The sequence below is a fragment of the Microbispora sp. H10836 genome (assembly GCF_012999525.1).
Lineage (GTDB): Bacteria > Actinomycetota > Actinomycetes > Streptosporangiales > Streptosporangiaceae > Microbispora.
The window spans coordinates 1-57,671 of the sequence record NZ_JABBWU010000016.1 but is presented as its reverse complement, the minus strand read 5'-3'; the positions used below and the strand labels follow the sequence as shown (position 1 = coordinate 57,671).

The following is a 57,671-nucleotide window of genomic DNA, read 5'->3' as shown; positions in this document are numbered from 1 at the left end:
CTGTGGTCCCAGGATCTCCGCTCGCTCGCGCCGGGATTGACGCCCTGGGTGATGCGGAGCTGTTCGGCGATCACCTCGCTGAGCACTCTCTCCGGCACTGACGCAAGCTGAAGCAGACCTTCCGCGGAATGCCGGACAACGGCCACGGACCAACCCCCAGGCAGCACGAAAGACTCGTGCGGTATGGGGGCATGTCCGCTCTCACGCGAGTAACGGAAGCCCGTCGGGCCGCATCACCAATACGTCCGGAAGATTACAACGATCCAGCGGAACGCACTCCCCGCGAAGGCGGGCGTCGTGCCGTGCGACGGCGGCGCGAGCCGGCCGCGGACGCGGCGCCGGGTACGGGTCAGCAGCCGGGGTACTTGCCGCGGGGGAGGCGGCCGCCGGTGAACTCGGCGGTGAAGTCGTCGGCGAGCTCGACGACGGTGTCCCTGCCCTCCAGCCGGGACAGCCAGCGCTGGGGGAGGGCCGACTCTCCGTGCACCGTGCCGAGCAGGTTGCCGCAGAGGGAGCCGGTCGAGTCGCTGTCGCCGGAGTGGTTGACCGCGAGCAGCAGCGCCCGCTCGATGTCGTCGCCGCTCATCAGCGCGCAGTAGACAGCGATCGCGAGCGCCTCCTCCGCCACCCATCCGCCGCCGAGCGTCTCCACCGTCTCGGGCGACGGCTCCGCCGTACCGGTCAGGGCGACCGCCGCCTCGATCGCGGCGGTGGTCTCCTCGTGCGCGGGCCGCTCGCCGAGCAGTGCGAGGGCGTCGTGGACGGCCTCCGCGAGCGGCGCGCCCTGGGCCAGGAGGCAGATCAGCGCGGCGAAGGCCCCGGCCGCCAGATACCCGGTGGGGTGCCCGTGCGTGATCTGCGCGCAGTCGGCCGCGAGCGTGAAGGCCTCCCGCGGGTCGCGGGTGGCCAGTCCGAAGGGGGCGGAACGCATGACGGTGCCGCAGCCCTTGGAGCCGGGATTGACCGGGCCGGGCATGCCGGGGGCGGCGAGCGGGCCGGGGCCCGCGCGTAGCCCGGACATGCAGGCGTTGCCGGGCGCACGGCGGGAGTACAGCCAGGCCTGCTCGCGCAGCCGCCCGGTGCGCACGAGGCCGTCCGCGGGCGGCGGCACGCGATGCTCCTGGGTGTCCAGCCAGCGCAGGTAGGCGTGGCGCATCACCTGCACCTCGCCGCCGCCGACGCCCCTCTCCCCGACGCGTACGTGGGCGCGGATCAGCCCTTCGACGGTGAACAACGTCATCTGGGTGTCGTCGGTGACCCGGCCGGTCGTGCCATCCCAGTCGGGCGCGAGGTCGGTCAGCCCCGCTTGACCGTGATCGCGGCGGATTGTGGTGATCGAGTCGAACTCGACGGGGGCGCCGAGGGCGTCACCGATCGCCCCACCCAGCAGACATCCGCGCACCCGTGCACCGAACGGAACATCTCTCACGATGTGCACCGTAGCGGGCCAGGGCACTCGAAAACCCCTCTTGTCGAAAGATCGCCGATCGGATAGGAACGGTGCTCACCTCGTACTCGGGCCGGAACGCGAGGTGAGCGTGAGCGGGAACCGGCACCGGCCTCACGGGGTCCGGAGAAGGGAAGTGGGACATCACGTGAACCTCGCGCAACGGCTCGGCGCCGGGCCGGAAGACCGGCTGCTGATCGTGAACGCCGACGACTACGGCATGTGCCGGGCGGCGAACACCGGCATCGCCTCCCTGCTCGCCGCCCGCGCCATCAGCTCGGCGACCCTCATGACGCCGTGCCCGTGGGCTCCCGACGCGGTCCGTACGGCTGTCGCGGGCGGCTACGACGTGGGCGTCCACCTGACGTTCACCAGCGAGTGGGAGGGATACCGGTGGGGGCCGGTGACCCGCGACCGCGCGGTGTCCTCGCTCGTGGACGACGCCGGCTACTTCCCGGCCGACTGCCGCACGGTGGAGGAGCGGGCCGACCCCGAGGAGGTACGCGCGGAAATCGACGCGCAGATCCGCAGGGCCGTCGCCCTCGGCCTCAACCCGTCGCACGCCGACAACCACATGGGCAGCCTGTACGGCCTGGCCACGGGCAGGGACTTCCTCGACGTGGTCTTCGCGGCGTGCGCCGAGCACGGCCTGCCGTTCAGGCTGCCCCGGACTCTCGACGGCATGGGCCTGCCGGAGGAGCTGGAGCCGTTCGCGCGGGGCAGGGCCGAGGCCGCCGACGCGGCGGGCGTGGTCATCCTCGACCGGCTGTGGACGCTGCCCTTCGAACTGGCCGAGGGGGAGACGTACGAAACGGTCCGGGACGACATGGCCGGTCTGATCCGGGCGTTGCGTCCGGGGGTCACCGAGATCTACATACACCCGTTCGAGGACACCGGAGAGCTCCGGCGAATCATGCCGCACCACGCGAAACGCGGCATGGAGTTGCGCCTGTTCACCGATCCGGAGGTCCGCCGCGCCATCGCGGAGGAGGGCGTCCGGCTCATCGGCTGGTCCGACTTGCGCACGCTGCAGAGAACCCGATGAAGGGCTCCATGAGGCGCGGTCAGGTGCTGGCCTACGGTGCGGGCAACCTGTCGGTCAACCTGCTCAGCCAGGCGTTCGCGACCTTCGCCACCTTCTACTACGTGGACCACCTGGGGGTCGACCCGTCGCTCATCGGCGTCGCCATGGTGATCCACGGTATCGTCAACGCGCTGCTCAACCCGCTCGTGGGGCACGTCTCCGACCGGACGCGCACGCGCTGGGGCAGGCGGGTGCCGTACATCGCGATCGGCATGGCGCCGCTGGCCGCGTCGTTCACCATGATCTGGATCCCGCTGGTGGACGGCGCGACCCCGAGGTTCTGGTATTTCCTGGTCGCGGTCCTCGTCTACGACGTGCTGTTCGTCGTCGTGGTCCTGAACTACGTGGCGCTGTTCCCCGAGATGTTCACCACCATCGCCGAGCGGGCCGCCGCCGCGTCGTGGCGGCAGATGTTCGCCATCGTCGGCATGATCGTCGGCGTCGCCGCCGCGCCCCTGCTGTACGGCGCGATCGGATGGGCCGCGATGGGCGTGTCCTTCGGCGTCGTCGCGCTGGCGTTCTTCGCGCTGTCGCTGCGCGGCTCGGCCGAGCGAACCCACGTGGAGGGCGAGAGGTTCGGGTTCCTCACCGCGCTCCGCCACACCCTGGCCAACCGTGCCTTCGTCACCTACGTCACGGGCAGCTTCCTGCTGCAGCTCACGTTCGCCCTGCTGCAGGCGGGCATCCCGTTCTTCACCAAGTACGCCCTGGGCGAGGCCGACTCCGCCAACACCGTCATCCTGGGCGCGGTGTTCGTCACCGCGATCCCGATGGTCTACGTGTGGAGCCGGGTCACCACCCGCCTCGGCCCGCGGCGGGCGATCCTCGCCGCGATCGTCGTGTACGGCGTGGCGCTCGTGCCGTTCCTGCTCGTCGGGACCCTCGCCCTCGCGGCGGTCACCGGGGCCGCGGTCGGGGTCGGGATCGCGGGCATGCTGGTCCTCCTGGAGATCCTGCTCGCCGAGGTGATCGACGACGACGAGCACAGGACGGGCGCCCGGCGCGAGGGGATGTACTTCGGCATGAACGGGTTCATCGTCCGCTGGGCGGTGTCCCTGCAGGCGGTGATCATCACCGTCGTGCTGTCCCGCTCGGGCTATCAGAATGGGGCCGCGGTCCAGCCCGGCTCCGTCGTGACGGGCGTCCGGCTGATGATGGGCCTGGTGCCCCTGGCGGTGCTGGCGGTGGCCTTCGGCTGCTTCCTGCTCTACCCGCTGCGCGACGGCGTGTCGCACCGTTCTCCGGCTTCAGCTCGGGATTCCGCCGCGAGGCGCCCGTCGTCGTGACCGGCCGCTGCCTGCGACCGCCGGGTAGTCAGCGGTCGCCGTCAGGCCGCTGCCGAGCCGAAAGCCGCCGCACGGTGGGCGACCCATTGGGCGTAGGTGAACGCCGGCCGTCCGGTGACCTGCTCGACCGCGGGCGAGATCTCCGCGGTCCTGCCGTCTCTCGCGGCCAGGATGTCGAGGAGCTCGTCGACCACCGGCGCGGGCGTGTCGTGACGCAGCAGCTGCTCCTTGACCTGTTCTCGCGGCACCTCCTCGAACCGCAACGGCCGCCCGATCGTCGCGGCGATGATGCGCACGCGCTCGATCTGCGTCAGCGACTGCGGTCCGGTGAGCACGTACGCCTCACCGGCACGCCGGTCGAGAAGGGCGCGGACGGCGACCGCGGCGATGTCGCGTGGATCGACCGGAGCCGTCGCGGCACCGCCGTACACCCCGCGCACGACCCCGCCGCCCGCGATCTGCGGTGCCCAGGCCAGGTCGTTGGTCATGAACGCGTCGGGCCGTACGAAGGTCCACGGCAGCCCCGACGCGGCGACGGCATGTTCGACCCGCAGGTGCTGTTCGCCGATCAACCCGGGCGTGGGGAACGTGACGGCCGACGACGACAGCAGCACGACATGCCGCAGGCCGGTCCGCCGCGCCGTGTCGAGGAATCCGCCGACACCGGTGAAGACGGGGAACAGGAACGCCCGCTCGACGCCGGACAGCGCCGCCGGCAGGGTTTCCGGCCGGGTCAAGTCGCCGGCCATGACTTCGACGCCGTCCGGAAAGGAACGACCGCCGGGGTCACGGGTCATGACGCGTACCTTCTGGCCCGCGTCGAGCAGTTGACGGACGACGTTGGCGCCGACGTTTCCGGCGCCACCGGTGACCAGGATCATGGTGGACTTCCTTCTCTTCTCTCAGCCCGCCCAGGACCGGAGTTTGTCAGGATTGCGCACGGCCCAGAGGTGCTTGACGCGGTCGCCTGCGACGTCGAACGCCATCACCACCACGATGGCGCCGTCCTGCTCGACCATCAGGCCGGGCTGCCCGTTGACCGTGCGCTCCAGGAACACGAGGCCGGGCGCCAGCTCGGCAATCGTGACCAGGTAGCGCGCGATGTGCTCGCCGCCTTCCATCGGGCGGAGCACGGCGCTGACCAGGCCGCCGCCGTCGGCGATCCCTCTGGCGTCGGGCGCGAGCAGGCCGACGAGGGCGTCGATGTCCCTGGCTTCCCATGCCTCCTTGAACTTCCTGACGGTGTCCGCCTGACGAGCGGCCGGAGTCGCGGCGGCCCGCGACGCGCGCATCCGCCGGCGGGCCGAGGAGGCCAGCTGGCGGCAGGCCGCGGGCGTGCGGCCGACGATCTCGGCCACTTCGGCGAAGGAGTAGCGGAAGACGTCGTGCAGGATGAACGCGACCCGCTCGGCCGGGGTCATCGACTCCAGCACCACCATGAAGGCCATGGAGATCGACTCGTCCAACGTGACACGGTCGGCCGGGTCGGTCGTGAACCCGTCCGGCCATCCACTGATCCACTCCCCGCGATCGGGCACCGGCTCGGGAATCCATTCCCCCACATAGTGCTCCCGCCGAACCCGCGCCGAGCCGAGCAGGTCCAGGCAGATGCGACCGGCGACCCTTGTCAGCCAGGCGGCGGGAGACTCGATGGCCTCCTGCTGCTGCCGCGACAACGTGTACCAGCGGGTGTATGTCTCCTGGACGACGTCCTCGGCCTCGGTCAGCGAGCCGAGGAGCCGGTAGGCGAGATTGATCAGCTGACGCCGCTCGCTCACGATCACGCGCAGGTCCGGGTCGAGCCGGCAGTCTCCCTGCGTGGCTGGGGTGGTCATGGTGCCCCCGATTCCTTTCTTGGCGCGCCTGCTCTCACCAGACCGACGAGACAGCCCGGCGAAATGTGAGGTCGGCTCTCGCCTCACATTTCCCGGTGCCGCGTCGTCGTACTGCTGACGACAAGAGCATCCAACTGGCCGGAGCCGGCGTCCCCGCCTGCGGCACAGCGCCGGCGTCCCGCGCCGGTCGCGACCGGCGCGGGACAGCGAAGGACCCACCGCAATCTTTCCCCTCAGGAGTGACCGAGCATGTCGACAACGACCGAATTCAGCGAGCTGACCGGTGATTACGTCCTCGATACCGCCCGTACGCGGATCGGGTTCGTCGCCCGGCACACGATGGCCAGCCGTGTGAGGGGGCGGTTCGGTGAGTTCGAGGGCGGCGCGCACCTGGACGGCGAGGATCCGTCGAAGTCCGCCGTACGGCTCGTCATCCACGCCGACAGCGTTCAGACCGGCAACCCGCGGCGTGACGCGCACCTGCGCGGGAGGTTCCTGCACGTGGACGACCACCCGGACATCACCTTCACCTCAACCGCGGTGGAGCAGACCGGTGGCGCCGGATTCGAGGTCACCGGCGACCTCACCATCCGCGGGGTGATCAGGCCGGTGACCGTGCACTTCGAGCTGACCGGCGTCGAGAACGACCCGCGGGGAGCCTTCCGAATCGGCTTCACGGGCCGCCTCACGCTCGACCGCACCCACTGGGGCGTCGACTGGAACGCCGCGACCACGATCCTGGTCAGCCCGAAGGTGCTGCTGGAGCTCGACGCCACCGTGATCCGGCGTATCGCCTCACCATTGTCTGGCAGTTGACCCGTCCGCCTCCAGCCCGAACCGCAGCAGGTCTGTCCACCGGCCCCCCTGTCCCTCCTGCATCCGCCGCGTGGCCAGCTCGTACAGTGCGGTCGTGCCGCCGGCGTCGGCGGCGGCGCGGGCCAGGCGTTCTGCGCCTTCGTGGTCGCCGGCCTGCTCCCGCATCTGCACCAGGTTGCGCATCGCGGTGGTGTCGCCGGCGTCGGCGGCGGCGCGGGCGAGGCGTTCTGCGCCTTGGTGGTCGCCGGCCTGGTACCGCCTCCGCACCAGCGCTTGCAGCGAAAAGGTGTGGCCGGCGTTGGCGGCGGTCCGGGCGACGCGTTCGGCACCCTCGTGGTCGCCGGCCTGCTGCCGCAGCTCCGCCACCTTGGACATCGCGTCGGTGTCGCCCGCGTCGGCGGCGGCCTGGTACAGGCGTTCGGCGCTCTCGTGGTCGCCGGCCTCGTGCCGCATCCACGCCAGGGCGGACAGCGCGCCGATGTGGCCGGCGTCGGCGGCGGCCCAGGTGAGGCGCTCGGCGCCTTCCCGGTCGCCGGCCTTCTCCCGTATCCGTGGCAGGCCGTAAAACGCGTCGATTTGGCCGGCGTCGGCGGCGGCCCGGAACATGCGTTCTGCGCCTTCGTAGTCGCCGGCCTGCTCCCGCATCACGGCCAGGTTCTGCAGCGCGGTGGTGTGGCCGGCGTCGGCGGCGGCGCGGGCGAGGCGTTCTGCGCCTTCGTGGTCGCCGGTTCGCTGCCGTATCTCGGCCAGGTCCTGCAGCAGAGCGGCGGCGTCGTCGGCGCCCACGTCGGCGGCGGCCCGGGCGAGGCGTTCGGCGCCTTCGTGGTCGCCGGCACTCCGCCGTATACGCGCCAGAATCGTGAGCGCGGTGGTGTCGCCGGCCTCGGCGGCGGCCCGGGCATGGCGTTCCGCGCCTTCGTGATCGCCGGCCAGCTCGCGCAGCCGCGCCAGCTTCCGCACCGCGAGGGTGTCGCCGGCGCCGGCGAGCGCTTGAACTATGCGTTCGGCGCCCTTGTGGTCGCCGGCCTGCTCGCGCAGCCGCGCCCACTCGTGCAGCCTGCTGGTGTCGCCGGCGTCGGCGGCGGCCTGGTACATGCGTTCTGCGCCTTCGTGGTCGCCGGCCTGCCGCCGGAGATGCGCAAGAACCAGAAGCGCGGAGGTGTCGCCGGTGTCGGCGGCGCCCCGGGCGAGGCGTTCCGCCCCTTCGTGGTCGCCGGCCAGCTCGCGCAGCCTGGTCAGATACCCCAGTGGAAAGGGGTGGCCGGCGTCGGCGGCCACCTGGGCGAGGCGTTCGGCGCCTTCGTGGTCGCCAGCATGCTGCCGCTGCTCCGCCAGGTGCTGCAGCGCGGTGGTGTGGTCGGCGTCGACGGCGGCGCGGGCGAGGCGTTCGGCGCTTTCCTGGTCGCCGGCCAGCTCGCGCACACGGGACGCATCGGTCAGTGCGATTCTAAAGCCGGCGTCGGCGGCGGCCTGGTAAAGGCGCCCGGCGCGTTCGTGGTCGCCGGCCTGATCGCGCGTCTGTGCCAGGTTGTAGAGCGCGAGGGTGTCGCCGGCTTCGGCGGCGGCGCGGGCGAGGCGTTCGGCGCCTTCGTGGTCGTCGGTCTGCTTCCGCATCTCGGTCAGGCCGTACAGCGCGGAAGTACGGCCGGCGCCGTCCAAGGCCCGGGCGAGGCGTTCTGCGCCGTCGTGGTCGCCGGCCTCCTCCCACGTCCGCGCCAGGTCCCACAGCGCGAGGGTGTCGCCGGCGTTGGCGGCGGCCCGGGCGAGGCGTTCGGCGCCTTCGTGGTCACCGGCCTGCTCCCGGATCCGCGTCAGCTCCCGCAGCGCAAAGGTGTCACCCGCGTCGGCGACTGCTCGGTACAACGCGAAGGCGTGACGATTGCGCCCGCGAGCGCGGGCCGCCTTGGCGAAAGCGCGGTGGTCGCTCACCGAGGCGGCGTGGCGGGTGGCGGCGTTCCAGAAGGTGGCGGGGGGACAGCGGAAGCGGCGGGTGCGGCTGACGTGCTGTTCGAGATAGTCGGCGAGGCGATAGGCCGGCTCGCCTTGATCTTGTGCGGCGGGGGCGTGACCGGTGCCGGGACGAGGTCTGATCAGGGCCAGCGGCGGGCGGGCTCCCCGGCAGGAGTGGTGATCGGTCAGGTAGGCGAAGGCGCGTTCGAGCCAGTCGTCGTCGAGCAGGTGCCATTGCTCGTCGCCGAGATAGCCGGGGGCGGCCTCTGCGAGCAGGAGGCGGGGCAGGGCCGGGCCGTGACCGAGCCGCCGGGCGTCGATCGCGGCGTCCAGGACGGCGCGGGCGGCGGGTTCGGCGTTGTCGTAGAGCTCCAGCAGAGCCGGACCACCGGCCAGGTACTGGGTCAACCGGCCCTCCGGGGCCCGGCGCAGGGCCTCGGCCAGACGGGGATCGCCGGTGTTCGCCGCCTGCCGGCCCGCGGTATCGAGGTCGGTGCCGGCAAAGGACTCGGGAAGGCGGATGCCGGCGTTTTTGACCAGCTCGCGGGCCTGTGCGTACGGATCGGGCTGACCGGCGTGCGGGACCGCGGTGAGAGCCTTCCAGTAGGCGGGCCACAGGGTGCCCAGCACCAGCACCGGCCCTCGCTCCTGAGCACGCAGCAACTCCCGGAGCCCGCCGGCGACCCGCTCCCCGACGGCTGGATCGGCGGTGAGCAGGTAGTGCTGGGTCTCGTTCAGCCACACCACGGTGTACGGGCCGATCGACCTCAGCTCGGCCAGGACCGCCGCCGGACGGCTCGGCTCGATCGGGTGCCAAAGCCGCCACGGTTCGGGCAGGGTCCGGACCGCTTCCCACAGGGCGCGGGTCTTGCCCGTCGACGAGTCGCCGACCAGCACGACCAGCCGGGACGCTCCCGCTCGCACGTCGCGGATCACCTGGGCGAGGGTTTCGTCATGCGATCGAGGGATGTAGGCGGGTAACTCCTCCAGCTCCCGAGCGGTGGCGTCGACGCGAATCGCCGGATGGACCTCCAGGTCCAGCGGCCGGAACTGTCCGATCGGCCTACCCGGTGCCGCTGCGGCCGGGGGTGGCGCGGGAGCGGCGGCCATCGGGAGAGGGCAGGCCGGCGGCCGGCCGTTCTGCGCCTCGTCATAGGCCCGACTCCACGCCGTCATGTCGCCCAGCACCGCGTCGGGATCCCCGCGCCTGTCCTCCGTCACCTTCTTGCGGTAGGCCTCCAGCAGGCGCTCGACCTGTTCGCTCCAGCTCGGTAGCCGCTTACGCGTGCCGTGGACGAGCGACTCGACCGTGGTCTTCGGGATGCCGGAGTGGCGGGACAGCCACTGCACCGAGGGGTTCCAGGCCGCCGCCCGCGCCCGCACCAGGTAGCCGAGGAAGAGCCGCACACCGTCGCCGTGGTCGTCGGGCGGTTTCGCCATGTCGTGGCTCCTTCGCTGTCCTCCACCGACAGGTCCCCGGTACCGCCGGCTACGGCGGCGATTTCAGGCTAAAACCGCATCCGCCGCACTGCACGTCGGGCGAGGCCACCGGATAACCCCGGATAATCCGGGGTCGATTGACTCATCTCTGTACGTCCGGTTAGCTCTGGTGGCGGCTCGCGACAGCGCACGGAACGGACGGGGACGCGACGACCTCTCGGCCGGGGAGTGACGGATGACAGACGCGCGCATGCGTGCCCTCATCGACCGCCTCGGCGGCCTGGCGTACGGCGGCGACTACAACCCCGAGCAGTGGGATCCGGCCGTGTGGCGGGAGGACGTCCGGCTCATGCGCGAGGCGGGGGTGAACCTCGTGTCGCTCGGCGTCTTCGCGTGGGCGTCGCTCGAACCGGAGCCGGGAAAGTACGAGTTCGGCTGGCTCGACGAGGTCATGGACCTGCTCCACGGGAACGGGATCGCCGTCAACCTCGCCACCCCCACCGCCGCGCCGCCGGCCTGGCTGTCCCAGCGGTATCCCGAGGTCCTGCCGGTCATGGCCGACGGCGAGCGGTTCGGCTTCGGCAACCGCCTGCACTACGACCCCTCGTCGCCGGTCTACCGCGAGCACGCGGCGGCCATCACCACCCGGCTGGCCGAGCGCTACTCCTTCCACCCGGCGCTGGCGATGTGGCATATCAGCAACGAGTACGGCCCCACGGCGTACAACGAGGCCGCCTCGGCCGGCTTCCGGCGCTGGCTCCGGCGCAGGTACGGCGACCTGGCGACCCTCAACGAGGCGTGGACCACCCGCTTCTGGGGGCAGGTCTACACCGACTGGGACCAGGTCGAGGCGCCGGGCGTGCCGCGCACCTGGATGAACCCCAGCCGAATCCTGGACTTCAAGCGCTTCACCTCCGACACCCTGCTGGAGTGCTTCGTCGCCGAGCGGGACATCGTCCGGTCCTTCCGCGACGACATCCCGGTCGTCACCAACTTCATGCGCTTCTACCGCCACGCCGACTACTGGCGCTGGGCCCCGGAGGAGGACGCGGCGGCCCTGGACATCTACCCCGACCCCGCCGACCCGGACGCGCACGTCTCGGCGGCCTTCCAGTTCGACCTGTTCCGGTCGCTCAAGGGCGGGCAGCCGTGGCTGCTGATGGAGCAGGCCGCGAGCGCGGTCAGCCAGTGGCGGCTCAACGTGGTCAAGGAGCCCGGCCGGATGCGGCTCGGCTCGCTCCAGGCGGTCTCCCGTGGGGCGGACTCCGTCATGTTCTTCCAGTGGCGGGCCGGCCGGGGCGGGCACGAACGCTTCCACTCGGCGATGCTGCCGCACTCCGGCCCGGACTCGCGCACCTTCCGCGAGGTCGCCGAGCTCGGCCGTGAGGTCGGACGGCTGTCACCCGTGGCGGGAACCACCACGCGCGCCGAGGTCGCCGTCCTGTTCGACTGGGACGGCTGGTGGGGGCTGGAGGAGCTGTGGGGCCTGCCCCGCAACGACTTCAGCTACGTGGACACGGTCATGCGGCACTACCGGCCGCTGTGGGAGCACCACTACGCGGTCGACGTGGTGTCGCCGCACAGCGATCTGTCGCGCTACAAGGTGCTGGTCGTGCCCAACGCGTACCTGATGGACGACCGGGGCGTCGGCGCCGTCACCGAGTTCGCCCGGCGCGGCGGGACGGTCGTCATGTCCTTCTTCTCGGGCGTCGTGGACGCGTGCAACCGCGTCCGGCCGGACGGCTACCCGGGCGCGTTCCGCCGCCTCATCGGCGCGAAGATCGACGAGTACTGGCCGGCGCGTCCCGGCGAGCGGTTCGCCGTCGAGTTCTCCGACGGGAGCACGGCGACGGCGGACTGGTGGCGCGAGGACCTCCATCTCGAGACCGGGACCGCGCTGGCGACCTACGCCGACGGACTGCTCAGGGGACGCGCCGCGGTCGTCGCGAACGCCTACGGGGCGGGCCGGGTCGTCTACTTCGCCACCCTCCTGGAGGCCGGCGCCTTCGAGCGGGTGCTGATCGGCGAGCTGAGGGCGGCGGGCGTGGCCGACCGCTTCCACGGGCTGCCCGCCCACCTGGAGTGCACGGTCCGCGAGGACGAGCGGCACGAGTACCTCTTCCTCCTCAACCACGACCCCGGGACTCCCGTCACCGTCCCCCTGGAAAGCGTGGGTACGGACATCCTCACCGGCCGGCCGACGTCAGGGGAGATCACCGTTCCGCCCCTCGGGGCGGCGGTCGTGCGGCGGGTGCGGCAGGCGTGACCGTGGTCCGGCCCCCGGCGGGGCCGTGCTCTCGCGTACGACGAGCTCGTTGGCGAGGTCGATCCTGCTCGTGGCCGGCTCCACACCGCGGGCCAGGTCGAGCAGCATGTGGGCCGCGACCGTCGCCATGTCGCACAGCGGCTGGCCCACCGTGGTGAGGGCCGGCTCGACCCAGCCGGCGACGGGCACGTTGTCATAGCCGACCACCGACAGCTCCCCGGGGATGTCGAGACCGAGCCGGCGCGCCGCGCGCAGGACGCCGAGCGCCTGCAGGTCCGAACCGGCGAAGATCGCGGTCGGCCGGTCGGGGCGCGACAGCAGGTCCATGGCGTGCTCGTATCCGGCGTCGACGTAGAAGTTGCCGTACCTGACGAGGCCGGGGTCGACGGCGAGCCCCGCCTCGTCGTGGGCGACCCGGAAACCGGCGACCCGTGCCCTGCTGCACATGACGTCCTTGGGGCCGGAGACGACCGCGATGCGGCGGTGGCCCAGCTCCAGGAGATGGCGGGTGGCGAGCAGGCCGCCGTCCCAGTTGTTCGAGCCGACCACGGGCACGGACTCGGCGATCTCGCCGTCGGTGTCGACGACGACGAACGGGACCTGCGCCCGCCGCAGCTTCTGCTGCTGCGACTGCGACGGGCCGGACATGACGAACAGCACGCCGAGGGGCCGATGGTCGAGCACGCCGTCCAGCCACTCCTCCGGTGGCCGGTGCGCTCCTTTCAGCTGGGACAGGACGACCTCGATCCGCGCGGCGGAGGCGACGGTGTCGACCCCTCGGATGATCTCCATCGACCACATGGAGTTCAGCTCGTGGAAGACGAGGTCGATCTGCCCCTTGAGCGGCCTGCGGCGGAGGCGGCGGCGGTACTGGTGGCGGGCGAGGCCGGCCTCGACGCGTTCGCGCGTCTCCGGCGACACGTCGGGGCGGCCGTTGAGGACCTTGGAGACCGTGGTCACCGAGACGCCGAGCTCCGCGGCGATGGACGCGATGGTCGTGGGGCGAGGGCCGCGGGCTGGAGAAGGGCTGGTCATCGCTCCGCTCACTGTTTCCGAAATTTTCGCGAAACTCTAGCACCGAACGTGTCCAATATAAGCCGAGACCAGGCCAGAAGTAATGCAGTGAAATAGGCCGTGACGACGGCTGACTCCCCTCTTGACGGGGCTCTGGCCTCAGCCTATATTTCCGCAATATTACTGAGGATCACCGAAAATTTCTGTCGTGTCACCTGCGCGTACGGCGTCGCTCGGCGTGGGTGAGACGGCGGTGCCGCAGCCCTCGCGGCCCCGGGCGCGGGGCCAGCCACGAGCGGTGGTCGCGGCCGTCGGCGTGATCTGTCGGCGTGATCTGTCGGAGGGCACCGGAGGCACAGGCATGAGCACCACCAGAACGATCGACGTGTCACCGGGCGCCGGGGATCCCGGCCGCGCGAGACCCGGTCCCTCCCGTGCGCGACGGCCGCCGGGACGCAGCTGGCGTCAGGCGCTGCGCCGCGACTGGCAGCTCTACTCGCTCGCGGTCCTTCCGCTGCTGTTCTTCCTGATCTTCCGGTACCTGCCGATGATCGGCAACGTCATCGCCTTCCGTAAGTTCCAGCCCGGCGGCAGCGTGCTGGGCGAGGAATGGGTCGGCCTGCGTTACGTGAAGATGTTCCTGAACGACCCGTCGTTCTGGCAGGTGTTCACCAACACCGTGGTCATCGGCGTGCTGACCCTGCTGTTCTGCTTCCCGACGCCGATCGTGCTGGCCCTGCTGATCAACGAGCTGCGCGGCCGGCGGGTCAAGCGGTTCGTCCAGTCGGTGTCCTACCTGCCGCACTTCCTGTCGATGGTGGTCGTGGCCGGGCTCGTCATGGAGATGCTGTCGGTGGACGGGCCGGTCAACCAGCTCCTGCGCGCGATGGGCAACGACCCCGTGGCGTTCCTGCAGGAGGCGGGGTGGTTCCGCACCATCTACGTCTCCTCGGAGATGTGGCAGACCGTCGGCTGGGGGACGATCATCTACCTCGCCGCGCTCACCACCATCGACGAGCAGCTGTACGAGGCGGCCCGGATCGACGGCGCGAGCCGGTGGCGGCAGGTCTGGCACGTGACGCTCCCCGGCATCCGGCCGACCGCGGTCACCCTGCTGATCCTCAACATCGGCACGTTCATGGCCGTCGGCTTCGAGAAGATCCTGCTGCTCTACAACCCGCTGACGTATCCCACCGCCGACGTGATCTCCACGTACCTCTACCGGATGGGCATCGTCTCCAACAGCTTCAGCTACGCCGCGGCGATCGGCCTGTTCGAGGCCGTGATCGGGCTGGCCCTGGTCATGTCGGCGAACCTGATCTCCCGGCGCACGGTGGGGACGAGCCTGTGGTGACCGTCGACAGGACCCGGGGCCACCGGGTGTTCCGGGTCGTCAACGCGATCATTCTGACCGGCGTCGTGGTCGTGACCCTGTACCCCTTCGTCAACATCGTCGCCCGGTCGCTCAGCGACGAGTTCGCCATCCGCGCCGGCAAGGTCAACCTCGTCCCGGTCGGGTTCACCTTCCGTACGTACGAGTTCGTGGCCTCCGACCCGACGTTCTGGATCAACTACCGCAACACCCTGGTCTACACGGTCGTCGCCACGGCCATCGCGATGGTCATGACCACGTGCTACGCGTATGTCCTGTCGAAGAAGCACCTGAAGGGCCGGACGTTCCTGATCGGGATCGCGGTCTTCACGATGTTCTTCTCCGGCGGGCTCATCCCCAACTACATCCTCATCTCCAGCCTCGGGCTGAAGGACAGCATCTGGGCCATCGTGCTGCCGAACGCGGTCAGCGTCTTCAACCTCCTGGTGATGAAGGCGTTCTTCGAGGGCCTGCCGGTCGAGCTGGAGGAGGCCGCCGCGATCGACGGCATGAGCACCTACGGCATCCTGCTCCGGATCGTGCTGCCGCTGTCGAAGGCGGTCCTCGCGACGATCGTGCTGTTCTACGCCGTGTCGTTCTGGAACTCGTGGTTCGCGGCCTTCCTCTACATGAGCCAGAACGACCTGTTCCCCGTGACCGTCTACCTGCGCAACCTCATCGCCGGCGCCACCACGGGCACGTCCGTCGGCGCCGACGCCACCGACATGACGGTGGCCACCAACATCAAGTCCGTGACGATGGTGCTCACGGTCATCCCGATCCTGGTGGTCTACCCCTTCGTCCAGCGGTACTTCGTCAAGGGCGTCATGCTCGGCGCGGTGAAGGGATAACACGCCGGACCTCTCATTCCGCATCCACTCAGCCCGTTTTCCCAAGGGAGAGGACCCCTCTTTCATGTATGAGATCAACCGGCGTCAGGCGATGGTCGCCGTGGGAGCCTTCCTCGCACTCGCCGCCTGCAGCACCGACGGCGATTCCGGCCCCAAGAAGAGCGGTGACGACTTCGCGGCGAACCGCGAAGGCGCGATGGCCGACTACGCGGCCGGCAAGCCGTTCAAGGCAGCTGCTCCGCTCTCGTTCAGCATCCTCTACAACAACCACCCGTTCTATCCGATCAAGAACGACTGGCCGTTCTGGTCCGAGCTGACAAAGCGGACCAACGTGACGCTGCAGCCGAACGTGGTGCCGCTGAGCGACTACGAGAACAAGCGCAGCCTGCTGATCGGTGCCGGCGACGCCCCGATGATCATCCCGAAGACCTACCCCGGCCAGGAGACCCCCTTCGTCGCCTCGGGCAGCGTCCTGCCGGTCAGCGACTACCTCGACCTGATGCCGAACTTCAAGGAGAAGGTCGCCAAGTGGAACCTGCAGGCCGACCTTGACACGCTCCGGCAGGCCGACGGCCGCTTCTACCTGCTCCCCGGCCTCCACGAGGATTACTGGACGGACTACACGCTGGTGGTGCGCAGCGACATCCTCGACAAGCTCGGGCTGGAGATCCCGCAGACCTGGGACGACGTGCACACCATGCTGAAGGCGATGAAGGAGGAGTATCCCGACTCCTATCCCTACTCGGACCGATGGGGCATCCCCACGCCGGGCGGCGCCATGCTGAACCAGGTCTTCGGCCTGGGCAGCGGCGCCCGCGGCGGCTGGGGCTTCACGACCGGCATCACGTGGGATCCCAACGCGCAGAAGTTCGCCTACACCGGGGCGATGGAGCAGTACAAGCAGATGCTGCAGTTCCTCCACACGCTGGTGGAGGAGAAGCTGCTCGACCCGGAGAGCTTCACTCAGCAGGACGATCAGGCGATCCAGAAGCTGGCGTCCGGCAAGTCCTTCGTGATCAGCGGCAACGCCCAGACGCTCGTGAACGAGTATCGCCCGCCGCTGAAGAAGGCCAACCCGAAGGCGAAGCTCATCAAGATCCCGGTGCCCATCGGGCCGCAGGGGCCGGTCAAGGCCGACGCCAACGACAGCCGGTTGGAGAACGGCATCATGATCTCGAAGAAGGCCCGGGACAGCAAGAACTTCGTCGCGATGATGCAGTTCATCGACTGGCTCTGGTACTCCGACGAGGGCCAGGTGTTCGCCAAGTGGGGCGTCGAGGGGACCACCTACACCAAGGACGGCTCCGGCAAGTTCCAGCTCGCGAAGGACGTCGACTTCGTCGGCCTCAACCCCGGCGCACCGAAGCACCTGCAGAAGGACTTCGGCTTCTCCAACGGCGTGTTCGCCTACGGCGGCAGCACCGAGCTGCTCCAGTCGACCTTCTCCGAGGAGGAGATCGAATGGCAGAAGACGATGAACGCCAGGAAGGCGCTGCCGCCGAAGCCGCCGAGCCCGCTCAACGACGAGGAGCGCGAGCAGGCCGCGCTGTGGCAGACCCCGCTAAAGGACCACGCCACCCAGAACACGCTCGAGTTCATCCTCGGCAAGCGGAGCTTCGACGAGTGGGACGCCTACGTCAAGGAGCTCGAGGCGAAGAACATGACGTCCTACGTCAACCTCGTCAACGGCGCGTACGAGCGCTACAAGAAGGAGCACGGCTGACCGGCCCGTGCCGGTCGTGCCTGTCCCACGGCCGGCACGCGCTGTCCGGAACGGCGAGCGAAGGACGATGATGCCCCACCCTGTCCCCGATGTGCCGGACGAGATCCCGAGCCGGCTGACCGACGCCTGGCGGTTCTGCGTCGGCACCGGCCGGTTCGACCTGGCCCTGCGCCGGGACTACCAGGAGTCGCTGGCGCTGGTCCAGCGGGAGATCGGCTTTCGGCACATCCGGGGGCACGGGCTGCTGAGCGACGGGGTGGGCGTCCACCGGCCGTACGAGCACCGGGGGACCCGGCACGTGCGGCACGTGTTCACTTATGTGGACCAGGTGATCGACGCCTACCTCGACCTCGGGATCGCGCCGTTCCTGGAGCTGGGCTTCATGCCCTCCGGGCTCGCGTCCGGCGACCAGACCGTTTTCTGGTGGAAGGGCAACGTCACCCCGCCCCGGTCGTGGCAGGAGTGGGCCGCGCTGGTGCGGGCCACCGTGACGCACCTGGTCGACCGGTACGGGCTCGACCGGGTGTGCACCTGGCCGATCGAGGTGTGGAACGAGCCCAACCTCAAGGAGTTCTGGCTCGACGCGGACCAGGACGCCTACCACCGCCTGTACGAGGTGACCGCGAACACCGTCAAGGACGTGGACGCCTCGCTCCAGGTGGGCGGGCCGGCCATCTCTCCCGGCTCCGACGAGTGGCTGGTGCGCTTCGCCGACTTCGTCGCCGAACGGTCCCTGCCGATCGACTTCGTCAGCCGGCACGCCTACACCTCCGGCCCGGCCCAGCACGTGCCGTTCGGCGTGCACCAGACGCTGGCCCCGCCGTCGCGGCTGCTGGAGCAGTTTGCCACCCCCCGGCGTCAGCTCCACGGGGGTCCGCTGGCGGACCTGCCCGTGCACATCACCGAGTTCAACTCCTCCTACCGCCCCGACAACCCGATCCACGACACGGCCTTCCACGCGGCGTACCTCGCTCCGGTGCTGGCCGCCGGGGGAGACCTGGCCGACTCCTTCTCCTACTGGACCTTCTGCGACGTGTTCGAGGAGGTGGGCGTCCCGGTCTCGCTGTTCCACGGCGGGTTCGGCCTGCTGACCCACCGTCAGATCAAGAAACCGGCCTATCACCTGTACGCGTTCATGGCGCGGATGGGCGAGGAGGTCCTGGCCCGCGGCGAGGACCACCTGGTCACGAGGGACGGCGACGGCCGGGTCACCGTGCTGGCCTGGGCGCCGGTGGACGTCACCGGCGGCCCGCCGGTCGACGGGCACACCGTGCGACTGTCGGTGCCGGTCGCCTCCCCGTCCGGCGCCGCCTTCCTGCTGCGCTCGTCGGTGAGCGAGGAGAAGGGCAACGCCTGGCGGGCGTGGTGCGAGATGGGCCGCCCGGCGTCTCCCACCCTCAGACAGCTCGACCTGCTGCGGGAGATCGCGGAGCCGGTCCGCGGTCACCGCAGCCTGCCGATCGAGGACGGGCACGTCCGCCTGGACATCACCCTCGACCGCCACGAGGTCACCCTGCTGGAGATCACGCCCGTGGTGGACGAGACCCCGCCCTGGGAGGACGGGCGGGACGAGCGCCGCCTGCTCGGCCTGGACGACCAGGAAGGCCCCCGATGACCGAGACGACGATCCGGCGGTTCGGCCAGGGACCGCTCTCGCGCGTCTCCGCGCTGGTCTACACCCTGCTGGTGGTCGAGCTCCTGCTGCTGGTCACCACCCTGCCCGGCCTGATCGGGCTCGTCCTGCTCGGCCGTGACGCCGCCAACATCCCGCTGGCCGCCGCCTGCGCGCTCCCGGCTGGCCCGGCGCTGTCCGCCGCGCTGTACGCGGTGCACCGCACAAAGCCGGACCTGACCGACCTCCACCCGGCGTCCGCGTTCCGGCGGGGCTACCGGATGAACGTCCGCGGGGTGCTGAAGCTCTACCTCCCGTGGCTGGCGTGGCTGACCGTCCTCGGGTCGACGCTCGCCAACTTCGGCGCGGCCGGCGTTCCGGGCTGGTGGGCGACCCTGCTGGTCGTCGTCGCGCTCGCGACGGCCCTCTGGGGCGCGAACGCCCTCGTGATCACATCGCTGTTCGCGTTCCGGGCGAGGGACGTCGCCCGACTGGCCGCCTACTTCCTGTTCTCCGCGCCCCGCGTCGCGCTCGGCAACGCCTGCCTCCTCGTCGTCGCGGGCGGCGTCACGCTGGTCGCCACCGAGGCCGCGCTGACGCTGCTGGGCTCGGTGTTCGCGTCGGCGCTGCTGCTGAACAGCCGGCCGCTGATCGCCGGGGTCACGGAGAAGTTCACCGTACAGGGCGACTCCCCGGAGAGTTCTCGTGACGATTCCTGATCCGGCCGGTCCTGATCTGGCCGGTCCCGATCTGGCCGGTGTCCACGCCGCGTGGCTGCCGCCCGAGGCGTTCCGGGCGATCGGCTCGCGCCACACGCTCGTGCTCGGCGAGGGGCACCTCGTCGGCACGGTCCACGACGAGGTCGCGCGGGCTTGCGCGCGGTACGGCGGACGCGTGCGCCGCGCCGAAGCCGGGCCGTACGACCTCGTGCTCGCGCTCACGGCGGGGGAGCCGCTGCCGGAGGCGGCGGCCGAGGTCCGGCCCGCTGAGGCGGTCGGCGACGAGGGGTACGTGATCGCACGCCGGGACGGTGTCACCGTGGTGCTCGCCGACGGGCCCGCCGGGCTGCTCTACGGCCTGTTCCACGTCGTGCGGCTCGGCGAGCGGGCGTTCGCCGGCGAGCGGCGCGCCAAGCACCACCGGCCGGCGACGCGGCGGCGCATGCTCGACCACTGGGACAACGTCGACGTGCACCCCGTGATGGGCCAGGTCGAGCGCGGCTACGCGGGCGGGTCGATCTTCTGGCGCGACGGCGCCCCGCGCGGCGACCTGGCCCGGGTGCGCGCCTACGCGCGGTTGCTGGCCGCGTGCGGGGTTAACGCGATCTCCGTGAACAACGTCAACGTGCACGCCACCGAGGCCCGCCTGCTGACGGACCGGCTCGGCGACGTCGCGGCGATCGCGGACGTGCTCCGGCCGTACGGGATCAGGGTCCACCTGTCGGTGAGCTTCGCCTCGCCCGTCGCGGTCGGCGGGCTGCCGACCGCCGATCCGCTGGACGAGGACGTGCGCAAGTGGTGGACGGGGGTCACCGGGCGGGTCTACGAGACGATTCCCGACTTCGGCGGATACGTGGTGAAGGCCGACTCGGAGGGGCAGCCCGGCCCGTTCGCGTACGGGCGCGACCACGCCGACGGCGCGAACCTGCTGGCCGAGGCGCTGGCGCCGTACGACGGGGTCGTGCACTGGCGGGCCTTCGTCTACAACCACCGGCAGGACTGGCGCGACCGGTCCACCGACCGGGCCCGCGCGGCGTACGACCACTTCGCCCCGCTCGACGGGCGGTTCCGCGACAACGTGATCCTGCAGGTGAAGCACGGCCCGATCGACTTCCAGGCGCGCGAGCCGGTGTCGCCGGTGATCGCGGCCATGCCCGCCACCCGCCTGGCCGTGGAACTCCAGGTGACGCAGGAGTACACCGGTCAGCAGCGGCACATCTGCTACCTCGCCCCGATGTGGCGCGAGGTGCTCGGCTTCCGCCCCTGGGGCCCCGGCGGGGCCGCCGTGGCGGACGTCATCGGCGGCGGCGACCTGGTGGGGGTCTCCAACGTGGGGGACGACCCCTACTGGACCGGCCACCCGCTCGCCCAGGCCAACCTGTACGCCTTCGGACGGCTCGCCTGGGAGCCGCGGCTGGACCCTGCGGCGATCCTCGACGAGTGGATCGACCTCACCTTCGCGCCCGTGGCGAACGGGGACGTCGAGCGATCGTGGCACACGCTGCACGCGGTCATGGACGACTCCTGGCGCACCTACGAGCGGTACACCGCGCCGCTCGGCGTCGGGTTCATGGTCCGCCCGGGCCACCACTACGGGCCCGACGTGGACGGATACGAGTACACCCCGTGGGGCACCTACCACTTCGCCGACCGGGACGGCGTCGGCGTGGACCGCACCCGCGCCACCGGGACCGGCTTCACCGGCCAGTACCCGCCGCCGTGGTCGGAGGTGTACGAGTCGCTCGCCGGCTGCCCCGACGAACTGCTGCTGTTCTTCCACCACGTCCCGTACGGGCACGTGCTGCGGAGCGGTTCGACCGTGATCCAGCACATCTACGACACGCACTTCGCGGGAGCCGAGCAGGTGATCGAGGCCAGGCGGCGGTGGGAGGAGGCCGCGGGGCTGTTCGACCCGTCCCTGTACGCCCGGGTGAAAGATCTCCTCGACGAGCAGGTCCGCTGCGCGCAGGAGTGGCGCGACCAGGTCAACGCCTACTTCTTCCGCAAGTCGGGCGTCCCCGACGCGCACGGGCGGTGCATCCCATGACGCGGCCACCATGGATGCCCGAGGCGCCGGTGGTTCCGAGAGCCGACGGGCACTGGGTCCCCACGTGGACGGCGATGCCGCAGGCCGCCGAGCCGGACAACATGCCGCCCGCGCCGTTCACGCGGGACGACGTGGTCCTGGCCGACGCCACTGTGCGGCAGACCATCCGGGTGTCGGCAGGCGGGCAGCAGATCCGGCTGCGCGTGTCGAACGCCTTCGGCGGGGCGGCGCTGCCCGTCACGAAGGTCGGCGTCGCGCTGCCGGCGGGCGGGCGGGCCGGGGTGAGCGCGATCAGGCCGGGCACCGCGCGGCCGGTAACCTTCCACGGCCGGTCGTCGGTGACGATTCCGGCCGGCGCGCAGGCGGTCTCCGATCCGCTGTATGCCGGGGTCGCGCCCCGGTCCAACCTCACCGTGAGCGTCTACCTGGCCGACGGGCAGCGCCCGGCGGGCACCACCGCGCATCCGGGCTCGCGGACCACCTCGTACCTCCTGGCGGGCGACCACGCCGACGCCGTGGACCTGCCCGGTGCGACCCCCGTCGACCACTGGTATCTCCTGAGCGCCCTGGAGGTGTGGGCCGGGCCGTCGGCCGCGGCGGTGGCGGTGGTGGGCGACTCGCTCAGCGACGGCCGGGGCTCGACCACCAACGGCAACGACCGCTGGCCCGACCGGCTGGCCGATCGCCTGCAGTCGCTGCCCGGCACGTGTGGTGTGGCCGTGGTCAACCAGGCGGCCGGCGGCAACCGGGTGCTGGACGACGGCCTGGGGCCCAACGCGCTGGCCCGGCTGGACCGCGACGTGCTCGCGCACAGCGGGGTGGCGTGGCTGATCCTGTTCGAGGGAGTGAACGACATCGGCACGGCCGAGGCGACCGAGGCCGCGCAGAAGCGGGTGGCCGACGAGCTGGTCTTCGCCTACGACCAGATCGTCACGCGGGCGCACGCCCGGGGCATCCGGGTGTACGGCGCGACGCTGACGTCGTTCGGCGGCAACACGCCCTACGACGACGCGCGGGGCTGCCGTGAGGCGGCCCGGCAGGCGGTCAACCAGTGGATCCGCACCAGCGGCCGGTTCGACGCCGTCGTCGACTTCGACCGCGCGGCCCGCGATCCGGCCGACCCCCGCCGGTTGCGCGCGGCCTACGACGTGGGCGACCATCTGCACCTGAACCCGGCGGGATACCAGGCGCTCGCCGACGCCGTGCCCGTCGGGCTGTTCCTGCACGAGCCGCTGCCCCCGGGCTTCGGGTTCGGCTGAGCCCGGCGAAGAGGGGATCGAGGCCCTTCCCCGCGGGTGTTCAGTCGCCGGGCCGCAGGGCCCGGGCGCAGACGGTGAGGCCCTCTCTGAGGGTCTCGCGCGTCGCGTCGTCGACCTTCTCGAGCATGACCGCCTCGATGTCGTCGAGGGATGTGTCGCAGCGCCGGAGCACGGACGTCCCCTCGGCGGTGAGGCGGGCGCACAGCATCCGGCCGCCGTCCGGGTGCGGGTCGCGGCGGATCAGGCCGCGCCGTTCCAGGTCGCGGATGACGAGGTTCATCGCCTGCGGCGTGACGAACGCGATGCGGGCCAGCTCCGCCGACGACAGGCCGTCGCGCGTGCGGAGTTCGCTGAGCGCCATGTACTCCGTCGTGGTGACTCCGTGCCGGGCGAGCGCGTCGTCCAGACGGGCGCGGACGCGGCGCTCCAGGCGGAACACCAGATAGCTCAGGCGGGGCGCGGGTGCGGCGCGACGGGTGCGGCGGGCGGTCACCGGACGACCATACCGTGCGATCGCCCGGATGTAAGTTTCGCGCTTTGCTATCAAGTCACTTGATAGCAAGTACCTTGATAAGCAGTGAAAATAAAAATTTGATCTCCGGGCCCTTCGCGCGGCTTCTTGACCGCCGGTCGCGCCTGCTCATATACCGGCTGGCGTCGGTATTTAGAAACAACGAGGAGGAGCGGATGAGGCGATTGCTCGCGGCGCTCGCCGGCGCCTGCGCGGCGGTTGTGTGCGCCGCCGCGGCCCTGGTGTCCGTGCTGGTACCCGCGCACCCCGCCGCCGCGGCCACGCTGACCGAGGTGACGAACTTCGGCGCCAACCCCGGCAACCTGCGCATGCACCTGTACGTCCCGAACGGTGTCCAGCAGAACCCGGCGATCGTGCTGGCCATGCACACGTGCGGCGGCTCGGGGCCGGGTTTCTACTCGTCCACCGAGTTCGCGTCGCTCGCCGACCGGTACGGCTTCATCGTCATCTACCCGTCGGCGTCGAAGAAGATGAACTGCTTCGACAACTGGTCCGAGGCGTCCAAGGTGCGCGGCGGCCAGACCGACCCGGTGTCGCTCATGTCGATGGTGACCTACGTCGAGCAGCAGTACCACGGCGACCCGAACCGGGTGTTCGCGACCGGCGCCTCCTCGGGCGCCATGATGACCAACGCCATGCTCGCCCTGTATCCCGAGGTGTTCAAGGCGGGTGCGGCCTTCATGGGCGTGCCGTTCACGTGCTTCCCCAACGAGGCGGCCTACAACCCGGCGGGCAACTCCTCCCCGTGCGTGGGCAAGACCGCGCAGCAGTGGGGCGACGCGGTCCGCAACGCGAACCCCGCCTACCGGGGGCCGTGGCCCCGGATGCAGCTGTGGCACGGCACCAACGACACCGTCGTCGCCTACGCCGAGCTGGAGGAGGAGGTCAAGCAGTGGACGAACGTGCACGGCCTGAGCCAGACGCCGACCTCCACGGACACGCCGCAGTCCGGGTGGAACCGCCGCCGCTACGCGGACGGCTCCGGGACGGTGAAGGTCGAGGCCTACACCATCCAGGGCGCGGGGCACAGCCTCCCGGCGGGCGGCATGGCCGCCGTCGCCGTCCAGTTCTTCGGCCTCACCGGTAGCAACCCTAGCCCGAGCCCCAGCCCGAGCCCGAGCGCCAGCCCGAGCCCGAGTCCGAGCGCCAGCCCGTCCGTGAGCCCTTCGGCATCGCCGAGCGCCTCGCCGTCCGCGAGCCCGTCGGCTCCGCAGCAGGGCGCGTGCCGGATCACCTACAGGGCCAATTCCTGGAACGAGGGCTTCACCGCGGACGTCACGATCACCAACACCGGCGCCGCTCCCGTCAACGGCTGGACCGTCACCTGGACGTGGCCGGGCAACCAGCGGATCGTCAACGCGTGGAACGCCACCGCGACCCAGTCCGGCGCCCAGGTCACCGCGCGCAACGTCTCCTACAACCCCGCCATCCCCGCCGGAGGCAGCACGAACTTCGGCTTCCAGGGGACCTACAGCGGCGCCAACACCACACCGTCCGGATTCGCCCTCAACGGCACGCCCTGCTCCGTCTCCTGACCGGGCCGGCACCGCGCCCGGCCGCGCCGGCATGAGACTCGCCGAGCCGCGCCGTTCGGGGGCCGGCGCGGCCGGGGCGCCGCCGGAGGATCAGACGGCCAGCGTGTCCAGGACGGCGGCGGCCAGCTCGCCGGCGGGCGGCTCGTACCGCTGCGCGAGGGCCTGGAAGGTCTGCTCGGCCTGGATCGCCGGCCAGTCCCGGGGCAGCAGCTCGGCCGGCAGGTGCGGATCCTGCCGGACGAGCTGCAGCCAGTCGGTGTGCAGCAGCAGCTGCCGCGCGAGGTCGTCCGGCGCGCCGGGAAGCGGCCGGGGGACGTCCCACTGGGCGAGGAACGCCCGGTAGCGCGCGGCGATCTGCTCGACGTCGAACCCCTTGCCGACCAGGTCGGCCGCCTCGGTCGGCGCGAACGCCTTCGCCGTCAGCACGGTCACGTGATCGCCCAGATCCAGAGAGGCGAGGACACCGGTGACGTCCCTGGCGCCCGGCGCGATCCACAGCCCGCTCTGCAGCAGGCCGAATCCGTTCCAGATGAGCTGGGAGCGCAGGTCGTGCCGGGTGCTGCGGCGGCTGTCGGGAATGGAGAACCCGACGACCGTCCAGGTGCCGTCCCAGTCGCGGTTCACCGCGCCGGTCTCCCACACCCTCCTGCGCCCGTCCTCCAGGACCTCCACGGCATGCGGTGTCAGCCCGAAGTACACCTTCCGTCCTTGCCGGTGCCGTGTCAGCAGGTTCCGCTTCGCCATCCGCGCGAGCGTCGACCGTACGGCCTCCTCGGAGACGCCGAGACGGGCGAAGACGTCGATGACGCTCCCGGAGTAGACGGCGACGCCGCGATGCAGCACGTAGATCCCGAGGAAGCTGAACATCAGGGACTGCGGGCGCGGGGATGGCGCCGTCTGGTCGTCTTCACCGCCGAGGGTCACAGCAGAAAAGGGTAGACCGTTCCCGACGTCATGCAAATCATTGACGGCCGTCAGAAAGCTGCCATACGTTCGAGGTGTCACGCTCGCCTGCTCGGGCTCGGCGCGCAGGAGAACACGGGAAGGGGCGACCGACGCATGACCACGACGGTGAACGGGCTCGACGAGATCAGGGCGCTGGCCGGTAAGGACCTTGGGCACAGCGGCTGGCTGGAGATCGCCCAGGGGCGGGTGAACACTTTCGCCGATGCCACCGGCGACCATCAGTGGATCCACGTCGATCCGGTCAGGGCCGAGGGTGGCCCGTTCGGCGGCACGATCGCCCACGGGTACCTGACCCTGGCCCTGGTCATCCCGATGTTCAATGAGCTGCTGGAGATCGGGGGGGTGACGATGAGCATCAACTACGGGCTGGAGAAGGTCCGCTTCCCCAGCCCGGTCAGGGTCGGCGCCAGGATCCGGCTCGGCGCCGTCGTCGTCTCCGTCGAGGACGTCCCCGGCGACGGCGTCCAGATGCTGCTCGACTTCACCGTCGAGATCGACGGCGCGACGAAGCCCGCCTGCGTCGCCCGCGCGATCTACCGGCACTACGCCTGACCCCTGACTTCCCGACCCGGCGGCCACCCCGGCCGCCGGGTCGTCCGCGTGCCCGGACCCCGCCCCGTCACAGGGCTCGATCCGCCCTCCGCGCCCCGCCGCCCTCCTGGCCGGGTTTGTGTTCAGCCACAAACCACCGCCTCACTCTCCGTGCGTGCCCCAATTGCCGGTTTAGTCCGTGTGCTGCAGACTTGCCGATCCATAAGCCCCTGACCTGGGGATTCGCGCCGGAGAGAAAGGATCGGGTATGACCGTGCCACGGGGGCCCGTCGATTCCTCCCGGGTCCCGCGGTTCGCCGGCCCGGCCACCTTCGCGCGGCTGCCGCGCCTGGACGAGGTCGGGCACGCCGACGTCGCGGTGGTGGGCGTGCCGTTCGACAGCGGGGTCTCCTACCGTCCCGGCGCCCGGTTCGGCCCTTCGGCCGTCCGCGAGGCCAGCCGCCTGCTCCGGCCGTACCACCCGGGCCTGGACGTCTCGCCGTTCGCGGCGGTGCAGGTGGCGGACGCGGGCGACATCGCGTGCAACCCGTTCGACATCCGCGAGGCCGTCGAGACCATCGAGGCGGCCGCGTCCGGGCTGACGGAGAACGGCACGCGCCTGGTCACGGTCGGCGGGGACCACACGATCGCGCTGCCGCTGCTGCGGGCGGCCGCCCGGCGGCACGGCCCGGTCGCGCTCCTGCACTTCGACGCGCACCTCGACACCTGGGACACCTACTTCGGTGCCGAGTACACCCATGGCACGCCGTTCCGCCGCGCGGTCGAGGAGGGCATCCTCGACACCGAGGCGGTCTGCCACGTCGGCACCCGCGGCCCGTTGTACGGCAAGAAGGACCTGGAGGACGACCGGCGCCTGGGCTTCGGTATCGTGACCAGCGCGGATGTGATGCGCCGGGGTGTGGACGAGATCACCGACGCGCTGCGCCAGCGGATCGGCGGCCGTCCGCTCTACCTCTCGATCGACATCGACGTTCTCGACCCGGCGCACGCGCCCGGCACCGGCACCCCCGAGGCCGGGGGCCTGACCAGCCGGGAACTGCTGGAGATCCTGCGCGGCCTGGCCGGATGCGACCTCGTCGGCGCCGACGTCGTGGAGGTCTCCCCGGCGTACGACCACGCCGAGATCACCTCCGTCGCCGCCTCCCACGTGGCCTACGACCTGATCAGCCTGCTCGCACTCAAGGAGGAGCAGTGAGCGACACGAACACGGCGCCGGGCCTGCCCGCCGCCTTCGCCTGGTCCCCGAAGGATTGGCCCTCGGAGCGTGCGTTCCGCACGCCCGACGCGGCCGAGGTGTGGTGTTACACCGACCGGTTCTCCTACTTCCCGGGCGAGACCGTTCGCTTCCACCTCAGCGCCGGTGTCCCGTCCTTCGACCTGGAGGTGGTCCGCGACGGGCTGGAGCCGCGGGTGGTGTGGTCGCGCACCGGACTGTCGGCGGGCCGGCACGAGGCGCCGGCCGACGCGCACGCCGTCGGCTGCGGCTGGCCCGTGGGGCTCGAACTGGAGATCCCCGGCGACTGGCGCAGCGGCTTCTACATCGTCACGGTGCGCGCGGTCACGCCGTCCGGCGAACTGTGGGAGCGCGAGCACTTCTTCGCCGTCAAGGCCCCGGCCGAGCGGCGTGCCCGGGCCGCGCTCGTGCTGACCACCGGCACGTTGCTGGCCTACAACGACTGGGGCGGCGCCAACCACTACCGCGGCCTGGGCGACGACCCTCGTTCCGACAACGGGTCGCCGCTGGCCTCGACCCAGCGCCCCATCGCCCGCGGCATGATCCGCAAGCCGCTGAGCGCGCCGCGGGAGGCCAACCCCGGCATCCTGCCCATGCACGGCGCTCCCCGCTATCCCTCCTACGAATGGGCGCGCCTGTTCGGGTACAGCCGCCACCACGCCGACGCGTTCTGGGCGACGTACGAGCGGCACTTCGTGGTGTGGGCCGAGCGCAACGGGTACGAGATCGACTACCTGACCCAGCACGACCTGCACTTCGACCCCCACGCGCTGGACGGGTACTCCTGCGTCGTCGTCGTCGGGCACGACGAGTACTGGTCGTGGCGGATGCGCGACACCGTCGACGCGTTCGTCGACGCCGGCGGCAACCTGGCCAGGTTCGGCGGCAACTACCAGTGGCAGGTGCGGCTCAGCGACGACGGCGCCACGCAGTACTGCTACCGCCTGCCGTCCCTTGATCCGGAGGCGGCCACGACGCCGCACCTGGCCACCACGGTGTGGGAGGCCAAGTCGGTCGGACGTCCCGGCGCCACCACCATCGGCCTCAACGGCCTCGGCGGGATCTACAACCGCTACGGCGTCGCCACCCCCCGCTCGTCGGGCGGCTTCACGGTCTACCGGCCGCACCACTGGGCGTTCGAGGGGACCGACCTCTACTACGGCGACCTGCTCGGCGGGCCCCCGTACTTCCTGGCGGCCTTCGAACTCGACTCGGTCGAGTACACCTTCCGCCGCGGCCTGCCGTACCCGACGTTCGAGGACGGCGCGCCGGAGACGCTGGAGATCCTGGCCCTCGCGCCGGCCGTACGGGGCGAGGAGGACCGCTTCGGCGGCCGGGTGCCGATCGGCGGGCCGGAGGAGGAGGTCTACAACTACAACGCCGACCTCGGCGACGACCTGCCCGACTACGTGCACGAGGGCGAGATGCGGGGGGCCGGCATGATCGCGGCCTTCACCCGCGGCGACGGCGAGGTCTTCAACGGCGGCACCACCGAGTGGTCCCACGTGCTCGGTCTCGGCGACCCCTTCGTCGAGCGCATCACCCACAACGTCCTGCGTCGCTTCGGCGCCGGCAGCCGTTCCGGAGACCACGGGGGAGCCGCATCGTGAACGACAGGCACACTCCGGTGGGCATCGACGCCGTCCGCGCCGTCACCGCCGGGAACGGCGAGCGCTTCGTGCCGCCGCTGAGCGACTACCACCTGCTGTCCGCGGAGTGGACGGAGGCGGAGTTCCGCGTCTTCGGCGGCGCCGCGAGCTCCTTCACCGGCGGTTACTGGACGGGGGAGCCCGGCGCCGTGCGGTTCGACTCCTGGCCCTACGACGAGATCTGCTTCATCCTCAAGGGCCGCGTCGCCGTGCAGGACGAGTCCGGGCGGCGCAAGGAGTTCGGCCCGGGAGAGTCGTTCCACATCCCGCAGGGCTTCCGCGGCGACTGGATCACCCTGGAGCCGAGCGAGAAGGTCTTCGTCGCGGTCACCCGCTGATCAGCCCATCCTCCAGCCCCGGGCCCGTGGGCGGGCGGTCGCCTGCCCACGGGTCGCCGAACCCCCAGTGTCGCCGAACCCCCAGTGTCGCCGAACCCCCAGTAAGGAACTCACCATGCCAGGTCATCCTCCCGGGAACGCCGCGACCGCGCCCGGCACCCTCGCCAGCAACGCCATGGGCACCAAGGACCTCGTCTTCACGGTCCTGGCCGCGCTCGCCCCCCTGACCCTCATCGTCGCCGTCGCCCCCCTGCACTTCCTCAAGGGCGGCGCCGCCGTCCCCGGCGGTTACCTGGTCGCCGGGGTGGTCATGGCGCTGTTCGCCGTCGGCTTCATGACCATGAGCCGGTACGTGCGCAACGCGGGAGCCTTCTACGCCACCATCGCGCGCGGCCTGGGCAAGCCGGCGGGCTCCGGCGCGGCGGTGCTCGCCGTCGTCGCCTACAACGCCCTGCAGATCAGCACGTACGGCGCGCTCGGCGTGTACGCGACCGAGACGTTCAAGAACTACTTCGACCGCGAGGTGCCGTGGTGGGTGTTCGCGGTCGTCGGCCTGGTCTTCGTGGGGTGGCTCGGGTATCGGGGCATCCACACCAGCGCCCGGATCCTCGGGGCGCTGCTGGTGCTCGAGACGGCCGTGCTCGTCGTGCTGGCGGCCTACGTGCTGCTGAAGGGCGGATCCGGGGACTGGTCCGCCACGTCGTTCGCCCCCACCCGGGTGTTCGACCCGGGCAACGGGGCGATGTTCGCTCTGGTCGCCGGGGCGTTCATGGGCTTCGAAGCCACCGCGATCTTCAGTGAGGAGGCGCGGGGCGGCATCCGCACGGTCCGCCGGGCGACCTACATCGCGGTCGGGTTCATCGCCGTCTTCTACGCCTTCATCACCTGGGTCGTCGTCATGGCCTACGGCGCCGACAAGATCGGCGCAGCCGCCGAGGCCGACCCGGTCAACCTCGTCGTGGCGGTCTTCGACAGGTACGTGCCCGCCCCGATCACCGAGGTGATGCACATCCTGCTGCTGACCAGCGCGTTCGCCGCGCTGCTCGCGCTGCACAACGCGGCCAACCGCTACTTCTTCGCCATGGGCCGGGAGGGCCTGCTGCCCCGCGTGCTCGGCCGTACCCACCCGCGGACCAAGGCCCCCTGGGCGGCCGGCCTCGTCCAGACCGCGCTGGCGGCCGTGGCCGTCGTCGTGTTCGCGGTCCTCGGGATCGACCCCTACCTAGGGCTGCTGCTGTGGGGCAGCGCGCTCGGGTTCCTCGGGATCATCTGCCTGTGGGCGCTGTGCTCCCTGGCGATCATCCGCTTTCTGCGCCGGGAGGCGCCCCAGGCCGGGATCTTCCGCACCACCGTCGCCCCCGGGCTGAGCTTCGCCGCCCTGGCCGTGGTGCTCTTCCTCGTCCTGAGCAACCTGCCGCTGCTGACCGGCGCCGGGACCACCACCAACATCCTGATCATCGGCCTCGGCGTGGCCGGCATCGTGGCCGGCGTCACCAGGGCCCTGTACCTGCGCGCCCGCGCACCCCGGCTCTACGCCGGGCTGGCCCAGACGTCCGTCGACGAGCCGCCCGCCGGGCGGAGGGAGACATCTGTCGGAAATGCCTGATCACGACGTGTCGCCGGCCGGCGGCTGCCGGGGCTATCACCCGCTCGACCTGGCCGATGTGCTCAACGCCCCCCGCTCGGTTCTCGACGACGGAGACTCCTACCCGCTCGGGCCGCGCACGCTCTACGGCCTGCCGTTCCGGTTCGGCGACGAGGGAGGCGCGGACGCGGCGCTGCTCCGCGTGGGCGGGTCCGGCCCGGCGACCGTCACCGTCGCCGTGGGCCGCAGGGTCACGTGGCTGGTGGTCGCCCACGCCCTGGAGTCCACCGACCTGTTCGACGGGCAGATGGCCGGTCAGCTCTGCGGCCACTACACCCTCGTCTACGACGACGGGACCACCGAGCGGCTGCCGGTGCGCCAGCGCCTGGAGATCGGGCCCACACCGCGGCTGTGGAGCGACCGGGCCATCCCGCTCGACTGGGGGCAGACCCCGTTCCTGGCGGTCCCCGACGCCCAGCACCGGCTGATGTCGCGCACCCACGGGCGTTTCGACGCCGCCGGGGCGCGGTTCGTCGACATCGACGACCCGCAGGCGCGCTCGCCGTACGTCCTGCCGTACCGGTTCTACCTGTGGCCCTGCCGCAACCCCCGGCCCGAGCGGACGGTCCGCGCCCTGGAGATCCGCTCGGCGGGCCCGGCCATCCTCGTCGGCGCGGTGACCACCAGCGAGCTCGACGAGGACCCCTTCGGGCGTACGGTGTGGCGCGACGTCCTGCTCGACCTCGGCCCGTCGGCGGGGCCGATCTCGGAGGATCTGGCGGTGAGCGTCGACCGGGGGTCGGCGACCTACGTCTACCGTACGGCCGGTTCCGTCGACACGGCCGCCGGGGGCACGCCGGCCTGGGGAACGCCCACGGGGGAGCACCACCAGGGCTACGTGCGCGTCGCCGCCACTCCTTCGGCGCGGCTGACGCTCACCCGCGGGGAGACGGTGATCAGCGCCTGCGGCTGGGGGGAACTGCTCTGCGCCGGGGAGCACGGCGACGGCGGGGTCACCTGGCGCGTCCCCGACGCGGGACGGGCCTGGGTGCGCACCACGGTCAGGGACGCGGCCACCGGCGAGCCGGTCCCGTGCCGGATCCACTTCCGCTCCGCCGACGGGGTGCCCTACCCGCCGCACGGCCATCACGGGCACATCAACTCCGACGGCAACACCTGGAACCTCGACATCGGCGGCGACGTCCGCCTCGGCACCACGACCTACTCCTACGTCGACGGCACCTGCGAGGGCTGGCTGCCGCTGGGCGAGGTCACCGTCGAGGCCGCCCGCGGGTTCGAGTACGAGCCGCTGCACACCACGGTCACGATCGAGCCGGGCCAGACCGAGCTCGAGCTGACCCTGGCCAGGGTGACGGACCTGGCCGCCGACGGCTGGTACAGCGGCGACACCCACGTGCACTTCGTCTCGACCCTCGGCGCCGAGCTGGAGGCCCGCGGCGAGGACGTCCGGGTCACCAACCTGCTGCTCAGCCAGTGGGGGCACCTGTTCACCAACACGGAGGAGTTCACCGGCCACCCGCACACCTCCCACGACGGGCACACGCACGTGTTCGCCGGGCAGGAGAACCGCAGCGGCATGCTCGGCCACATCAACCTGCTCGGCCTGCGCCGTCCGATCATGCCGTGGTGCACCGGCGGCGCGGAGGAGGCCGAGCTCGGCGGCGGCCTTGAGACGACCCTGTCCCACTGGGCCGACGAATGCCGCGAACAGGGCGGCACGGTCGTGCTGGCGCACTTCCCCGTGCCCAACGGCGAGGCCGCGGCCCTGCTCGCCACCGGCAGGCTCGACGCCGTCGAGATGATCGCCTACGACGACTACAACATCCGGGAGTACTACCGCTATCTCGACGCCGGCTACCGGATCACCCTGGTGGGCGGCACCGACAAGATGAGCAGCGAGGTCCCGATCGGCCTCATCCGCACCTACGCGCACGTGCCGCATGACGAGGAGTTCGACTACTGGGCCTGGTGCCGGGCCGTACGGCGGGGAGCGACCTTCGTCACCAGCGGCCCGCTCCTGTGGTTCGCCGTCGACGGCCGTGAGCCGGGCGAGGAGGCGCGGGTGCCCGCGAAGGGCGCCGTACGCGTGGACGCGCGCGTCCAGTCGATCTTCGACGTCGACCGGCTCGAGATCGTGGTCAACGGTCACGTCGTCGCCGAGCGCAGGCTCGACGCCCCCGGCCGGACGCTCGAACTGACCGCGGACGTGCCGGTGACCGAGGACAGCTGGATCGCCGCGCGCTGCTACGGACCGGGCGCGGGCGTCGCCCGGCACCACGACGTGTGGGCCAGGCCGATCATGGCGCACACGTCCCCGGTCTACCTGCGTACGGGCGAGGAGTACGCCCGATCGGACGCGGCCACGCTCGACCACATGCTGAACCTCGTCGACGGCTCCCTCGCCTACATCGACGAGCGCAGCCGGCGTCTGTGGCCCGGCCGGGTGTGCCACCGGCACGGGCAGGAGGACCACCTGGCCTTCCTGCGGGCGCCGTTCCTCCAGGCGCGCGAACTGCTGCACGAGCGCAGGGCGGCCCTCTGAGGGCACGACAGCGCGAATGAGAATGCCCCGGTGACGCCTCCGCTCAGGCAGGCGGCCGGGGCATTCTCATGTGGAGCAGCCCTATATTCGGCAAAGTATTGACCTCCGTTAGCAATCTGCCTAACCTCCGGACGAGAAGGCGAGCGTCTCGGCTCGCTCCCGGACGAGGAGCTCGGTCATGCCGAACCTGTCAGTCGCACCCCCCAACCGGACACAGCTCCGGCGCGCGGTGACCTCCAGCTTCCTGGGCAGCGTCATCGAGTATTACGACTTCCTGCTCTACGCCACGGCCTCCGCCGTCGTCTTCAACAAGGTCTTCTTCTCCTCCCTCGACTCGCTCGCGGCGACGGTCGCCAGCTTCGGCACGTTCGCCACGGGCTACCTGGCCAGGCCGCTCGGTGGCGTGATCTTCGGTCACTACGGCGACCGGCTGGGGCGCAAGCGCATGCTCGTGCTGACCATGACCCTGATGGCTGTCGCCAGCTTCCTCATCGGCCTGCTTCCCACCTACGCGCAGATCGGCAGCCTCGCGCCCATCGCGCTGGTCGCGCTGCGGATCCTGCAGGGCGTGGCCGTCGGCGGCGAGTGGGGCGGCGCGGTGCTCATGTCCGCCGAGCACGCGACCAGCAGGCGCGGCCTGTGGGCGAGCTTCACCAACGCCGGGGCCCCCTTCGGCATGGTGCTGTCCACGGCGGCGCTCACCGGCACGGCCGCCGTCATGGACGAGCAGGCGTTCCTGAGCTGGGGCTGGCGCGTGCCGTTCCTGATCAGCGTCGTGCTGCTGGCGGTCGGCCTGTTCGTCCGGCTGCGGGTCGAGGAGACCCCGGTGTTCGAGGCGGCCAGGGAGCGGGCGCCCCGGATGCCGCTGCTGGAGGTGTTCCGCAACCATCCGAAGACCCTCCTGCTCGGGGTCGGCGTCGGACTGTCGGCCTTCGTGGCCCAGGGCACCCTCACCACCTATCTCATCGCGTACGGCGTGCGCGCCGGCTTCGCCCGGCAGGCGGTGCTCAACGCGCTCACGCTCTCGTCCGCACTGGCCGTCCTGGGCATCGTCGGCTGGTCGGCGCTGTCCGACCGGGTCGGGCGCCGCCCGGTCGTGCTGGCGGGCGCGGTGCTCATGGCGGTGTTCGGCTTCGCGCTCTTCCCGATGGTGGACTCCGGCAGCACGGCCGTGCTCGCCCTCGCGCTAGTGTTGGGCCAGGCGGTCGTCCACCCGCTGATGTACGGCCCGCTCGCGGCGTTGTACACCGAGCTGTTCACCACTGGGAGCCGTTACACGGGCGCCTCGCTCGGCTACCAGATCGCCGGGCTCGGCGCCGGCCTGGCGCCGCTGCTGTTCGCCCAGCTCGACGCGTCGACCGGCGGCGGGACCACGACGATCTCGGTGATCATCGCCGCGTGCTGCCTGCTGACCGTGGCCTGTGTCCTGGCGCTGCGCGAGACCAGCCGCCACGACCTGACCTCGGTCGCCCCGGTGGCGCCGTCGGGCCAGGTCGCCGACACGGCGAAACCGTCCTCCGCCTGACGAGGGGTGCCGCCGATGCGCAACGCAGGACTGGGAGGCTGGCCGGCGCGCCGGGCCCAGATGAGCCCGGGCCGCACCGCGTTCGTGTTCGAGGACCGGTCGTTCAGCTACGCGGAGGTCCACGAGCGGACGACGAGACTCGCGTCGCGGCTGCGCGAGGCGGGGGTGCGGGCGGGGGACCGGGTCGCCTATCTCGGTCCCAACCACGTCGCCTTCGCCGAGACCATGTTCGCCGCCCACGCGCTCGGCGCGATCTTCGTACCGCTGAACTTCCGGCTGGCCGCGCCCGAGATCGCGTACATGCTGGCGGACTCGGGCGCGTCGGTCCTCGTCTACGCACCGGAATGCGCGGCCGTGGTCCGCGAGATCCCCGGCCCGCCGGTCCCGCACACGGTCGTGGCGCTGGAGTCGCCCGCGGAGGGGGAGCGGCACTACGAGACCTGGCTGTCGCAGGGCGACCCCACGCCGGTCGACACCGCGGTCACGCTCGACGACGTCGCCCTCATCCTCTACACCTCCGGCACCACCGGACGGCCCAAGGGCGCCATGCTGACCCACGCCAACCTCGCGTGGAACTGCTTCCACATGCTGATCGGCGTGGACGTGGCGGGCACCGAGGTCACGCTGATCAGCGCGCCGCTGTTCCACGTGGCGGCCCTGAACCAGACGCTGCTGCCGACCTTCCTCAAGGGCGGCACCTCGGTGGTCATGCCGTTCTGGGACGTCGACCGGTGTTACGACCTCATCGAGAAGCACCGGGTCACCTGGATGTTCGGGGTCACCGCGATGTTCGCCGCGTTCGCGCGGTCGCCGCGCTGGCCGCACGCCGACCTGTCCTCGCTGCGCACCCTCATGTCCGGGGGAGCGGCGATCCCGGTCGCGTTGATCCGCGCCTACCAGGAGCGGGGCCTGGTCTTCTGCCAGGGCTACGGGATGACCGAGACCGCGCCTGGCGCGACCTTCCTGGAGGCGGGCGAGAGCGTGCGCAAGGTGGGCTCGGCCGGGGTGCCGGTCTTCTTCGCCGACGTGCGCGTGGTCCGGCCCGACCTCACCCCCGTCGCGCCCGGCGAGCCGGGCGAGGTGCTCGTCCGGGGGCCGAACGTGACTCCCGGCTACTGGCGGAACCCGGAGGCGACCGCCGCCGCGCTCACCGAGGACGGCTGGTTCCGCTCCGGCGACCTCGCCACCCTGGACGACGAGGGCCACCTCCACATCGTCGACCGGGTGAAGGACATGTACATCTCCGGCGGCGAGAACGTCTATCCGGCGGAGGTCGAGAGCGTGCTCTTCGAGCACCCCGCCGTGGCGGAGGCCGCCGTGGTCGGGGTGCCGGACGAGCGGTGGGGCGAGGTCGGCCGCGCCTTCGTCGTGCCGCGCCCCGGCGCCGCCGTCACCCCCGGCGAGCTGCGGGACTTCCTCCGCCCCCGGCTCGCGAAGTACAAGATCCCGGTCTACGTCGACGTCGTCGGCGCGCTGCCGAAGACCGGCTCCGGCAAGATCCGCAAACCCGACCTGCGCCGGCGGCCCCTGCCCGCCGCCCCCGAGGAGTGAGCTGTGATCGTCACCGAATTCGCGCGCAACCAGTGGTACGTGGCCGCCTACGGCCACGAGGTGGGCCGGCGTCAGCTCGCCCGCACCGTCCTGAACGAGCCGATCCTGCTCTACCGCACCGAGGACGGGCGGGCGGTGGCGCTGGCCGACCGCTGCGTGCACCGCCGGTTCCCCCTGTCGGAATCGCCCAGCCACCTGGTGGGCGACCGCGTCGTGTGCGGCTACCACGGCTTCACCTACGGCCCGGACGGCGTCTGCGTCGCCGTGCCCGCGCAGCAGCGGATCCCGCGCACCGCGCGGCTGCGCACCTACCCCGTGGTGGAGCAGGACTCGTTCGTCTGGGTGTGGATCGGCGACCGCGAGCCGGGCGGCACGCTGCCGCCGCGCGCTCCCTGGCTGGTCTCGCCCGACTACGCCACGGTGTGCGGGATGGAGCCGCTGAACGCGCGGTACGGCCTGCTCGTGGACAACCTCCTCGACCTGTCCCACGAGACGTACCTGCACGGCGGGTACATCGGCACTCCCGAGGTGGCCGAGACCCCGATCACCACCGAGGTCGACGAGGACGCGGGGGTCGTCTACGTCAGCCGCCACATGGACGACGCGGCCTGCCCGCCGTTCTACGCCGAGTCGACCGGCATCAAGGGCCGCATCACCCGCTGGCAGGACATCGAGTATCACCCGCCGTGCCTGTACCTGCTGCACAGCCGGGTCGCCCCGGTCGGGTCGCCCCCGCCCGCCGCCGACGGCACGGACCCGCACGCCTTCCACGTCGAGGTCGTGTACGCGATCACTCCGTCGACAGAGAACACCACCTACGACTTCTGGGCGGTGGCGCGCGACTTCGCGCTCGACGACGAGAAGGTCTCCGACTTCCTGCGGGACAGCAACCGCACCGTCGTGCTGCAGGACGTGGCCGCGCTCAACACGCTGGAGCAGGTCCTCGCCCGGGAGCCGGACCGATACCAGGAGCTGTCGGTGAACATCGACACCGGCGGCCTGGCCGCCCGCCGCCTGCTCGCGAAGATGGCCCAAGCCGGGGCCGTACGACCGGAGGCCGCCGCCCGATGAACGCGGACGACGCCGGGGCGCGGGCCGGCCGCACCGTCTACCGCATCCGCTGGCTGCCGGGGACGGACCGGCTGCACGCCTCCTGCTTCTGCGGGGCGGAGCGGGAGTTCGAGGATCCGGTGGCCCTGTGGGACTGGCTGCTCGGCCATCCCGAGGGCCACCGGCCCGGCCGCGCCGCGGCGCAGGACGCGCCGGCCCCGGCCGCCGCGCTCGTCTGAGACACGAGGGGGCCTCGACGACCATGCCCGTCACGGAACCGGAGCTCGACCTGAAGGTGGCGGCCAGGACGCCCGCCGCCGAGGGCGTCGTCCTCCTGCGTCTCGTCCGTCCCGACGGCGGCCCGCTGCCGCCCTGGACACCGGGCGCCCACGTCGACCTGCTGCTCGCCCCCGGACTGGCCAGGCAGTACTCGCTGTGCGGCGACCCCGGCGACCCCTCGGTCTTCGAGGTGGCGGTGCTCCGGGAGCCCGCCGGGCGGGGCGGCTCCGCGTACGTGCACGACCGGGTCGCGGAGGGCGACACGATCCGGGTGCGTGGTCCCCGCAACCGCTTCGGCCTCGCCGCCTCCCCCCGCTACCTGTTCGTCGCCGGCGGCATCGGCGTCACCCCGATCCTGCCCATGGTCGAGGAGGCGGCGCGGCGCGGGGCCGACTGGCGGCTGGTGTACGGCGGGCGCACCCGGGCCTCGATGGCGTTCGCCGACCGGCTCGCGCGGGACCATCCCGGCCGGGTGGAGCTGTGCCCGCAGGACGAGACCGGCCTGCTCGACCTCGACGCGCTGCTCGGCGTCCCGCGTGCGGACACCCTCGTCTACTGCTGCGGGCCCGAGCCGCTGCTCGCGGCGGTGAAGGAGCGGTGCGCCTCCTGGCCGGAGGGCGCGCTGCGGGTCGAGCGCTTCGCGCCCGCGGCCACGGACGACGCCGGGCCTTCGGCCGCGTTCGAGGTGGAGCTGGCCCTGACCGGCACGACGCTGACCGTGCCGGAGGACCGCTCGATCCTGGAGGTGGTGGAGGAGGCCGGGGTCGCGGTGCTGTCCTCCTGCCGCGAGGGCACCTGCGGCACCTGCGAGACCGCGGTGCTCGACGGCGTCCCCGACCACCGCGACCACCTGCTCACCGAGGAGGAGCGCGCGGCCGGGGACGTCATGTTCGTCTGCGTGTCGCGGGCGCGATCTCCCCGGCTCGTCCTCGAACTCTGATGTCCTCGAACTTTGGGGCGATCGCCCACACCTACGGGGTGCTCGCGGGCGCGGTGGTTCCCCGGTGGACGAGGGTGGCGGTGGGGCAGCGGCGCTCGGCGACCGGCTCGCCCGCCATGAGTTCCAGCAGGGATTCGGCGACCAATTGCCCGAACAGGTGGACGTCGAGACTCATCGTGGTGAGCGGAGGGGACGCGAGCCTGCACAGGCTGGAGTCGTCCCAGGCGATCAGGCTGAGGTCGCGGGGAACGTCGTAGCCGAGCTCCCTGGCGGTGGCGATGCTCGCGACCGCCATCAGGTCGTTGTCGTAGATGATCGCCGTCGGCGGGTCGGGCCGTTCGAGCAGCATCGCCGTGAGCTTCGCCCCGGACTCCTCCGAGTAGTCCCCCTCCACCACGATGGGCTCCACGCCCGCCGAGCGCATGCTGTCCACGAGGGCCTCGGTGCGGATGCGCGTGTGGATCAGAGCGTCCGGGCCGCTGACGCGTGCGATCCGGCGGTGCCCGAGCCTGCTCAGGTGGGCGACGGCGTCCCGCACGGCGCCGGCGTCGTCGGTGCGGACGGCGGGGGCGTCGCCCTCCGGCTCGCCCGCGACCACGGTCGGCAGCCCGAGCGCGCGCAGGACGGCGGGTCTGCCGTCGTCCACCGTCCGGTTCACGAGGACGACCGCGTCGACGCTCCGGTTGGCCGCCCAGCGGCGGTACGCGGCGATCTCGGCGTCATGGGTGGTGACGACGTGCAGCAGCACGGACTGACCGTGCTCGGCCAGATGCTCCTCGATGCCCGCGATGAACTCCAGGAAGAACGGTTCCGCGCCCAGCAGCCGGGGCGGCCGCGCCAGCACCAGGCCCACGGCTGTGGCCGCGCTCACCGCGTCACCCGCGCATCGCGGCCCGCGGCGTCGTCCTGTCCGGGGTCACCCGCCGCCTGGGTGCGCCGTACGCCGTGCGACGTTTCGCGGATCATCCGCCCTGTCTTCTCCTCGGGAGGCAACGGCAACCTGGTGGGTCTCAGCCCGGTTGACCAGCCTACCGAAGTAAGGGGCGCGTCCGGCTGCGGCGGATCACGTCGAGAACGGCCGCGGAGGACGGGCCGCGGCAGGGTGGCAGGGTCACGAGACAGCGGCGGGCTCGGCGCCGGGTCTCTCGGAAAGGCGCGTGCCCTGGCTGAGGGGCACCAGTTCCGACTCGAGCACGAGTGCGGCGGCGCCGACGGCGGAGGCGGTGGCGGCCGAGCGCGACAGCCGGACGTCCACGACGTGCGCGTCGCGGGAGAAGGCCGTTCGATGGAGTTCCCGCTGGACGACGGGGAGGTAGACCGAGCCGGCGATGGCGAAGCCCGGCCCTGTCAGCACGAGGACTTCGAGATCCATGATGTTGGCCAGGGTCCGGGCGGCCGCCGCGATGTAGCGGGCCGACCTCTCCAGTAGCGCCAGCGCCCCCGGCTCCCCCCTGCGGGCGGCCCGGCTGACGGCGGCGAAGTCGGCGGCGGTCGAGGCCCGTATCCCGCGGGTCCCCAGGCCGACGGCCCTGGTCAGGGCGGGATCGGCCCGCACGGCCTGCACGACCGCCGCGGCGCCGGCCATCGCCTCCACACAGCCGCGGGCCCCGCACCAGCACTCGGGGCCGTCGATGTCGACGCAGACGTGCCCGAACTCGCCCGCGTTGCCGCTGGGGCCGCGGTAGGTGATGCCGTTGATGACCAGGCCGGCGCCGATCCCGGTGCCCAGATAGACGACCGCCGACGACGTGGTGGTGCCCAGGCCGCCGGACCAGTGCTCGCCCAGGGCGGCGGCGGTGGCGTCGTTGTCGAGCACCACCGGCAGTCCTGTCGCGTGTTCGAGCGCCTGGCCCAGGGGGAACCCCTGCCAGTGCCGCATGGTCGGAGGGGCGAGGCCGATGCCCCGCGTGGGGCCGAGGGGGCCGGGGGAGACCAGGCCGACGCCCAGGACACGCTCGCGCTCCACGCCGATGCTCTCGATCAGACCGGAGATCTCCGCCGCCGTTCTCGACACGACCGTCCGGGGCTCGTCCGCGCCCGCGCCGCGCCTGGTGATGCGGGCCACCACGGTCCCGGAGAGGTCGGTCAGGACATGTGTCACGCCGGCGTGGTCGAGGTGCACACCAACCGCGTAGCGGGAGGTGTGGTTGAGCTGGAGCAGAACCCGCCGCTTCCCGCCGGTCGACTCGGCGCGGCCGGTCTCGACCACCAGGCCTTCCTCGATCAGCCTGCGGACCAGTGCGGAGATGGTGGGGCCGGTGAAACCGGTGGCGGCGGCCAAACCGACGCGGCTGATCGTGCCCGCGGCCCTGATGGCGTCCAGGACGGCGGCCTTGCTGCTCGCGTGCGGCTTCGCCTTCACTCCTGCGCTCACTAACGTCCCGTCTCGACCTCGATCATTTCGGCCACTGTGAGCCTACAAGCCCTGGCTGCGCCCCTGTGGCGACGCCGGAACAGGCCACGCACGCCGGACGGGCCGGGGCAGGGCCTGACTGAAAGTTTCACCCTTCGTTGACTTACTTAAGTCGCCTACTTAAGAATCTCGCACTGTTTATCAGAATCGCCGGGGCAGGAGAGGAAATCAATGAAACTTCGTGTCGCCTGGGCGACAGCAACCGCGGTCGGCCTCGTCGCCGCCGCCGGTGCGGCGGTCATGACCGGCCCGGCATCCGCCGCCGGCGCGGGCTGCTCGGTGAAGTACAAGGTCGTGAGCGAGTGGCAGGGCGGATTCCAGGGTGACGTGTCGATCACCAATCTGGGGGATTCCTGGTCCGGCTGGACCCTCGAGTTCGACTTCCCCAACGCCGGCCAGGGCGTGAACAACGGCTGGAGCGCCGACTGGTCGCAGTCCGGCTCGCACGTCACCGCCAAGAACCTCAGCTGGAACGGCGCCGTCGCCTCGAACGGCTCGGTGTCGGTCGGCTTCATCGGCAAGTGGAGCGGCGGCAACCCGGTGCCTACCACCTTCAAGATCAACGGCGTCGCCTGCGGCGGCGCCAGTCCCAGTCCCAGTCCGAGCGCCAGTCCGAGCGCCAGTCCGAGCGCCAGTCCGAGCGCCAGTCCGAGCGCCAGTCCGAGCGCCAGTCCGAGTCCCAGTCCGAGCGCCAGCCCCAGCACGAGTCCGAGCCCTGATCCGGGGGGACCCGCGCCGCAGCTGCACGTCTCCGGCAACAAGATCGTCACTGCGGACGGCAAGCCGTACCGGTTGCTGGGCGTCTCCCGCTCGAGCGGCGAGTACGCCTGCGTCCAGGGCAAGGGGACGTGGGACCACGGCCCGGTCGACCAGGGCTCCGTGGACGCGATGAAGAAGTGGAACATCCACGCCGTCCGGCTTCCGCTGAACGAGGAGTGCTGGCTCGGCACCAACGGCTCGCCGAGCGGCGCCGCCTACCAGCAGGACGTCAAGAACTACGTGCAGTTGCTGGTCGCCAACGGAATCACGCCGATCCTCGATCTGCACTGGAACTGGGGCCAGTTCACCGGCGTCTCCTGGGCGTGCACGGACACCGCGGCGACCTGTCAGAAGCCGATGCCCGACGCCAAATACGCGCCGGAGTTCTGGACCGGTGTCGCGAAGGCGTTCAAGGGCGACAACGCGGTGATCTTCGACCTGTTCAACGAGCCGTGGCCGGAGTACGGCACCGGTGACACCACCTCGGGCTGGAAGTGCCTGCGTGACGGCGGTAACTGCCCCGGCTTCTCCTACGAGGTGGCGGGGATGCAGCGCCTGGTCGACGCCGTCCGGGCGACGGGGGCGACCAACATCGTCATGGTCGGCGGCCTGGCCTGGAGCAACGACCTGAGCCAGTGGCAGCAGTACAAGCCGAACGACCCGACGGGCAACCTGGCCGCCTCGTGGCACTCCTACAGCTTCAACGCCTGCTCCAACGAATCCTGCTGGGACAGCCAGATCGCTCCGCTCGCCGCCAAGGTCCCCGTGGTGACCGGTGAGTTCGGCGCGGACAACTGCGGCTACGACTACATGGACAGGCTCACGAAGTGGGCGGACAAGAACGGCGTGTCGTACCTCGCCTGGACCTGGAGCCCGTGGGGCTGCAGCACGGGCGCCGTGCTCATCAAGGACTACGCCGGCACCCCCGAGCCGGGCATCGGTGAGGGCTACAGGGCACACCTGCTCACCCAGAACCCCTATGCGTGACACCTGTCCCGACCGCAGGTGACACACCCGGACCCGTCACCGCAGCGGTGGCGGGTCCTCCCTGGTTCGATGTCCCCGGCCTATGCCGCCGTCCAGCCTTGAAGGGCATGACGATGCCTCGAAAATCCGTCCTGTACGCCGTCCTGGGCGCGCTCATCGCGGCGCTCGCGCTTACGGCGGCCAAGCCCGCGCTCTCTGCCGCGGCCCCGGTCAAGATCATGCCGCTGGGCGACTCCATCACCGCCGGTCCCGGCTGCTGGCGGGCCCTGCTCTGGGACCGCCTGCAGCGGACCGGCTACACCGGCATCGACTTCGTGGGCACCCAGCCCGGAGGCGGCTGCTCGGTGCCGCACGACGGCGACCACGAGGGGCACGGCGGCTTCTCGGCCACCGGCATCGCCGACAACGACCAGCTGCCGCCGTGGCTGGCGGCCACCAAGCCGGACATCGTGCTCATGCACCTCGGCACGAACGACATGTGGGGCGGCTACATCCCCACCACCACGGTCCTCGCCGCGTACACCAAACTGATCGGCCAGATGCGGGCCGCCAATCCGAAGATGAAAATCATCGTGGCGCAGATCATTCCCATGAATCCGCCGAGCTGCCCCACGTGCGCCGCCGACGTGGTCGCGCTCGACAACGCGATCCCGGCCTGGGCCGCCGGCCTGACCACCGCCCAGTCGCCGATCGTCGTCGTCGACCAGTGGACGGGCTTCGACGCGGCCAGGGACACCGGCGACGGAGTGCACCCGAACGACGCCGGCTTCCAGAAGATGGCCGACCGCTGGTATCCGGCGCTCACGAAGGTGCTCGACGGGATCACCCCGCCGCTGCCGTCACCAAGCCCGTCGCCGTCGCCTAGCGTGTCCCCGGCCCCCGTGGTGTCCCCGTCCCCCGGGGCCGCCGGATGCAGCGCCACGTATCGGGTGGTCTCCCAGTGGTCCGGCGGGTTCCAGGGCGAGGTGAGCGTGCGCAACGACACCGCGGCGGCGATGTCGGGATGGACGGCCACCTTCAGTTTCGGCGGCGGCCAGCAGATCACGCAGGCATGGAATGCCACCGTGAGCCAGAGCGGAGCGGCGGTGACCGCGCGGAACCTGAGCTGGAACGGCGTTCTGCCGGCCGGTGGTTCGACCGGTTTCGGCTTCCTGGCCTCCTGGAACGGCGGCAACACCGCACCGGTCGTGAGCTGCCGGGCCGGCTGACCGGCGCCGCGCGCTGACCGTGGTGAGTCCGAGGCCCGGACTCACCACGAGGGCGCGAAGCGGTCGGCGGTAACCGCGGTGGGCGGCCCGGAACGAGGGCGGCCGTGAACGGCGGTGGTCGGATCCGACCCTGTGGTCACTGAATGCGATTGTGTCGATGCGTCTTGTCATCGATACTCGTCCGGGTGGACGTCGCACGGGTGGATCGCACGGGTAGATCACACTGGGGGAGGCGCAGGGTGATTCGAGCCGGGAGTGGCAGGACCACCACGGGGATCGTCGCGGCGACCGTGCTCCTGGCCGTCCTGTCCCCGTCCGCCGCTGCCGGCGCTGCCGCCGCCGGTGCGGCAGGTGACCGGCCCATCGACTGCCGCGACTGGATGCGGCCCGACGCCCACACGGTGAAGAACGCCAAGCCGGTGTACTCGCTGACGAGCGGGAAGCGGGGCGACGAGGTGGACGTCACGCTCTGGCGCGGCGACGCGGGCCCGGCCGGCGACTGGCACTACTGGGCGGCCCTCACCGGGCGCACCCATCCCGGAGACGCGGTCTGGCTCGAGGTCTGGCCGCCGGGTGGCGGCCCCTGGCATCGGTGCGGCCCCTTCCCGGTGAGCCGCGACGGTCAGGCGGTCTCGTCTCCGATGGCCGTCTGGCGTCGTTTCACCCTCGTCCGCGCCTGCGGCCGCCACGACGACGTCAGGGTGTGCGGACGGGACAAGGGCGCGATGGTGGACTGACTCCCGGCGAGGGCCGGCCCCGGGAGTGCCGGCCCTCGCCGAACAACGGATCAGCTCGTCGCGCAGGGCGAGCCGTTGAGCGTGAACTGCTTGGGCGGGGGGTTGGCGCCGTCGTCCCGGCGGCCGAGGAAGCCGAAGGTCACGCTGCCGCCGTTCGCGGCGATCGTGGCGTTGTAGCCGGCGTTGGTCACCGTGATCTTCGACCCGCTCTGGGTGTACGAGCCGTCCCACAGCTGGGTCACGATCTGCCCGTTGCCGAACGTCCAGCCGAGCCGCCAGCCCATCACGGCCGAGGCTCCCCGGTTGACGATCCGGACCCCGGCCTGGAAGCCGCCGGGCCACTGGTTGGTGACCGTGTACGTCACCGTGCAGGCGGCCGGCGCCGGCGAGGAACTGGGCGACGCGGACGGGGACGGGCTGGGGCTCGGCGAAGGCGAAGGCGACGGGCTGGGGGAGGGGCTGGGGGAAGGACTCGGCGAGGGCGAGGGCGAGGGCGAGGTTGATGGCGAAGGAGAGGGCGACGGGCCGGTGCCCTCGGGGATCACGACGGTGCTGATCGAGTTGGCGGGGAAGGTGCCGGTGAAACCGTCGGCCCCCACCCGCGCGTCGGCGTCGCGCCTGACGGCCGACGTGTCGGCCGCGCCGTACCGATACACCTGGGCGGTCGCCCCGCCGTCGCGTCCCTTCACCGCGACCTCGCTGGTCAGGTCGTCGCCGGTCTTGTTCACCACCACGAGGGTGAGCGCCTTGTCGGAGGCCCGCTCGGCCGCGTACACCGCGAGCCTGCCCTGGTCGGCGCTGGTGGCGCCGACCGCCGTCTCGCCGAACCGGCCGCCCTTGCCGTCGTAGTTGAGGTACATGCGGAAGGCGTACGCTCCCGGCTGGGAGGCCGTGGGCGGTCCCCACAGGGTGGCGAGGTCGAGGCCCTCGCGGCCGAAGATGCCGAGGATGTCGGCCTGGGTCAGGGCGCCGTTGATGTGGTCGAGGGCGCCCCAGTTGTACTCGGTGACGGCGGTCCTGGTGCCGGGATACTCGGCGGCCACCAGTTCCTTCATCCGGGGGATGAGTCTGACCTGGGTGTTGATCCAGCTCTCGTCCGTGTACGACGGGTCCCACAGCGCGCGGGTGGAGCGCAGGCGCAGGGCGTCGGTGGCCGGGTCGCCGCCGGAGCCGAAGGCGACGCCGGACGCCTGCGGGTAGAAGTGCTCGTCGAAGTAGTCGAGGACGCGCAGGCCGTGCTCGTCCTCGTACTTCTTCATCTGCCGCAGATACCAGGTGGTGAACGGAAGGCCGCCGCGGACCTCCTTGTCCGGGGGGTTCGACCAGCAGTTGGTCCGGCCGCAGGTCTCCTGGTCGAGGCCGGAGTAGTCCCAGGAGGACCAGCCCCAGCCGACCGGGCCGAGCGTCTTCGCGCCGGGATCGGCGGCCTTGACGGCGGCGCCGATGAGGTAGGCCTTGTCGCGCAGCTCGACCGAGCTCGCGCCCTCGGGGTGGACGTCCCGGTGCGTGCTGTGCCAGATGTCGGGCTCGTTGTCGAGGTTGTAGAACCGCACGCCGCCGGTCGCGGCGGTGCCGTACCTGCTGGTGAGGTGGCCGATCCAGTCCTTCACGTACGCGGCCCCGGCCTCGACGCTCGTGTCGCGGGGGTCGTTGCCGGTGATCTTCGTGCCGTCGGGCTTCACGCCGTCGCCGCAGTCCGGCCGCCACTGGTCGGTCCGCTGCTGCGGGCCGTACTTGGCGACGGAGAACCCGCAGGAGGCGTCGCGGCCCTTGGGGACCCAGCCGATCAGGGGGACGGTGAGGATGGTGTCGGTGCCGGTGCGGCGGTCCTGCTCGACGAACCGGTCGGCCGTGGAGCCGTCCGGCAGCTTCGACGGGTCCGGGTTGTCCTCGGCGATGTTCTCGAAGTACCAGTCGGAGGCGCGGTTACTGGTGTCGTACAGGTAGTTGTAACGGGTCGTCGCGTTGCCGCCCCACCGGCGCACCGGGAGACGCAGCTCCTTCGCCAGCGCCTCGTCGGCGAAGTTCATGCCGTAGATGTACGGGCTGATGGGGTGCCGCCCGCTGGTCGTGTCCACCGTCAGCGCCGGGCCTTCGGCGGCCGCGAGTGCGGGCGGCTGTCCGGCCGCGCCGATCGACAGGGCGATCGCCGCGGTGAGGGCGATCGGGAGCGTTCGCGTTCGCACGGGTCTCCTCTCGAGTCCCTGGGGGGTTCTGGGGCCGCCGGATGCGAGGGGAGCAGCCCGTCGCGGCCAGGGCATCACGCTGGCCAAGACCCGGGCGGGGAACAAGAACGCGATTCGCCGGAGCGCCGCGGGGACGCGTTGAGCAGCCACACCCCCGGGCCGGCCTATGGAAGTTTCAGGATCCGGCCGCCATCGGGCCGGCGGACCGCGAGGGCCTCGGGCGGTGACGAGGCCGGACGGCTCTCCGAGGGCGGCAGCTGACCGTCCGGGGCCACGCCCGACGCGCCACCCGGCCGGACCGGACGTGTCACAGCGTGCGGCGGAGCCAGTCCTCGACGCCCGCCACGTGGACCGTCGCCCACGCCCTGGCCACCTCCGGCCTCCGGGCCGCGATCGCGTCGCAGATCATCACGTGTTGCTCGCGGGTGTCGTCGAGCACCCCTTCCTGGGTGAGGCCGCGCCACACCCGGGCGCGTGTCGTCGGCCCGGAGAGGCTGTCGAGCAGCGAGCAGAGCACGGGGTTGCCCGATCCCGCCGCGATGCGCTGGTGGAACCGCAGGTCGTTGGCGACCAGCTCCTCCACATTGGGGTCGTCCGGCAGCGCGTCGAGGATCGCGCGCAGCTCCTTGACCTCCTCGTTCGGCATGTTGATCGCGGCCATCGCGGTGGCGGCGGGCTCCAGGACGCGCCGCACCTCCAGGAACTGCAGCACGGTGTCGTCGCGGTGGAAGTCCACGACGAACGACAACGCCTCGAGGAGCAGGTGGGGCTGGAGACTGGTCACATAGGTGCCGTCGCCCTGCCGTACGTCGAGCACGTTGATCAGGGCGAGGGCGCGGACGGCCTCCCGGAGGGAGTTGCGGGACAGGCCGAGCCGTTCGGCCAGGTCGGCCTCCTTGGGCAGCCGGTCACCCGGAGCGAGCTCGCCCGACGTGATCATCTGCTTGATCTTGTCGATCGCCGCGTCCGTGACCGCCACGGAGCCACCTCCACCGTCTCCTCGCGAGCGAGGCGCACACATCCGATGTCCAGCAGTGTAGAGGTGCGCGATGGGCCCGGCTCCAACAGCGTGCTGCCACTTCGCGGCAGTCGGGAGGCGAACGGCATCACGGGGCACGTCCGATCTCCTGCCCCGCCACGCCGCTGTGGGGGCCCGCAATCAGGGTTTGCGGCCGACGCCGCCCTCCACCACCATCCGGGTGGGCACGGAGTCCATGGCGGGGCGCCACCGCTGCACCGGCACCATGCCGGGCTCCACCAGCTCGAAGCCGTCGAAGAACCGCAGGAGCTCGCCGCGGGTGCGGAACGTCGAATCCGCGGGAGTGCCCGCCGTCGCGGCCCTCAGGCCCTCGACGGCCTCGGCGTCGCTCTCCGCGGCCATGTTCGAGATGGCCACATGACTGCCGGGCGCCATGCGGTCGCGCCACCGGGCGACGATGCCGTGGGCGTCCTCCTCGTCGGAGACGAAGTGGAGAACGGTGACGAACAGCACTCCGACGGGCTCGTCGAAGTCGATCAGCCCGCGAAGGCCGGGGTGGTCCATCACCGCGTCGGGGCGGCGGATGTCCTCCTCGATGGTCGCCACATGGGCGTCGGCCGTCAGCAGCGCGTCGTTGTACACCTTCACGAGCGGGTCGTTGTCGACGTAGACGACCCGCGCGGACGGGTGGATCTCCCGGGCTATCTCGTGCACGTTCGGCGACGTCGGGATGCCCGCGCCCAGGTCGACGAACTGCCGGACGCCCTCGACGGCCATGTATCTCACCGCCCTGGCGAGGAAGGCGCGGTTCGCCTTCGCGACCGATCGCGTGTCGGGCGCCAGCGACAGGAGCCTGCCGGCGACCATCCGGTCGATCTCGTAGTTGTCCTTGCCGCCCAGCAGGTAGTCGTACACCCGGGCGGAACTGGGCACCGTGGGGTCGGTGCCGACCGGTACCTCCGCCACAGCCGCCTCCCGTTCCGCCGAGGTCTTCCGGCGATCATAGTCCGGGGCCGTGCCGTACGGCAGGCCCTGGGCGGGCGGGATGGTTCACGGCGGCCGCGCCGGCGGGAACGGGCGACCGCCCCCGGGTGGGAGCGGTCGCGGGGCGGCCGCCGACGCGCCGGTATGCGTGGTCAGGCGCGGGTCCAGCGCTGGTTAACCTGGCCGTTGCAGGTCCAGATGATGACTTTGGTGCCGTTGGCGGTGCCGTTGTTGTAGGCGTCCAGGCACTTGTTCGCGCCGACGGCGGTGATGGTGCCGTCGGCGTTGAGGCGCCACTTCTGGTTGTTCTGGCCGTTGCAGTCCCAGATGATCACGCTGGTGCCGTCGGCCGTGCCGGCGCCGTTCACGTCGAGGCACTTGTTGCCGTAGACGCGCAGCTCACCCGAGCCGGTCGGCGTCCACTGCTGGTTGGCCTGGCCGTTGCAGTCCCAGAGCTGCGCCTGCGCGCCGTTGGCCTGCGAGACACCCGCGACGTCGAGGCACCGGCCCGACCCGACACCCTTGATCGCGCCGGTCCCGGTGGGGGTGGGCGTGGGGGACGGCGTGACCAGGCCCCCTCCACTCACGAGGTACATGGCCGCCCCGTGTCCGGGCACCTGCGCGCTGATCGTCCCGGACGAGGAGCCGGTCGTGTGCGCCCACAGGTCGCGTACGGAGTAGGAGGCCGCACTGCCGAGCCCGAGGGCGGAGGCCGTGGTGGACACCGTCGCCGCCGACGTGCCCCGGTTGAGCAGCACGACCGCGACCGAGCCGTTGGACATCGGCTTGCGCCACACCTCCAGGTTCCCGTTGTCGCTGATCTTGTGGCCCTGCCTGCCGCCCCAGTCCTGGTTGACGGCGATGACCTCGGTGTTGGTGAGGATCGTGCGGGTCTCGGCGCTCATCGAGCGGATGTCGTTGCCCGCGACGAGCGGTGCGTTCAGCAGCGACCACAGGCTGAAGTGCGCCCGCCCCTCGGTCGCCGTCAGCGAGCCGACCCCCACCTCCAGCATGTCGGGGTCGTTCCAGCCGCCCGGCCCCGAGTACGCCTCCAGCCCCACCTGCTGGTCCAGGATGCCCATGACCGAGTTCCAGTTCGCCTGGATGTCGCCCGTCGTGCGCCAGGAGTTGCCGGTCTGCATCCCCCAGGTCCAGACGCTCTCCTGGCCCCAGTTGCACAGGCTGAACAGGATCGGACGCCCGGTGGCGGCGAGCGCGTCACGCATCGCCGTGTACCGCTGCTGCCCGTTCTTGCCCTGGTGGTCGCCGCAGTTGTCGTACTTCAGGTAGTCGATCCCCCAGGAGGCCCACAGGGCGGCGTCCCGCCGCTCGTACCCCAGGCTGGCCGGGTAGCCCGCACAGGTCGTCGTCCCGGCCGAGGAGTAGATGCCGAGCTTCAGGCCCTTCGAGTGGACGTAGTCGGCCAGCGCCTTCATGCCACTGGGGAACTTCTGCGGATCGGGCACCAGGTCGCCGTTCGCGTTGCGGCTCTTGGTGGACCAGCAGTCGTCGATGTTGACGTAGGTGTAGCCCGCCGCCGCCATGCCGCTGGACACCATGACGTCCGCGGTCTGCCGCACGAGCGTCTCGTTGACGTTGCAGCCGAAGCTGTTCCAGTCGTTCCACCCCATCTGGGGCGTACGGGCGAGCCCGTTGTCGAGCGCGGCGGCCGGTGACGTCGCGCCGCCGGCCGCGACGAGGGACCCGGCGGCCAGCACCGCCGCCAGCGTCCATCGAACGATCCTGTGCATCTGACTCCTTAGCCGCCGAAGACCGGTCCGGGTCTGATAGCGATAACATTTCCGGCCACGCGTCCGGGGTGGTTGGTGGTGTGCGGCGGAGCAAATACGACGCCGCCGATCCCGTCAAGAGGGTTCGGGCGGGTGTGCTCCGCCGGACACGGCGCCGCCTGCCCTCACGGGCGCACGGCCATCGGATCGCCGGGCGGGCCGTCCTGAAAGTTTCACGTCCAGGGGGACATGCCGAGGGTTTCGGAACGTTACCGCGACCGCTGCGTCATCGCCGCAGGAAGGCGAATCCCGCGGGGAACGGTGGTGCGAAACTTTCCGGATACGGTCTTGACATGTTTCGTGGCGGTTTTCCACACTGAGCCCGGGCGGCATCCCGCCGGGGCGGTGGTGGGCGGCGGGACCGCCGCCCGTGACGCGGCCCCGGTGCGGGGCCGTGCCGGTTCCGCGCGGTGTCCCGCGTCCCCGTTCGACGTCATCCGACCCGGATGGTGGCACCACAAAAGTTGTTAACGCTAACAAAGCGAGATGTCCAGGAGGCCACGTGTCCCCCTCGTCCTTCAGCCGGCGCCGGCTGCTCCAGGCCGCCGGCGTCGCCGTCGTGGCCTCCGCCGTCGGGGAGGTCGCCGGCGCCACGGCGGCCGGCGCCGCGGTCGCGCCGGCCCGGGCCGACATCGGCGTGTCCGCGTACTCCTTCGACCTCGGGCAGGTGCGGCTGACCGGGGGCCGCTTGATGGACAACCAGAACCGGACGCTGTCGTACCTGCGGTTCGTCGACGTCGACCGGTTGCTGTACAACTTCCGGGCCAACCACAGGCTGTCCACCGGCGGCGCCGCCGCGAATGGGGGATGGGACGCGCCGAGCTTCCCGTTCCGCACGCACGTGCAGGGGCACTTCCTGTCCGCGTGGGCCCAGGCCTATGCCATGCTCGGGGACACCACGTGCCGGGACAAGGCGACCTACATGGTCGCCGAGCTGGCCAAGTGCCAGGCGAACAACGGGGCCGCGGGCTTCGGCGCCGGTTACCTGTCGGGCTTCCCCGAGTCCGACTTCACCGCACTCGAGGCGCGCACGCTGAGCAACGGCAACGTCCCGTACTACTGCATTCACAAGACCATGACCGGCCTGCTCGACGTGTGGCGTCTCATCGGCGACAACCGGGCCCGCGACGTGCTCCTGGCGCTGGCCGGCTGGGTGGACCAGCGGACGGGCAGGCTCAGTTCCAGCCAGATGCAGAACATGCTGGGCACCGAGTTCGGCGGCATGAACGCGGTGCTGACCGACCTCTACCAGCAGACCGGTGACGGGCGATGGCTGACCGTCGCCCAGCGGTTCGACCACGCCGCGGTGTTCAACCCGCTGGCGTCGAACCAGGACCAGCTCAACGGCCTGCACGCCAACACCCAGGTGCCCAAGTGGATCGGCGCGGCCCGCGAGTACAAGGCGACCGGCACCACCCGCTACCGGGACATCGCCGCCAACGCCTGGAACATCACCGTCGGCGCGCACACCTACGCGATCGGGGGCAACAGCCAGGCCGAGCACTTCCGGGCGCCCAACGCGATCGCGGGCTACCTCAGCAACGACACCTGCGAGCACTGCAACAGCGTCAACATGCTCAACCTGACCCGCGAGCTGTGGCTGCTCAACCCCGATCGGGTGGCGTACGTGGACTTCTACGAGCAGGCGCTGCTCAACCACGTCATCGGCGCGCAGAACCCGGCCGACGGCCACGGCCACATCACCTACTTCACGCCGCTCAAGCCGGGCGGCCGCCGCGGGGTGGGCCCGGCGTGGGGCGGCGGCACCTGGAGCACCGACTACAACTCGTTCTGGTGCTGCCAGGGGACCGGGGTGGAGGTCAACACGAGGCTGGCGGACTCCATCTACTTCTACAACGGCACCACACTGACGGTGAACCTGTTCGCGCCCTCGGTGCTGAACTGGACCCAGCGCGGCATCACGGTCACCCAGACGACGTCCTATCCGGTGAGCGACACCACGACCCTCACCGTCACGGGCGACGCCGGCGGGTCGTGGTCGATGCGCGTCCGCATCCCCTCCTGGACCACCGGCGCCACCATCAGCGTCAACGGCGCCCAGCAGGACGTGGACACCACCCCCGGCACGTACGCCGTCCTCACCCGCTCCTGGGCCTCCGGCGACACCGTCACGGTCCGCCTGCCCATGCGCGTCGTCATGAAGGCCGCCAACGACAACCCGAACGTCGCGGCGGTCACGTACGGCCCGGTCGTCCTGTCCGGGAACTACGGGAACACCGCCCTGTCGGCGCCGCCCGCCCTGAACACCGCGTCCATCACCCGGACCGGCACCACCGCGCTCGCCTTCACCGCGACCGCCAACGGCTCCACGGTCAACCTGGGCCCGTTCTACGACGCGCACGGGCACAACTACACCGTCTACTGGAACACCGGCGGCAGCGGCGGCGGGGGCGGGACGGCGAGCTACCGGCTGGTCAACGCGGCCAGCGGCCTCGTGCTGGGCGTCCAGAACATGTCCACCGCCGACGGCGGCCTCGCGCTGCAGTGGACCGACAACGGCACCGCCGACCACGACTGGGAGATCATCGTGGACGGCACCGCCGTACGCTTCCGCAACGTCAACAGCGGCAAGGTGCTCGGCGTGGAGAACATGTCCACCGCCGACAACGCCCGCGTCCTGCAGTGGACCGACAACGGCACCGCCGACCACCGCTGGACGATCGCCGACGCAGGCGACGGCTCTCACAAGATCCGCAACGTCAACAGCGGCAAACTCCTGGCCATCCTCAACGGCTCGACCGCGAACGGGGCGCAGGCCGTGCAGGACTCCGACAACGGCGGTGCGGACAACCAGTGGCGGTTCGTGCCGAACGGCGCCCGGCGCATCCAGAACCTGGCCAGCGGGCTGGTGCTGGGCGTGCAGAACATGTCCACCGCCGACGGCGGCCTGGTCATCCAGTGGGGTGACACCGGCACCGCCGACCACCTCTGGACCGCGGTGGTCGACTCGGGCGGCTACCTGCGCCTGCGCAACTCCAACAGCGGCAAGGTGCTCGGCGTGGAGAACGCCGCCACCGCGGCCGGGTCGCGGGTGGTCCAGTGGGCCGACAACGGCACCTCCGACCACCGGTGGCGGCTGCGGCACGGCGCCAACGGATACTTCCGCATCCAGTGCGCCAACGGCGGCAGGGTCCTCGGCGTCAGCGGCGGCTCCACCGCCCAGGGCGCCCAGGTCGTCCTCGCCGACGACAACGGGGCGAACGACCGCCTGTGGCGGTTCGTCTAGCCGGGCGGGAGGGCGTCAGCGCCGCCAGCGGTAATGGGCGTCGGGCAGGTTCTCCTCGTTGCCGCTTCCGTCGCCCTCCGCGACGAGGGTGAAACCGTGCCGCTCGTAGAACCGCCGGGCGCCCGTGTTGCGCTGGAAGACGTACAGGTCGAGCCCGTGGGGGCGCGCCTCCTTGGCGTGGCCGAGCAGCGCGCTCCCGACGCCGCCGTTCTGGGCGTCGGGCGCGAGATACAGGTGGTCGAGCCAGCCGCCGCACAGCGCGGCGAACCCGGCGACCCGGCCGCGCAGCTCGGCCACCCATACCTGCGACGACGGCAGCATGACGCCGGCGATCCACGCCCGGGTCTCCTCGTCGGAGTGGAGACGGGGCAGGTAGGTCATCTCGGCCCGGGCGGCGAGGAACACCTCGGCGACGTGTCCGGCGTCGCCGGACCCGGCGCGGCGGATCAGCGGCGGGGCGTCGTGGGCGATCACCCCCGCCCTCCTCTCCGTACGGCCGGTGGTCCGGCGGCGCCGCTCACGACCCGGCCCCCAGGGCGTCGCGGGCCGCCATCAGGGCGAAGCCGAGCAGGTTGAGGCCCTGCCAGGTCGAGGGGGAGGCGGCGCGTTCGTCACCGGCGGTCAGGCCGATGCCCCAGATCCGGTCGTACGGGCTGGCCTCGACCAGGACCCGGTCTCCGGTCGCGAGCAGGTAACGCGACAGCTCGGGGTTCTGGCCGAACTTGGCGATGCTGCCGCGGACCACGATGTCGAACCGGCGGGCGTCCCACACCTGCTCGTCGAAGCCGCGTACGGCCCGGCCGAGCTTCTTGGCCTCACCGGGATGACCGGCGGCGAGAATCTGTCCGGCGGCCCGGTCGTCGCCGAACAGCCAGGCCTTGTGCGCCATCATGTAGTGCTCGGCGGAGGCGAAGGTGTGGCCGTCCTCCGTGAAGGTGACCGGCCACCACTGCGACAGGCAGCCGGGGCCGACGCCTCCGTCCCTGGCGGGCCGGTGACCCCAGAAGTACAGGTAGCGGAGGGCGCGGCCGTCCCGCTCCGCGGCGACCGCCTCGTCCACACTGCGCGGTAACACGATCTGCTCGGACACGCCCACACCGTGCCACAGACGGCCTCGTCCCGGCCATCGGGTTTCGGCGCGCGCCGCCCCGCACCGCCCCCGCCCCGCACCGCCTGCATGGGGGCGTGGCCGGCGGCCCTAAGCTACGTGGCTGAACCGGCACAGCGGTGCTCTCCGCGGCGAGCCGGTCGTCGCCGAACCACGCTGCTCGCCGGTCCCCAGGGATGCTCCGGGCGCGGTGGCCGTCCCCGGGAGGAGACGTCCGTGTTACCAGGAGGCATGACCCGGAAACGGGCGGTCTGGCTCGTCCTGGCTCATCGCCCCCAGGCCTTCGTTCCCGGGTGGTTCAGAAGCGGCTGCTGGCCACCCCTGCCGGCCCGGCGAAGCGTATGGCGCTGGGCGCGCGTCCCGGGGTGGCTGGGCAACGGGGCTCTCCCGGTGCTGGCGGGCCTGGTCGCCGGGGTCGCCGCCTGGCTTCACGGTCACCGGGAGCAGGCGCCGATGGTGGTCGCCGGCATCGTGATGATCGCCGTGCGGGTGATTCCCTTCGTCTGGCCGCGGCGCGTGCGTCAGATGCATGTCGCCCGGCGAGCGGATCACCCCGAGCTGCACGCGATGGTCGACGAGGTGGCCGGGACCCTGGGAGTGCGACGTCCGTCGCGCGTGTGCTTCGCCGCCATCGCCGAGTCGGGCGCCCGCCGGCTGGGACCGCGGCGTACGGAGCTGTGGATCGGCCTGCCGTACGCGATGGGCTTCGACCGGGCGGAGCTGCGCGGGGTCGTCGCCTTCGAGCTCGCCCTCCTGGACGCGTGCCGGACATGGTCGCTCGCCGCGCTCCTGGAGCTCTGGGAATCGAAGCCGATCAGGAAGGACGCCGTCCGGGTGGAGGTCGCCGCCGTCGTGACTGCCCTTGTGCTGCGGGCCGACGAGGCCGGCTGTCTGGTGTCGGACCGCAGGACCATCGCGACCGCGCTTCTCCGCAGTGCGCTCCTGTCCCACTCGCTCGACTGGTTCGCCGGCCGCTATGCCACGGACCTGCCCCGCTATGGGCTGTTCGCCGTGGACCTCTATCAGGGCTGGCGCTGGAAGGTGTTCGAGGACGACCTGCCGGCCCGGCTCATGCCGCGCTACCGCGAGCTGAGCCTCGCCACCGGGTTCACACTCGATCGGATCGCGGAGCTGGGGGTCGCCCCGTACGAGCCGCTCCGGCCGGCGGAGGACCCGATCGTGCGGGCGCTTCACCCCGCCGTCGAGGAACGGTTCGCGCGATGGCTGCTCCGCCACCACATCGCGGGCCAGACGGTGCACTGGTCCGTCAACTTCGCGGACATGCCGTTCTCGGTCTGGGACGCGTTCGTCGAACAGCTCTGCGATCGCGTCCTGCGGGCCGCGGCCGACCTGTCCGGCCGGCCGGACCCGGCGCTCGACGACCTGGTCGAGATCGTGGCGTCCGGGCGGACCGAGGAGCTCCGGTGGGAGCACAGGGAGCGGCTGTGCGCGCATCCGTCTCCCGGAGTCTGCGCTCTGTTCCCGGTCCTGCACCGCACGCTGCGGATGCGGGGCTACACGTACGTCAACGCGTTGCGCCACCGGGAACTCGCCGGGCCGGACGGAGACGTCGTCGACGTCGTACGGCTGGCGCAGGCGATCGAGCGGGGGGACCGGCCGCCGGGGATCCTCGTGCCCGCGACGACGTCGTGAGCGACGCGATGCACACCGGATCGATGACAGGACTCGCGCCCGCCGGCGACGCGGATGCGAGACCGTTGAGCATGACCGGCCGTCGCTCAATCCGGGTGTCGCTTGGTCCGGGTGTCACTTGTCGTGGTGTCCTGCGGTGGTTCTCGCGGTTGTCTTCCGGCCGCCCCCGGTCCATGCCCGGGGGCGGCTCGGTCGTTCCGGTTTCCCGGCTCCCGCGGGCCGGTCTATTTGTAGCCGGCGGCCACGATGTTGGCCTGCACGGCGTTCTCGGTGGCGTCGGACGGGTAGCCCGAGGTCATGACGCCCTCGTAGAAGGTGCCGGCGGCTCCGTGGCTGTTGTCGCCGCCGATGCCGAGGATGATGGCGCCTTCCTTCTTCATCGGGTTGTAGCCCGGGACCTTCATCGGGTTGTAGCCCGGGACGTTGGGCCGCACGCCGTTGTAGAAGGTGCCCAGGCCGCCCGACTGCGCGTCGCCGCCGCGGATGGCCCAGTGGTTGGGCTCGCCCTTGACGATCGCGGTCAGGAAGCGGTGGCTGATGGACGGGTTGCCCGCGTTGTACTTCTGGTTGACGCCGGAGAACAGGCCGTTCTCGAGGTCG

General features: G+C 71.3%; 46 protein-coding genes and 1 pseudogene (1 of these 47 running past the window's edge). 29 read left to right on the top strand and 18 right to left on the bottom strand.

Features of this window, described 5'->3' with window-relative positions:
• Together HHX30_RS27015 and HHX30_RS27010 are read right to left on the bottom strand one after the other, a co-directional pair.
• On the bottom strand, positions 1-98 hold the start of the coding sequence (locus HHX30_RS27015; protein WP_311922878.1) for a DUF2075 domain-containing protein. The gene continues 1,723 nt to the left of window position 1, outside the view; 98 of the gene's 1,821 nt are visible here — the first part of the coding sequence; it begins with the start codon at positions 96-98; the stop codon falls past the left edge of the window.
• A gap of 251 nt (positions 99-349) precedes the next feature.
• A complete protein-coding gene (locus HHX30_RS27010) occupies positions 350-1,429 on the bottom strand; it encodes an ADP-ribosylglycohydrolase family protein (RefSeq protein WP_311922877.1) in 1,080 nt (359 codons plus the stop codon).
• Between the two features lie 154 nt (positions 1,430-1,583).
• Here HHX30_RS27010 and HHX30_RS27005 point away from each other — a divergent pair, with 154 nt between their 5' ends.
• Positions 1,584-2,492, top strand: coding sequence for a polysaccharide deacetylase family protein (locus tag HHX30_RS27005; RefSeq protein WP_211592581.1), 909 nt, complete (start codon positions 1,584-1,586; stop codon positions 2,490-2,492).
• An 8-nt stretch (positions 2,493-2,500) separates the two neighbouring features.
• On the top strand, positions 2,501-3,817 hold the full coding sequence (locus HHX30_RS27000; RefSeq protein ID WP_211592580.1) for an MFS transporter: 1,317 nt from the start codon (positions 2,501-2,503) through the stop codon (positions 3,815-3,817).
• A gap of 41 nt (positions 3,818-3,858) precedes the next feature.
• On the opposite strand, the gene HHX30_RS26995 is transcribed toward HHX30_RS27000, so the two are convergent.
• Complete coding sequence (locus HHX30_RS26995) at positions 3,859-4,698, bottom strand: NAD(P)H-binding protein (protein WP_169984904.1); 840 nt, start codon at positions 4,696-4,698, stop codon at positions 3,859-3,861.
• A gap of 21 nt (positions 4,699-4,719) precedes the next feature.
• Complete coding sequence (sigJ, locus tag HHX30_RS26990; protein ID WP_169984903.1) at positions 4,720-5,652, bottom strand: RNA polymerase sigma factor SigJ; 933 nt, start codon at positions 5,650-5,652, stop codon at positions 4,720-4,722.
• A gap of 249 nt (positions 5,653-5,901) precedes the next feature.
• Between sigJ and HHX30_RS26985 the strand changes: the two genes are divergently transcribed.
• Positions 5,902-6,468, top strand: a complete 567-nt coding sequence (locus HHX30_RS26985; protein WP_169984902.1) for a YceI family protein — start codon at positions 5,902-5,904, stop codon at positions 6,466-6,468.
• On the opposite strand, the gene HHX30_RS26980 is transcribed toward HHX30_RS26985, so the two are convergent.
• Positions 6,448-9,858 carry a tetratricopeptide repeat protein gene (locus tag HHX30_RS26980; protein WP_169984901.1) on the bottom strand — a complete coding sequence of 1,137 codons (3,411 nt, stop codon included), beginning with the start codon at positions 9,856-9,858 and terminating at the stop codon, positions 6,448-6,450. The genes HHX30_RS26985 and HHX30_RS26980 overlap by 21 nt on opposite strands.
• 235 nt (positions 9,859-10,093) lie before the next feature.
• On the opposite strand from HHX30_RS26980, the gene HHX30_RS26975 reads away from it, so the two are divergent.
• A complete protein-coding gene (locus tag HHX30_RS26975; protein ID WP_169984900.1) occupies positions 10,094-12,124 on the top strand; it encodes a beta-galactosidase in 2,031 nt (676 codons plus the stop codon).
• Here the strand turns inward: HHX30_RS26975 and HHX30_RS26970 are convergent.
• Positions 12,062-13,159, bottom strand: coding sequence for a LacI family DNA-binding transcriptional regulator (locus HHX30_RS26970; protein WP_169984899.1), 1,098 nt, complete (start codon positions 13,157-13,159; stop codon positions 12,062-12,064). The two genes, HHX30_RS26975 and HHX30_RS26970, sit on opposite strands and share 63 nt — an antisense overlap.
• Positions 13,160-13,499: 340 nt before the next feature.
• On the opposite strand from HHX30_RS26970, the gene HHX30_RS26965 reads away from it, so the two are divergent.
• The 7 genes from HHX30_RS26965 to HHX30_RS26935 all read left to right on the top strand — a co-directional run bounded on the left by HHX30_RS26965 (position 13,500) and on the right by HHX30_RS26935 (position 22,721).
• Entirely contained in the window at positions 13,500-14,492 is a 993-nt protein-coding gene (locus HHX30_RS26965) for a sugar ABC transporter permease (RefSeq protein WP_169984898.1), read from the top strand.
• Complete coding sequence (locus HHX30_RS26960; protein WP_311922876.1) at positions 14,489-15,361, top strand: carbohydrate ABC transporter permease; 873 nt, start codon at positions 14,489-14,491, stop codon at positions 15,359-15,361. The genes HHX30_RS26965 and HHX30_RS26960 overlap by 4 nt, the downstream gene beginning before the upstream one ends.
• A 64-nt stretch (positions 15,362-15,425) precedes the next feature.
• Positions 15,426-17,084, top strand: a complete 1,659-nt coding sequence (locus HHX30_RS26955) for an extracellular solute-binding protein (protein ID WP_169984896.1) — start codon at positions 15,426-15,428, stop codon at positions 17,082-17,084.
• Positions 17,085-17,175: 91 nt separating this feature from the next.
• Entirely contained in the window at positions 17,176-18,699 is a 1,524-nt protein-coding gene (locus HHX30_RS26950; protein ID WP_211592579.1) for a GH39 family glycosyl hydrolase, read from the top strand.
• Positions 18,696-19,415, top strand: a complete 720-nt coding sequence (locus tag HHX30_RS26945; RefSeq protein WP_169984892.1) for a hypothetical protein — start codon at positions 18,696-18,698, stop codon at positions 19,413-19,415. Before HHX30_RS26950 ends, HHX30_RS26945 begins: the two co-directional genes overlap by 4 nt.
• The gene (locus HHX30_RS26940) at positions 19,402-21,462 is read left to right on the top strand and encodes an alpha-glucuronidase (protein WP_311922875.1); all 2,061 of its coding nucleotides are present in this window, start codon (positions 19,402-19,404) and stop codon (positions 21,460-21,462) included. Before HHX30_RS26945 ends, HHX30_RS26940 begins: the two co-directional genes overlap by 14 nt.
• Positions 21,459-22,721, top strand: coding sequence for an SGNH/GDSL hydrolase family protein (locus HHX30_RS26935; protein ID WP_169984889.1), 1,263 nt, complete (start codon positions 21,459-21,461; stop codon positions 22,719-22,721). Before HHX30_RS26940 ends, HHX30_RS26935 begins: the two co-directional genes overlap by 4 nt.
• Before the next feature lie 40 nt (positions 22,722-22,761).
• On the opposite strand, the gene HHX30_RS26930 is transcribed toward HHX30_RS26935, so the two are convergent.
• The gene (locus tag HHX30_RS26930; protein ID WP_310742038.1) at positions 22,762-23,214 is read right to left on the bottom strand and encodes a MarR family transcriptional regulator; all 453 of its coding nucleotides are present in this window, start codon (positions 23,212-23,214) and stop codon (positions 22,762-22,764) included.
• Positions 23,215-23,408: 194 nt separating this feature from the next.
• On the opposite strand from HHX30_RS26930, the gene HHX30_RS26925 reads away from it, so the two are divergent.
• The gene (locus HHX30_RS26925) at positions 23,409-24,788 is read left to right on the top strand and encodes a PHB depolymerase family esterase (protein ID WP_169984887.1); all 1,380 of its coding nucleotides are present in this window, start codon (positions 23,409-23,411) and stop codon (positions 24,786-24,788) included.
• Between the two features lie 90 nt (positions 24,789-24,878).
• Here the strand turns inward: HHX30_RS26925 and HHX30_RS26920 are convergent, their stop codons facing one another.
• The gene (locus HHX30_RS26920) at positions 24,879-25,712 is read right to left on the bottom strand and encodes a PaaX family transcriptional regulator C-terminal domain-containing protein (protein ID WP_310742039.1); all 834 of its coding nucleotides are present in this window, start codon (positions 25,710-25,712) and stop codon (positions 24,879-24,881) included.
• 135 nt (positions 25,713-25,847) lie between these two features.
• Between HHX30_RS26920 and HHX30_RS26915 the strand changes: the two genes are divergently transcribed.
• The 11 genes from HHX30_RS26915 (at position 25,848) to HHX30_RS26865 (ending at position 39,020) form a co-directional block, all read left to right on the top strand.
• Complete coding sequence (locus HHX30_RS26915; RefSeq protein WP_169984885.1) at positions 25,848-26,306, top strand: MaoC family dehydratase; 459 nt, start codon at positions 25,848-25,850, stop codon at positions 26,304-26,306.
• A gap of 247 nt (positions 26,307-26,553) precedes the next feature.
• Positions 26,554-27,501, top strand: coding sequence for an agmatinase (speB, locus tag HHX30_RS26910; RefSeq protein ID WP_169984883.1), 948 nt, complete (start codon positions 26,554-26,556; stop codon positions 27,499-27,501).
• Positions 27,498-29,150, top strand: a complete 1,653-nt coding sequence (locus HHX30_RS26905) for a N,N-dimethylformamidase beta subunit family domain-containing protein (protein WP_211592578.1) — start codon at positions 27,498-27,500, stop codon at positions 29,148-29,150. The genes speB and HHX30_RS26905 overlap by 4 nt, the downstream gene beginning before the upstream one ends.
• Entirely contained in the window at positions 29,147-29,527 is a 381-nt protein-coding gene (locus HHX30_RS26900) for a cupin domain-containing protein (protein WP_211592577.1), read from the top strand. Before HHX30_RS26905 ends, HHX30_RS26900 begins: the two co-directional genes overlap by 4 nt.
• 115 nt (positions 29,528-29,642) lie before the next feature.
• Positions 29,643-31,133: an APC family permease gene (locus HHX30_RS26895; protein WP_169984881.1), complete on the top strand. Its 1,491-nt coding sequence runs from the start codon at positions 29,643-29,645 to the stop codon at positions 31,131-31,133.
• Positions 31,126-33,675, top strand: a complete 2,550-nt coding sequence (locus HHX30_RS26890) for a CehA/McbA family metallohydrolase (protein WP_169984879.1) — start codon at positions 31,126-31,128, stop codon at positions 33,673-33,675. Before HHX30_RS26895 ends, HHX30_RS26890 begins: the two co-directional genes overlap by 8 nt.
• Positions 33,676-33,853: 178 nt before the next feature.
• On the top strand, positions 33,854-35,200 hold the full coding sequence (locus HHX30_RS26885) for an MFS transporter (protein ID WP_169984877.1): 1,347 nt from the start codon (positions 33,854-33,856) through the stop codon (positions 35,198-35,200).
• A gap of 15 nt (positions 35,201-35,215) precedes the next feature.
• The gene (locus HHX30_RS26880; RefSeq protein ID WP_169984876.1) at positions 35,216-36,751 is read left to right on the top strand and encodes a long-chain fatty acid--CoA ligase; all 1,536 of its coding nucleotides are present in this window, start codon (positions 35,216-35,218) and stop codon (positions 36,749-36,751) included.
• Between the two features lie 3 nt (positions 36,752-36,754).
• The gene (locus HHX30_RS43420) at positions 36,755-37,822 is read left to right on the top strand and encodes an aromatic ring-hydroxylating dioxygenase subunit alpha (RefSeq protein WP_211592576.1); all 1,068 of its coding nucleotides are present in this window, start codon (positions 36,755-36,757) and stop codon (positions 37,820-37,822) included.
• The gene (locus tag HHX30_RS26870; RefSeq protein WP_169984874.1) at positions 37,819-38,040 is read left to right on the top strand and encodes a hypothetical protein; all 222 of its coding nucleotides are present in this window, start codon (positions 37,819-37,821) and stop codon (positions 38,038-38,040) included. The genes HHX30_RS43420 and HHX30_RS26870 overlap by 4 nt, the downstream gene beginning before the upstream one ends.
• Positions 38,041-38,063: 23 nt before the next feature.
• Positions 38,064-39,020, top strand: a complete 957-nt coding sequence (locus tag HHX30_RS26865; RefSeq protein ID WP_169984872.1) for a PDR/VanB family oxidoreductase — start codon at positions 38,064-38,066, stop codon at positions 39,018-39,020.
• Between the two features lie 31 nt (positions 39,021-39,051).
• Here the strand turns inward: HHX30_RS26865 and HHX30_RS26860 are convergent, their stop codons facing one another.
• Complete coding sequence (locus HHX30_RS26860) at positions 39,052-39,891, bottom strand: LacI family DNA-binding transcriptional regulator (protein WP_169984870.1); 840 nt, start codon at positions 39,889-39,891, stop codon at positions 39,052-39,054.
• A 240-nt stretch (positions 39,892-40,131) separates the two neighbouring features.
• Entirely contained in the window at positions 40,132-41,382 is a 1,251-nt protein-coding gene (locus HHX30_RS26855; RefSeq protein ID WP_311922874.1) for an ROK family transcriptional regulator, read from the bottom strand.
• 222 nt (positions 41,383-41,604) lie between these two features.
• Between HHX30_RS26855 and HHX30_RS26850 the strand changes: the two genes are divergently transcribed.
• The 3 genes from HHX30_RS26850 (at position 41,605) to HHX30_RS26840 (ending at position 45,124) form a co-directional block, all read left to right on the top strand.
• Complete coding sequence (locus HHX30_RS26850) at positions 41,605-43,179, top strand: cellulase family glycosylhydrolase (RefSeq protein WP_169984866.1); 1,575 nt, start codon at positions 41,605-41,607, stop codon at positions 43,177-43,179.
• Positions 43,180-43,292: 113 nt separating this feature from the next.
• Positions 43,293-44,387: a cellulose binding domain-containing protein gene (locus HHX30_RS26845; protein ID WP_249350481.1), complete on the top strand. Its 1,095-nt coding sequence runs from the start codon at positions 43,293-43,295 to the stop codon at positions 44,385-44,387.
• Positions 44,388-44,626: 239 nt separating this feature from the next.
• Positions 44,627-45,124: a hypothetical protein gene (locus HHX30_RS26840; RefSeq protein WP_169984862.1), complete on the top strand. Its 498-nt coding sequence runs from the start codon at positions 44,627-44,629 to the stop codon at positions 45,122-45,124.
• 50 nt (positions 45,125-45,174) lie between these two features.
• On the opposite strand, the gene HHX30_RS43825 is transcribed toward HHX30_RS26840, so the two are convergent.
• A complete protein-coding gene (locus HHX30_RS43825) occupies positions 45,175-45,489 on the bottom strand; it encodes a cellulose binding domain-containing protein (protein WP_396705516.1) in 315 nt (104 codons plus the stop codon).
• On the opposite strand from HHX30_RS43825, the gene HHX30_RS43820 reads away from it, so the two are divergent.
• Positions 45,473-45,973 carry a hypothetical protein gene (locus HHX30_RS43820; protein WP_396705513.1) on the top strand — a complete coding sequence of 167 codons (501 nt, stop codon included), beginning with the start codon at positions 45,473-45,475 and terminating at the stop codon, positions 45,971-45,973. The two genes, HHX30_RS43825 and HHX30_RS43820, sit on opposite strands and share 17 nt — an antisense overlap.
• A gap of 350 nt (positions 45,974-46,323) precedes the next feature.
• Here HHX30_RS43820 and HHX30_RS43815 read toward each other — a convergent pair.
• The 4 genes and pseudogenes from HHX30_RS43815 to HHX30_RS26820 form a co-directional block, all read right to left on the bottom strand.
• A pseudogene (locus HHX30_RS43815) lies at positions 46,324-47,154 on the bottom strand (glycoside hydrolase family 44 protein); the annotation flags it as partial.
• Positions 47,155-47,617: 463 nt separating this feature from the next.
• Positions 47,618-48,289: a FadR/GntR family transcriptional regulator gene (locus HHX30_RS26830; protein ID WP_169984858.1), complete on the bottom strand. Its 672-nt coding sequence runs from the start codon at positions 48,287-48,289 to the stop codon at positions 47,618-47,620.
• Between the two features lie 180 nt (positions 48,290-48,469).
• Positions 48,470-49,255 (bottom strand): SAM-dependent methyltransferase, encoded by a 786-nt coding sequence (locus HHX30_RS26825; protein ID WP_169984856.1) that lies wholly within the window; start codon positions 49,253-49,255, stop codon positions 48,470-48,472.
• Between the two features lie 170 nt (positions 49,256-49,425).
• A complete protein-coding gene (locus HHX30_RS26820) occupies positions 49,426-51,024 on the bottom strand; it encodes a lectin (RefSeq protein ID WP_169984854.1) in 1,599 nt (532 codons plus the stop codon).
• 541 nt (positions 51,025-51,565) lie between these two features.
• Between HHX30_RS26820 and HHX30_RS26815 the strand changes: the two genes are divergently transcribed.
• On the top strand, positions 51,566-54,310 hold the full coding sequence (locus HHX30_RS26815; protein WP_169984852.1) for a beta-L-arabinofuranosidase domain-containing protein: 2,745 nt from the start codon (positions 51,566-51,568) through the stop codon (positions 54,308-54,310).
• A 15-nt stretch (positions 54,311-54,325) separates the two neighbouring features.
• Here the strand turns inward: HHX30_RS26815 and HHX30_RS26810 are convergent, their stop codons facing one another.
• Together HHX30_RS26810 and HHX30_RS26805 are read right to left on the bottom strand one after the other, a co-directional pair.
• The gene (locus HHX30_RS26810; RefSeq protein WP_211592573.1) at positions 54,326-54,784 is read right to left on the bottom strand and encodes a GNAT family N-acetyltransferase; all 459 of its coding nucleotides are present in this window, start codon (positions 54,782-54,784) and stop codon (positions 54,326-54,328) included.
• 43 nt (positions 54,785-54,827) lie between these two features.
• Complete coding sequence (locus HHX30_RS26805; protein ID WP_169984850.1) at positions 54,828-55,406, bottom strand: NADAR family protein; 579 nt, start codon at positions 55,404-55,406, stop codon at positions 54,828-54,830.
• Between the two features lie 243 nt (positions 55,407-55,649).
• On the opposite strand from HHX30_RS26805, the gene HHX30_RS26800 reads away from it, so the two are divergent.
• Complete coding sequence (locus HHX30_RS26800) at positions 55,650-57,071, top strand: hypothetical protein (RefSeq protein ID WP_169984848.1); 1,422 nt, start codon at positions 55,650-55,652, stop codon at positions 57,069-57,071.
• 224 nt (positions 57,072-57,295) lie between these two features.
• Here the strand turns inward: HHX30_RS26800 and HHX30_RS26795 are convergent.
• Positions 57,296-57,671, bottom strand: a 376-nt coding sequence (locus HHX30_RS26795; RefSeq protein ID WP_211592572.1) for an arabinofuranosidase catalytic domain-containing protein, incomplete at its 5' end; no start/stop codon positions are given.

Excerpts from the sequence above, each read along its gene's own strand:
- HHX30_RS26820 (WP_169984854.1), bottom strand. The coding sequence starts at position 51,024 with ATGCACAGGATCGTTCGATGGACGCTGGCGGCGGTGCTGGCCGCCGGG.
- HHX30_RS26945 (WP_169984892.1), top strand. The coding sequence starts at position 18,696 with ATGACCGAGACGACGATCCGGCGGTTCGGCCAGGGACCGCTCTCGCGC.
- HHX30_RS26925 (WP_169984887.1), top strand. The coding sequence starts at position 23,409 with ATGAGGCGATTGCTCGCGGCGCTCGCCGGCGCCTGCGCGGCGGTTGTG.
- HHX30_RS26850 (WP_169984866.1), top strand. The coding sequence starts at position 41,605 with ATGAAACTTCGTGTCGCCTGGGCGACAGCAACCGCGGTCGGCCTCGTC.
- HHX30_RS26870 (WP_169984874.1), top strand. The coding sequence starts at position 37,819 with ATGAACGCGGACGACGCCGGGGCGCGGGCCGGCCGCACCGTCTACCGC.
- HHX30_RS26985 (WP_169984902.1), top strand. The coding sequence starts at position 5,902 with ATGTCGACAACGACCGAATTCAGCGAGCTGACCGGTGATTACGTCCTC.
- HHX30_RS26890 (WP_169984879.1), top strand. The coding sequence starts at position 31,126 with ATGCCTGATCACGACGTGTCGCCGGCCGGCGGCTGCCGGGGCTATCAC.
- HHX30_RS26845 (WP_249350481.1), top strand. The coding sequence starts at position 43,293 with ATGCCTCGAAAATCCGTCCTGTACGCCGTCCTGGGCGCGCTCATCGCG.
- HHX30_RS26895 (WP_169984881.1), top strand. The coding sequence starts at position 29,643 with ATGCCAGGTCATCCTCCCGGGAACGCCGCGACCGCGCCCGGCACCCTC.
- HHX30_RS26880 (WP_169984876.1), top strand. The coding sequence starts at position 35,216 with ATGCGCAACGCAGGACTGGGAGGCTGGCCGGCGCGCCGGGCCCAGATG.
- HHX30_RS26935 (WP_169984889.1), top strand. The coding sequence starts at position 21,459 with ATGACGCGGCCACCATGGATGCCCGAGGCGCCGGTGGTTCCGAGAGCC.
- sigJ (WP_169984903.1), bottom strand. The coding sequence starts at position 5,652 with ATGACCACCCCAGCCACGCAGGGAGACTGCCGGCTCGACCCGGACCTG.
- HHX30_RS26980 (WP_169984901.1), bottom strand. The coding sequence starts at position 9,858 with ATGGCGAAACCGCCCGACGACCACGGCGACGGTGTGCGGCTCTTCCTC.
- HHX30_RS26915 (WP_169984885.1), top strand. The coding sequence starts at position 25,848 with ATGACCACGACGGTGAACGGGCTCGACGAGATCAGGGCGCTGGCCGGT.
- HHX30_RS26955 (WP_169984896.1), top strand. The coding sequence starts at position 15,426 with ATGTATGAGATCAACCGGCGTCAGGCGATGGTCGCCGTGGGAGCCTTC.
- HHX30_RS26975 (WP_169984900.1), top strand. The coding sequence starts at position 10,094 with ATGACAGACGCGCGCATGCGTGCCCTCATCGACCGCCTCGGCGGCCTG.
- HHX30_RS26885 (WP_169984877.1), top strand. The coding sequence starts at position 33,854 with ATGCCGAACCTGTCAGTCGCACCCCCCAACCGGACACAGCTCCGGCGC.
- HHX30_RS26995 (WP_169984904.1), bottom strand. The coding sequence starts at position 4,698 with ATGATCCTGGTCACCGGTGGCGCCGGAAACGTCGGCGCCAACGTCGTC.
- HHX30_RS26865 (WP_169984872.1), top strand. The coding sequence starts at position 38,064 with ATGCCCGTCACGGAACCGGAGCTCGACCTGAAGGTGGCGGCCAGGACG.
- speB (WP_169984883.1), top strand. The coding sequence starts at position 26,554 with ATGACCGTGCCACGGGGGCCCGTCGATTCCTCCCGGGTCCCGCGGTTC.
- HHX30_RS26970 (WP_169984899.1), bottom strand. The coding sequence starts at position 13,159 with ATGACCAGCCCTTCTCCAGCCCGCGGCCCTCGCCCCACGACCATCGCG.
- HHX30_RS27000 (WP_211592580.1), top strand. The coding sequence starts at position 2,501 with ATGAGGCGCGGTCAGGTGCTGGCCTACGGTGCGGGCAACCTGTCGGTC.
- HHX30_RS26800 (WP_169984848.1), top strand. The coding sequence starts at position 55,650 with ATGACCCGGAAACGGGCGGTCTGGCTCGTCCTGGCTCATCGCCCCCAG.
- HHX30_RS26965 (WP_169984898.1), top strand. The coding sequence starts at position 13,500 with ATGAGCACCACCAGAACGATCGACGTGTCACCGGGCGCCGGGGATCCC.